General features: G+C 69.1%; 47 protein-coding genes (1 of these 47 cut by a window edge). 28 read left to right on the top strand and 19 right to left on the bottom strand.

All coding sequences use genetic code 11. The features are described from left to right. Positions 1–243 precede the first annotated feature (243 nt). The 3 genes from D7Y11_RS04115 (at position 244) to D7Y11_RS04125 (ending at position 2,613) form a co-directional block, all read left to right on the top strand. Entirely contained in the window at positions 244–597 is a 354-nt protein-coding gene (locus D7Y11_RS04115) for a DUF2380 domain-containing protein (protein WP_255431018.1), read from the top strand. Between the two features lie 3 nt (positions 598–600). After that, a complete protein-coding gene (locus D7Y11_RS04120; protein WP_121754976.1) occupies positions 601–1,317 on the top strand; it encodes a double-CXXCG motif protein in 717 nt (238 codons plus the stop codon). A 72-nt stretch (positions 1,318–1,389) separates the two neighbouring features. Beyond that, positions 1,390–2,613 carry a DUF6068 family protein gene (locus D7Y11_RS04125; protein ID WP_148139194.1) on the top strand — a complete coding sequence of 408 codons (1,224 nt, stop codon included), beginning with the start codon at positions 1,390–1,392 and terminating at the stop codon, positions 2,611–2,613. Here the strand turns inward: D7Y11_RS04125 and D7Y11_RS04130 are convergent. Both D7Y11_RS04130 and D7Y11_RS04135 read right to left on the bottom strand, forming a co-directional pair. Further along, positions 2,591–2,965 (bottom strand): DUF5615 family PIN-like protein, encoded by a 375-nt coding sequence (locus tag D7Y11_RS04130; RefSeq protein WP_120574679.1) that lies wholly within the window; start codon positions 2,963–2,965, stop codon positions 2,591–2,593. The genes D7Y11_RS04125 and D7Y11_RS04130 overlap by 23 nt on opposite strands. Before the next feature lie 12 nt (positions 2,966–2,977). Further along, positions 2,978–3,616, bottom strand: coding sequence for a DUF433 domain-containing protein (locus D7Y11_RS04135; RefSeq protein WP_158629197.1), 639 nt, complete (start codon positions 3,614–3,616; stop codon positions 2,978–2,980). Between the two features lie 214 nt (positions 3,617–3,830). Between D7Y11_RS04135 and D7Y11_RS04140 the strand changes: the two genes are divergently transcribed. Next, positions 3,831–5,066, top strand: coding sequence for a DUF6068 family protein (locus D7Y11_RS04140; protein ID WP_121755819.1), 1,236 nt, complete (start codon positions 3,831–3,833; stop codon positions 5,064–5,066). Positions 5,067–5,072: 6 nt separating this feature from the next. Here the strand turns inward: D7Y11_RS04140 and D7Y11_RS04145 are convergent, their stop codons facing one another. Next, a complete protein-coding gene (locus D7Y11_RS04145) occupies positions 5,073–6,905 on the bottom strand; it encodes a patatin-like phospholipase family protein (RefSeq protein ID WP_121755820.1) in 1,833 nt (610 codons plus the stop codon). A 172-nt stretch (positions 6,906–7,077) separates the two neighbouring features. Here D7Y11_RS04145 and D7Y11_RS04150 point away from each other — a divergent pair, with 172 nt between their 5' ends. Further along, positions 7,078–7,974 (top strand): bestrophin family protein, encoded by an 897-nt coding sequence (locus tag D7Y11_RS04150; protein ID WP_121755821.1) that lies wholly within the window; start codon positions 7,078–7,080, stop codon positions 7,972–7,974. A 30-nt stretch (positions 7,975–8,004) separates the two neighbouring features. Beyond that, positions 8,005–8,178, top strand: coding sequence for a hypothetical protein (locus D7Y11_RS43155; RefSeq protein ID WP_158624282.1), 174 nt, complete (start codon positions 8,005–8,007; stop codon positions 8,176–8,178). A gap of 25 nt (positions 8,179–8,203) precedes the next feature. Here the strand turns inward: D7Y11_RS43155 and D7Y11_RS04155 are convergent, their stop codons facing one another. After that, positions 8,204–8,647, bottom strand: a complete 444-nt coding sequence (locus tag D7Y11_RS04155; protein WP_121755822.1) for an organic hydroperoxide resistance protein — start codon at positions 8,645–8,647, stop codon at positions 8,204–8,206. 44 nt (positions 8,648–8,691) lie between these two features. After that, positions 8,692–9,135: a MarR family winged helix-turn-helix transcriptional regulator gene (locus D7Y11_RS04160; protein WP_120574685.1), complete on the bottom strand. Its 444-nt coding sequence runs from the start codon at positions 9,133–9,135 to the stop codon at positions 8,692–8,694. A 148-nt stretch (positions 9,136–9,283) separates the two neighbouring features. Between D7Y11_RS04160 and D7Y11_RS04165 the strand changes: the two genes are divergently transcribed. The 4 genes from D7Y11_RS04165 (at position 9,284) to D7Y11_RS04180 (ending at position 12,037) form a co-directional block, all read left to right on the top strand. Then, positions 9,284–10,066, top strand: coding sequence for a HipA family kinase (locus D7Y11_RS04165; protein ID WP_126933072.1), 783 nt, complete (start codon positions 9,284–9,286; stop codon positions 10,064–10,066). Next, positions 10,044–10,442, top strand: a complete 399-nt coding sequence (locus D7Y11_RS04170) for a DUF3037 domain-containing protein (protein ID WP_014393410.1) — start codon at positions 10,044–10,046, stop codon at positions 10,440–10,442. The genes D7Y11_RS04165 and D7Y11_RS04170 overlap by 23 nt, the downstream gene beginning before the upstream one ends. Before the next feature lie 149 nt (positions 10,443–10,591). After that, positions 10,592–11,563: an endonuclease/exonuclease/phosphatase family protein gene (locus tag D7Y11_RS04175; RefSeq protein ID WP_120574687.1), complete on the top strand. Its 972-nt coding sequence runs from the start codon at positions 10,592–10,594 to the stop codon at positions 11,561–11,563. Positions 11,564–11,644: 81 nt separating this feature from the next. Further along, entirely contained in the window at positions 11,645–12,037 is a 393-nt protein-coding gene (locus D7Y11_RS04180) for a DUF488 domain-containing protein (RefSeq protein ID WP_120574688.1), read from the top strand. Here D7Y11_RS04180 and D7Y11_RS04185 read toward each other — a convergent pair. Beyond that, entirely contained in the window at positions 12,034–12,897 is an 864-nt protein-coding gene (locus D7Y11_RS04185) for a J domain-containing protein (RefSeq protein WP_126933073.1), read from the bottom strand. The genes D7Y11_RS04180 and D7Y11_RS04185 overlap by 4 nt on opposite strands. Positions 12,898–13,040: 143 nt before the next feature. Here D7Y11_RS04185 and D7Y11_RS04190 point away from each other — a divergent pair, with 143 nt between their 5' ends. Further along, a complete protein-coding gene (locus tag D7Y11_RS04190) occupies positions 13,041–15,650 on the top strand; it encodes a M1 family aminopeptidase (RefSeq protein ID WP_126933074.1) in 2,610 nt (869 codons plus the stop codon). Positions 15,651–15,662: 12 nt separating this feature from the next. Here D7Y11_RS04190 and D7Y11_RS04195 read toward each other — a convergent pair whose 3' ends face one another. Then, positions 15,663–16,391 carry an alpha/beta hydrolase gene (locus D7Y11_RS04195; RefSeq protein ID WP_120574691.1) on the bottom strand — a complete coding sequence of 243 codons (729 nt, stop codon included), beginning with the start codon at positions 16,389–16,391 and terminating at the stop codon, positions 15,663–15,665. A 223-nt stretch (positions 16,392–16,614) separates the two neighbouring features. On the opposite strand from D7Y11_RS04195, the gene D7Y11_RS04200 reads away from it, so the two are divergent. Together D7Y11_RS04200 and D7Y11_RS04205 are read left to right on the top strand one after the other, a co-directional pair. Continuing rightward, positions 16,615–18,561 (top strand): PAS domain S-box protein, encoded by a 1,947-nt coding sequence (locus tag D7Y11_RS04200; protein WP_126933075.1) that lies wholly within the window; start codon positions 16,615–16,617, stop codon positions 18,559–18,561. A 143-nt stretch (positions 18,562–18,704) separates the two neighbouring features. Beyond that, positions 18,705–18,884 carry a hypothetical protein gene (locus D7Y11_RS04205; RefSeq protein ID WP_126933076.1) on the top strand — a complete coding sequence of 60 codons (180 nt, stop codon included), beginning with the start codon at positions 18,705–18,707 and terminating at the stop codon, positions 18,882–18,884. A gap of 24 nt (positions 18,885–18,908) precedes the next feature. Here D7Y11_RS04205 and D7Y11_RS04210 read toward each other — a convergent pair whose 3' ends face one another. From D7Y11_RS04210 to D7Y11_RS04220, 3 genes are all read right to left on the bottom strand, one after another. Next, a complete protein-coding gene (locus D7Y11_RS04210; RefSeq protein ID WP_120574724.1) occupies positions 18,909–19,439 on the bottom strand; it encodes a TspO/MBR family protein in 531 nt (176 codons plus the stop codon). Positions 19,440–19,535: 96 nt separating this feature from the next. Further along, positions 19,536–20,306, bottom strand: coding sequence for a ferritin-like domain-containing protein (locus D7Y11_RS04215; RefSeq protein WP_126933077.1), 771 nt, complete (start codon positions 20,304–20,306; stop codon positions 19,536–19,538). Next, entirely contained in the window at positions 20,303–21,508 is a 1,206-nt protein-coding gene (locus D7Y11_RS04220) for a hypothetical protein (protein ID WP_126933078.1), read from the bottom strand. The genes D7Y11_RS04215 and D7Y11_RS04220 overlap by 4 nt, the downstream gene beginning before the upstream one ends. A gap of 282 nt (positions 21,509–21,790) precedes the next feature. Between D7Y11_RS04220 and D7Y11_RS04225 the strand changes: the two genes are divergently transcribed. From D7Y11_RS04225 to D7Y11_RS04235, 3 genes are read left to right on the top strand one after another with little or no spacing between them, the layout of a single operon-like run. Next, positions 21,791–24,139, top strand: a complete 2,349-nt coding sequence (locus D7Y11_RS04225; protein WP_126933079.1) for a CHASE2 domain-containing protein — start codon at positions 21,791–21,793, stop codon at positions 24,137–24,139. Between the two features lie 27 nt (positions 24,140–24,166). Next, entirely contained in the window at positions 24,167–24,730 is a 564-nt protein-coding gene (locus tag D7Y11_RS04230; protein ID WP_120574725.1) for an SH3 domain-containing protein, read from the top strand. Then, positions 24,730–25,716, top strand: coding sequence for a M48 family metalloprotease (locus tag D7Y11_RS04235; protein WP_233596629.1), 987 nt, complete (start codon positions 24,730–24,732; stop codon positions 25,714–25,716). The genes D7Y11_RS04230 and D7Y11_RS04235 overlap by 1 nt, the downstream gene beginning before the upstream one ends. 10 nt (positions 25,717–25,726) lie before the next feature. Here D7Y11_RS04235 and D7Y11_RS44100 read toward each other — a convergent pair whose 3' ends face one another. From D7Y11_RS44100 to D7Y11_RS04255, 3 genes are read right to left on the bottom strand one after another with little or no spacing between them, the layout of a single operon-like run. Then, positions 25,727–27,505, bottom strand: coding sequence for a hypothetical protein (locus D7Y11_RS44100; RefSeq protein WP_233607193.1), 1,779 nt, complete (start codon positions 27,503–27,505; stop codon positions 25,727–25,729). 9 nt (positions 27,506–27,514) lie between these two features. Continuing rightward, positions 27,515–28,477 (bottom strand): ParA family protein, encoded by a 963-nt coding sequence (locus D7Y11_RS04250; protein WP_120574697.1) that lies wholly within the window; start codon positions 28,475–28,477, stop codon positions 27,515–27,517. A 49-nt stretch (positions 28,478–28,526) separates the two neighbouring features. After that, entirely contained in the window at positions 28,527–30,563 is a 2,037-nt protein-coding gene (locus tag D7Y11_RS04255; protein WP_126933080.1) for a HEAT repeat domain-containing protein, read from the bottom strand. A 238-nt stretch (positions 30,564–30,801) separates the two neighbouring features. On the opposite strand from D7Y11_RS04255, the gene D7Y11_RS04260 reads away from it, so the two are divergent. Further along, entirely contained in the window at positions 30,802–31,683 is an 882-nt protein-coding gene (locus tag D7Y11_RS04260) for a nitronate monooxygenase family protein (RefSeq protein ID WP_126933081.1), read from the top strand. 423 nt (positions 31,684–32,106) lie between these two features. Beyond that, positions 32,107–32,481 carry a helix-turn-helix transcriptional regulator gene (locus tag D7Y11_RS04265; protein WP_120574700.1) on the top strand — a complete coding sequence of 125 codons (375 nt, stop codon included), beginning with the start codon at positions 32,107–32,109 and terminating at the stop codon, positions 32,479–32,481. Between the two features lie 14 nt (positions 32,482–32,495). On the opposite strand, the gene D7Y11_RS04270 is transcribed toward D7Y11_RS04265, so the two are convergent. Continuing rightward, positions 32,496–33,893, bottom strand: coding sequence for a sensor histidine kinase (locus D7Y11_RS04270; protein ID WP_126933082.1), 1,398 nt, complete (start codon positions 33,891–33,893; stop codon positions 32,496–32,498). A gap of 46 nt (positions 33,894–33,939) precedes the next feature. After that, positions 33,940–34,566 carry a phospholipase D-like domain-containing protein gene (locus D7Y11_RS04275; protein ID WP_120574727.1) on the bottom strand — a complete coding sequence of 209 codons (627 nt, stop codon included), beginning with the start codon at positions 34,564–34,566 and terminating at the stop codon, positions 33,940–33,942. Between the two features lie 125 nt (positions 34,567–34,691). Between D7Y11_RS04275 and D7Y11_RS04280 the strand changes: the two genes are divergently transcribed. The 5 genes from D7Y11_RS04280 to D7Y11_RS04300 all read left to right on the top strand — a co-directional run bounded on the left by D7Y11_RS04280 (position 34,692) and on the right by D7Y11_RS04300 (position 45,221). Next, positions 34,692–35,363, top strand: a complete 672-nt coding sequence (locus tag D7Y11_RS04280) for a TetR/AcrR family transcriptional regulator (RefSeq protein ID WP_126933083.1) — start codon at positions 34,692–34,694, stop codon at positions 35,361–35,363. 32 nt (positions 35,364–35,395) lie between these two features. Continuing rightward, positions 35,396–36,847 carry an aldehyde dehydrogenase family protein gene (locus D7Y11_RS04285; protein WP_120574703.1) on the top strand — a complete coding sequence of 484 codons (1,452 nt, stop codon included), beginning with the start codon at positions 35,396–35,398 and terminating at the stop codon, positions 36,845–36,847. Positions 36,848–36,874: 27 nt separating this feature from the next. Beyond that, positions 36,875–38,314 (top strand): aldehyde dehydrogenase family protein, encoded by a 1,440-nt coding sequence (locus D7Y11_RS04290; RefSeq protein ID WP_126933084.1) that lies wholly within the window; start codon positions 36,875–36,877, stop codon positions 38,312–38,314. Between the two features lie 498 nt (positions 38,315–38,812). Continuing rightward, positions 38,813–44,674, top strand: a complete 5,862-nt coding sequence (locus D7Y11_RS04295; RefSeq protein ID WP_158641887.1) for an RHS repeat-associated core domain-containing protein — start codon at positions 38,813–38,815, stop codon at positions 44,672–44,674. Between the two features lie 46 nt (positions 44,675–44,720). Beyond that, a complete protein-coding gene (locus D7Y11_RS04300; RefSeq protein ID WP_126933086.1) occupies positions 44,721–45,221 on the top strand; it encodes a hypothetical protein in 501 nt (166 codons plus the stop codon). 164 nt (positions 45,222–45,385) lie between these two features. Here the strand turns inward: D7Y11_RS04300 and D7Y11_RS43160 are convergent, their stop codons facing one another. Next, positions 45,386–45,541, bottom strand: coding sequence for a hypothetical protein (locus D7Y11_RS43160; RefSeq protein WP_158624285.1), 156 nt, complete (start codon positions 45,539–45,541; stop codon positions 45,386–45,388). A 297-nt stretch (positions 45,542–45,838) separates the two neighbouring features. Here D7Y11_RS43160 and D7Y11_RS04305 point away from each other — a divergent pair, with 297 nt between their 5' ends. The 3 genes from D7Y11_RS04305 to D7Y11_RS04315 all read left to right on the top strand — a co-directional run bounded on the left by D7Y11_RS04305 (position 45,839) and on the right by D7Y11_RS04315 (position 52,485). Next, positions 45,839–51,730 carry an RHS repeat-associated core domain-containing protein gene (locus D7Y11_RS04305; protein ID WP_126933087.1) on the top strand — a complete coding sequence of 1,964 codons (5,892 nt, stop codon included), beginning with the start codon at positions 45,839–45,841 and terminating at the stop codon, positions 51,728–51,730. After that, positions 51,727–51,951, top strand: coding sequence for a hypothetical protein (locus D7Y11_RS04310; RefSeq protein ID WP_126933088.1), 225 nt, complete (start codon positions 51,727–51,729; stop codon positions 51,949–51,951). Before D7Y11_RS04305 ends, D7Y11_RS04310 begins: the two co-directional genes overlap by 4 nt. Before the next feature lie 144 nt (positions 51,952–52,095). After that, a complete protein-coding gene (locus D7Y11_RS04315) occupies positions 52,096–52,485 on the top strand; it encodes a hypothetical protein (RefSeq protein ID WP_120574707.1) in 390 nt (129 codons plus the stop codon). A 538-nt stretch (positions 52,486–53,023) separates the two neighbouring features. Here the strand turns inward: D7Y11_RS04315 and D7Y11_RS04320 are convergent. Both D7Y11_RS04320 and D7Y11_RS04325 read right to left on the bottom strand, forming a co-directional pair. Continuing rightward, positions 53,024–54,646, bottom strand: a complete 1,623-nt coding sequence (locus D7Y11_RS04320; protein ID WP_120574708.1) for an ABC-F family ATP-binding cassette domain-containing protein — start codon at positions 54,644–54,646, stop codon at positions 53,024–53,026. Between the two features lie 159 nt (positions 54,647–54,805). Next, positions 54,806–55,168, bottom strand: coding sequence for a cupin domain-containing protein (locus D7Y11_RS04325; protein ID WP_120574709.1), 363 nt, complete (start codon positions 55,166–55,168; stop codon positions 54,806–54,808). 74 nt (positions 55,169–55,242) lie between these two features. Here D7Y11_RS04325 and D7Y11_RS04330 point away from each other — a divergent pair, with 74 nt between their 5' ends. After that, positions 55,243–55,869 (top strand): phenylalanine--tRNA ligase beta subunit-related protein, encoded by a 627-nt coding sequence (locus D7Y11_RS04330; protein WP_126933089.1) that lies wholly within the window; start codon positions 55,243–55,245, stop codon positions 55,867–55,869. A gap of 7 nt (positions 55,870–55,876) precedes the next feature. On the opposite strand, the gene D7Y11_RS04335 is transcribed toward D7Y11_RS04330, so the two are convergent. Further along, positions 55,877–56,374 carry a gluconokinase gene (locus tag D7Y11_RS04335; protein WP_126933099.1) on the bottom strand — a complete coding sequence of 166 codons (498 nt, stop codon included), beginning with the start codon at positions 56,372–56,374 and terminating at the stop codon, positions 55,877–55,879. 183 nt (positions 56,375–56,557) lie between these two features. On the opposite strand from D7Y11_RS04335, the gene D7Y11_RS04340 reads away from it, so the two are divergent. Then, positions 56,558–56,827: the start of a cadherin-like beta sandwich domain-containing protein gene (locus D7Y11_RS04340; RefSeq protein ID WP_126933090.1), read on the top strand. Its footprint extends 549 nt past the window's final position; only the first 270 of its 819 coding nucleotides appear in the window; its start codon is at positions 56,558–56,560; its stop codon lies beyond the right edge, outside the window.

The raw sequence follows: 56,827 nt of genomic DNA on the forward strand, positions 1-56,827 counted from the left end.
AGCTCCGCGATGCGAGCCTCCTGCTGCGCAATGCGAGCCTCCTGCTGCTCGATTCGCGCGAGCGCCGCGCTCAGCAGTCGCTCCAACTCCGCGATACGCGCATCTCTTGGGTCGGGAGTGGCCACGTCCCATTATTTCTAAGCCGCCCCCGGCCCACGTCGAGCGTGGTGAGGCCCACCGTTCGCTGCCTCACTACCCCCTCAGTCGAGCACCACCCCGTGAACGCTTACTCCGCGTGAACAGCTGCCCAGCGAGGTGAAGCGGCAGAAGGCAATGGAGGAGTGGGCGAAACGGCCCAAGGAGCGGCACCACATCTTCCCGCAGGCGTTCAAGAACCACTTCGATGCCAAGCTGATCGACATCCATCAGTACGTCATCGCCATCGATGCGGACTTGCATAGGCGCATCCACCGTGGAGCAGGCGGCGGTCCCTGGAACCAGGACTGGCAAATCTTCATTGACGACCAGGGACAAAGGGGAAGCCGAGAGCAGCACTTCGACTACGCCTCCCTGATGATTCAGAAGTACGGTCTCTTTGGTTTGACCATGACCTATTGGCAGCAGGTGGACCTCGCGCCCATCCCGGTAGGGGACTGACAGATGCGCTACTTCGAAGTGTCCACACCGAGGGACCTCGACTCCTTCCATTGGAGTGGGTCCTACCGCGCCGAGCGCCAATGGTTCCTGCCAAGCGTCCTCTGCCAACGCTGTGAGACCTGGGGAGTCATGACGGCATACCCGTCAGTGGACCTGTCCACCCTGCCCGAAAAGGATGAACTGAAGAGCATCTGGCCGCAGACGCGTGCGGAGTATGAGCGACGCAAGGCCCTGGTCCTCCCCTTCGTTCCCCCGGAGATTCAGCTTGAGCCGGGATGCAGGTTGGGACCGCTCGTGGGAACGGCGATGGGCCGGTTCGGCCCCGTCACCGCGATGCCTTCGTGGCAGGTCCTCGTGCGTGAGGACACGCTCGCAGCGCTTCAAGAGGCAGGGCTGAAAGGCATCATCCCGGTCCGGGCGGAGCTGCGGAACCGCCGCACGAAGGAGCTGCCGCAATACGAACTGGAAGCGCGTCCTCTGGTGAAGCTGCATCCCGCATGCATCCAGGACCGCGACCGGGTGCCCACCTGCGATGACTGCGGGAGCCACGGATTCCGACTCCCACCGGAGCGCTGGCTGCTGGGTGAATCCATTCCCACAGGCCTCGACCTCTTCGGCGTGGAGGACACCACCCGCATCGTCGTCTCCGAGCGCTTCGTCGACACCGTGAACCGGCTGGGCGCCAGTGACGTGGTCTACCGGGAGATCTCCGTGGAGTAGCGCCATTGCTGTCAGGCCCCTGGCGCCGGAAGCCGGTCCGTGCGTCAATGGAAGACAGGGGGCGTCCGCCAGATGCAACGACAGTCTTTCCGCCAGGGATTCATCGCGTGGGCCATGGGGGTCCTGGTCCTGGTCCTGCTCATGGGCTGCGGGACATCCAGGCCGCGGGGCGTCAGTACCGTGACGGAGGCTCCTCCGGGGAGCACCTCGGGCCAAGCGCCCACGTCCTGGCAGGACGCGCGCGTGGGCGACCGCGTGGAATATGCCTTCCACGCGGACCGGGTCGGTTCGCGCCGGGGGACCAGCGCTTCGGCGGGCCAGCTCTTCGTTGAGGTCATCGCTGTCCGGTCCCCCTGGGTCTGGCTCTTCATTCGGGTGACCCGGAATGACCGCCAACCCCATCCGCATCCGTTCCTGAGCCACGGCTTCGTGCTGCCCATGCGCATGGGCCAGGCCCCAGAGAATCCTCCCGACCCCATCGAGGATGGCAGCACCAGCACCACCCGCCAGTGGGCCTTCGCCGCCGGGCAGCACTGGAGCGCCCGCCGGCTTGCCCGCGACGACTCTCCGGGGGACGGCCCCACGCAGCACCGGCTCTACGCCACGACTCCCGGGCCGCTCTATCTCACCAACGGGTTGCTCGAGGTCTCCTTCTCCTCGATGGGTTACAGCATGTCCGCGGGCCATCAACTCGCGCTCGTGTCGTTCCAGCGAGGCTCGGGCACGGTCCAGGGAACCCCTCCTGTCATGGGCAACCCCTGGGGCCCGGGCACCTGGTACGAGACACTGGAGCGCGCCAGTTGGGGTGACGTCAGGAAGCGTGTCTGTCTTGGCGCGGAACAGGGCTACCTGCTGCGCAAGGTCTGGGAAAAACCGCAGGACGAAGTCCGGTGTGATGACTTCCAGGGCGCGGAGGTCGTTGCGCTGGAGGATGCGTTGATCAGCCTCGTCAACAAGTCCGTCTACATTCCCACCTGGCCGCCTCGTGACTACGGAGCCCCCCTCCCCAGGAAGGTGCGGGTCCAACTGGGACAGGCGTCCGTGGTGGCGTACCTCGACGAAGCCCGCGCGGATCATTGGGAGGATTCCCCCTGGCTACGGTCCAGGAGCTACCCCATCGACCTGTGGAGTCCCGTGCTCCAGGGGCTTCCCATGGAGGTGCGCTTCGACCGGCTCTCGGAAGGGGTGTACCGACAGTCCGAAGGAGGAGCGCGCGAATACCGTTCCGACAGTCGGCTCATCCGCTGGGGCACGTGGCTGGAGGAATCCCAGGTCAAGGCCCCGGAAGGTCGCTGACGGTGAACTCACCCACTGCCCACACCTCGACCAGCTTGTTGGTGAGATCCAGTTGCTGCTGGAGCACGTGGTCCACGACAGGCTCCAGATGCCTCCATTGCTCCTCGGAACTGAGCCCGGCCACGCGGAAGGCGATGATGCCCGCGTGAAGTTCGCAATCCCGCGCGAGCACGATGAAGTCTCCCACGTTCGTGGTGACGACCACCTCGCTGCGCTCGAATGCCAGACGCCAGAGTTCGGGGTCCGTCAGGCCGGCCTTTCCCAGGTGGACGATATGCGCGGCTTCCAAGCCCTTGGCATGGAGACGCACCGCGAGCCTGGGAGAGAGGTTTTCATCGACCAGCAACTTCATCGAAAAGGCAGACTAGGCGCCCTCTCGACGAGACACGAGTGCTTTGCGCGGGCGCCCCTGCGGGCGGGGAAGTTGCGCGAAGAGCACCGCGAAGGCGAGGTCTTCGTCATCCAGCCGGGGGAAGTCCTCCCTGACCTCGGTTCGCGGCACGCCCTTCAACAGCAGGTCTCCCACGTGCCGGACCGCGATGCGCGTGCCCTTGAAGACAGGCTCGCCGCCCAGGACATCCGGGCGTGACTCGATGCGCCGCTTGCCGTGGATGAACAGGCGCACCTGCTTCACCGATTCAGCGAATGGCTGCCGGGCGTCGAAGCTCGCCTGGACGGAGGTGAACTCCCAGCCCGTGTCGGTCTTGCGCCACGGCGACGCATGCGGCTCGCGGTCGTCATGCACGCCGGCAATCGCCTCATGGAGTTCACGGCGCACACTCGGGCTCAACGTCAGCGCCTTCTCCAGGTGTCGCACCAGGCGGAAGTAGAAGACGTCCCGAGGCCCGAAGCAGTGCCTGGAACGGCCTTTCGCACGGCCGGGCAGGATGCCCTCCTCCAGTTCCTGCCAGATGCGCCGGCTCGGAACCTCCGCGAGCGCCGCGAGTTCCTCAACGCTCAACCTGCGCCAGGGACGCAGTTCTAGATGCGCGCCAGAAATCATCACCATCTCCTGGTGATAATATCGGCGCGGCGTCTGACAGTGTCAATCGAGCCCGGCCATGCAAAGGGACCGGGCCGTCGGGCGTTCGGCCCGTGGGGTGACTTGCTGGGACGGACCCGACACGGCGGGTCCTGTCGAGAAGGACACGCTCCTCCCGCACGCAATCCCACCGGCCACGCGGCTCCACGCGGCGCTCCGTGTATCTAGCGACCGCATGCGACGCCCCCTCTTCCGCGCTCCCCTCCTGCTGTGCTCCGCGCTCCTGCTGACCACGGGCTGCGAGAGCATGAAGCCTCGTGCCGTCTCCCCCTCCGACGGCACCACCGCCACCGAACAGCCCGACGCCTCCGCCCCGACCGAGGCCTCCGTGCTGGACGCTGGCGCCCCCGACACCACCGCCACGCCTTCGCCATGGCAGCGCGCCCGCGTGGGCGACCGCGTGGAGTACGCCTTCTCCGCCCACCGGGGCCGCCCTGGCGCGGACACCGGCGTGGGCGTGGCCGGCCATGTCACGCTGGAGGTCGTCTCCGTCCAGGCGCCCTGGGCGTGGCTCACCGTCACCTTCACGGATGATCAGGGCAAGCCCCTGGCCCACCCGCGCCTCTCCCAGTCCCGCGTGCTGCCCATGCGCATGGAGGAGACACAGCCCTGGAAGGAAGAGCACCGCGGCCAGCGCTCCGCCGAACAGACCACCGCCGCCGGACGCACCTGGGAGGCCCGCCGCTTCCTGGACGACCGCCGCCCCAGCGACGGCCCCCTCCACAACCGCCTCTATGCCAATGAGCCCGGCCCGCTGTACCTCACCCATGGCCTGCTCGACGCCAGCACCACGCTCTCCGGCTTCGGCGCCAGCGGCAGCCAGCAGCTCACGCTCGTGTCCTTCCGCCAGGGCTCCGACGCCGCGGGCAACGTGCCCGTGCTCGACCGGCCCTGGGGCCCGGGCACCTGGTACGACGTGCGCCAAGAGCTCTCCGGCACGCCCTCCGTGCGCCGCGTCTGCCTGGGCGCCGAGCGCGGCTTCGTCCTTCGCAAGGAGCTGACCGGCCCCACCGGCGACGCCCCCTGCGCCGACTTCCGCGACGCCGAGCCCCAGCCCCTGGAAGAGGCCCTGCTCGCCGCCGTCAGCGAAGCCATCAGCCAGCCGCAGCAGTGGCCTCCCGTCGCCGCCGGCACCGCGCCGCCGCGCCGGGAGACGTTCACCGTCGCCCAGCACCCCATCCCCGCCTTCGTCCTCGAAGCGCCCGCGGGCGAGGGCGCCGAGCGCCGCGTGCAGGTCACCACCTACGCCGCCGACCCCTGGGGCGCCGCGCTCAACGGACTCGCGGACGAGGCCCGCTTCATCCCGCTCGCCGACGCCGTCTACCGCTCCCCGCCCAAGGGCAAGCGCGTGCCCGAGGACGGCACCGCGCTCGCCGGCTGGGGCAAGTGGGTCATCGACGGCGGCAGGTAGCGCGCGTCAGTCACACGTGCGGCGCTCCGGCTTGTCCGCGCGGCACTGCGCCACGGACGGGAGCGCCTCGCGCGCCTCGTCCGCCACCTCCACCAACTGGCGCGCGCACTCCTGCGCCGCCAGCGTGCCCTGGATGTCGAACAGGGACAGCACTTCCTTGCAGCGCTTCTGCATGGACTCCACGCCCGCCACGAAGAGCGGCTGCATCACCTCCGGCGTGAACGAGTAGCCGCTCGCCGTCGCCAACCCCGACTCCGGCTTGAACATCCACGTGCTGCGCCAGCTGCTCGCCACCTGGTCGAAGCGCGCCGAGCCCATCCACACCGCCTGCCCCGCCCCCGGCCCCACCATCTGCGGCTGGAAGCCCGTGCCCTTGCGGCGGCAGAAGTCCTCCGTCGCGCCTCGCAGCGTGCAGACGTTGTACTCGCCCAGCCGGCGCGTCACCGCGAGCAACTCCGCCTGCTGCACCTCCGCCACGCGCGGCTGCGCCACGAACAAATCGATGGTGCGCATCAGCACGCTCATCGCGTTCTTCGGATCCATCGCCGGTGACGGGTTCATCCCTCCCGTCGAAATCACCAGCACGCGCTCCGCCCCACGCTCCACCGCCTGGAGCAGCGGGAGCCCGGAGCGCACGCCGCCGTCGTAGTACGTCCCCGTGCGGTCACCCGCCGCCGACGGCAGCTTGCCCGCCGGGTTCGACAGCACCGGCTCCGCGATGGACGCCACGATGGCGTGAATCATCCCGCCCTTGCGCAGGTGGTCCGACGCGCCCGGCTTGAAGTCCGCCGGGTCCTGGTCGCTCACGCTGAACACGTCGCCCGTCTGGAAATCCACCGACACCGACACCAGCTCCGTGCCGTTGTGCAACATCGCCGGCTGGATGAATTGATCCAGCTTCGTATAGATGCCGTCGAACTTCACCAGGCCCCGCGTGTCCTCCGCCAGGTTCCACAGCCACGTGGAGTTCACGCAGTACAGGTCCGACTCCACCGTGCACGTGTAGTTGCCCAGCAAGAGCCGCCGCGCGTTCGCCTCCTGGCCCGGCGTGTGGAACAGGTCCACCAGCGTGCTGATGAGCGCGCCCGTGCTCGTCCCCGCCGCCAGGTCGATTCGCGCGTCGCCGCACCCCTCCGGCGCGGGCTTGCCCCGGCACTGCTCCAGGATGCCCAACAGCCGCCACATGGCCCCCGCGCTGAACGCCCCGTTGGCCCCGCCGCCGCTCAGCACCACCGCGTTGCTGGGCCGCTGCAGGTCGCGCCGCCACGAGCGCGCCCGCACGTACGCCGCCGCGGACGCCGCGCCCCGCTGGATGCCCTGCGCGAGCACCTCGCGCGTCAACGGCACCTCCAGCGACTGCTGCAACGCCGCGAGCGACGGACCAATGCCCATCGCGTTCGCGAGGAAGCGCTCCGCGTCCACCTCCTCCGCCGCCGCTGCCGCCACGGGGAGGGACTGCGCGGGCATCGGCACGCCCCACGCCGACGCCTTCACGGTCTGGTCGACGTAGCCCGTGCGCGCGTCGTTCTCATAGCAGGACGCCGAGTCGTTGCCCGCGTGCTGGACCAGGCACGCCGACATGTCCAGCACGGCCTCCGGAGACGCGCCCAGCGCCTCCATCCACGCGCCCGCGCGCGCCGGGTCCACATAGGAGTCCGTCAGCTGTGCGCGCGTCAGCCCCGCCACGCGCTCCACCGCCGGCACCCGGACCGGCACGTCCTTCGGATTCGACGAGTCCGGGGTGTTGAGCGTGTCCAGCAGGACGTCCGTGCGCAGGAAGCTGCAACCGCTCGCCGTGGCGGCGAGGAACATCAGCAGGGGCGTGAGGTGACGGCGCATGGAAGACGCCTCCTTGACGAGGGAGTGGACGGACCGTCTTCCTCCTTAGCTGAAGCCCCCGACGCCCGGCCATCACCCGAAGCGTCTGGCATCCGCAATCTCGCAAAGCACTGCCCGCGACGCGTCGCGGTGCGGTTAGCATGCGCCTCCCGTTCCGGAGGGTATCCCCTACATGGTTGAGTATGACCCGCATCGATGGTGGAGCTACTTCCACTACCTGCGCGGTTCGATGGTGAAGGAGATCGTCGGCCGAGTGTTGATATGCGTTGTCTGGGCCGCGGCCGTGGTGGGCTTCTCGAAGCACGTGCGCGACGTGGGCGTGCCCCCGACAGTGCACACGCTGGCGGGCATCTCGCTGAGCCTCCTGCTCGTGTTCCGAACCAACGCTTCCTATGACCGCTTCTGGGAGGGCCGGAAGCTCTGGGGCGGCATCGTCAACGAGACGCGCAACCTGGTCCGCGCGTCAGAGCCCTTCCTGGGCCGCACGGAGCTGTTCGCCACGCTGGTGCGCTGGACGGCCATGTTCCCCTTCGCCACCGCCGCGTGGCTGCGCGGCCAGCAGCGGCACCTGGGCCCCCACACGGACACCCTGCCCTCCGGGGAGGTGGCGGACGCGCTCAAGGCCCAGCACGTGCCCCTCAACGTGGCCCGCCGGATGACCGCCGTGCTGGACGAGGGCCGCCGCCAGGGGCTCTATCCCGAGTACGTCCAGATGCAGCTGGACCAGAACGTCCACCAGCTCATCGACTACCTGGGGGGTTGTGAGCGCATCCACCGCACGCCCATGCCCTTCGCGTACATGCTACACGTGCGCCGCGCGCTCATCCTCTACTGCTTCACCCTGCCCTTCGCGCTGGTGGACACCTTTGGCTGGGTGACAGTCCTGGCCACGTTCCTCGTCGCGTATGTCTTCTTTGGTATCGAAGAGATTGGCGTCGAGATTGAGGACCCCTTCGGCACGGACGACAACGACCTGCCGCTCGATACCATCTGCCAGAGCATCCAGAACAACCTGCTGGCGCTCCTGCCAACCTCCACCCCGAGCGCCCATGCCGACTCCGCCACCTGAGCCCGCGAGCTCCGTCCTCTTCCAGCGCAAATGGAAGGCGGAGCTGCGCGCCAGCGGCGCGATGACGCCTCGGGTGCCAGTGCAGTTCGTCGCCGAGCAGGGCCGGGCCATCCGCGCAAGAGCCTGACCAAGGGGCTGCCCATCTTCGAGGCGCGCTTCGACGGCGCGGAGACGGTGCGCGTCGTGGAGGCAGGCAAGGTCTAGCCCTGCCTCCGCCAGCCGTGAAGGACTACTCCGCGACGGAGACCTTCACCTCGATGTTGCCGCGCGTGGCGTTGGAGTACGGGCACACCTGGTGGGCCGCCTCCATCAGCTTCTGCGCCTCCTCGCGGGGGATGCCCGGGAGGATGCCCGTGAGCTCCACCGCCAGGCCGAAGCCGCCGTCCGGCGTCTTGCCGATGGTGACGGTGGCCTTCACGCCGGCCTTCTCATCCAGCTTCTTGCCGGCCTTGCCCGCCACCAGGCGCAGCGCGCTCTCGAAGCAGGAGGAGAAGCCCGCGGCGAAGAGCTGCTCGGGGTTGGTGGCCGACTCCTTGCCGGAGCCGCCCAGTTGCTTCGGCATGGCCAGCTCCAGGCCGTCCAGCGGGCTGTTCTCGAGGAGCAACTTGCCGTTGCGGCCGCCGTGCGTGATGGCGGTGGTGGAGTAGAGCGGCGAGATCTGGACCGGGGCCATGGTGTTGCTCCTTCGTGACTTCGTGGTTGGAAACCGCGTGTGTCTCAAGCGCTGCGTGAGGAAACCTTTTCGAACAGCCGCTGGATGTCCCGGCGCAGCCGCGACAGCTCCTCCAGCGTCAAACCGGTGCGGCAGACGATGGCCTCCGGGATGGACGCGGCCTTGCGGCGCAGGGCCTTACCCTGCGCGGTGAGCGACACCGTCACCGACCGCGCGTCCTCCGTGGAACGTTCGCGACGCACGAAGCCCTGCGTCTCCAGCCGCTTGAGCAGCGGCGTGAGCGTCCCCGAGTCCAGGTACAGCTTCTCCCCCAGCTCCTTCACCGTCACCCCGTCCGTCTCCCAGAGCACCAGCATCACCAGGTACTGCGGATAGGTGAGCCCCAGCTTCGCCAGGAGCGGCGTGTAGGCCTGCACCATCGCGCGCGACGCCGCGTAGAGCGGGAAGCACAGCTGCAGGTCCAGCCGGAGGAAGTCGTCCGTCGACATGGGGAATATGTAGTGCACAATTTAATTGCGCGCAACTGAATCGGCGGTGCGCGGGGAAGGTGGATGGGGGTGTGGCGTGTTCCCCGGCGGGCAGGGCCGTGGTACAGCCGCCACCCCCGGAGTGCCCGGGAACTGTCGAGGACGAGTGATGCTCAGGACGGTCACCGCCACGCGCTATGTGACGCCCTTGCGCGAAGGGGGCTCGCTGCCCGCCATCGTGGAGGCGAACGACGCGGGGCTCTATGTCGTGAAGTTCCGTGGGGCGGGCCAGGGGGCCAAGGCGCTCATCGCGGAGCTGTTGGCGGGAGAGATTGCTCGCGTGCTGGGCCTGCGCGTTCCGGAGCTGGTGTTCGTGGAGCTGGACGTGTCACTGGGGCGCAACGAGCCGGACAGTGAAATCCGCGAGCTGCTCAAGTCGAGCGCGGGGTTGAACCTGGCGCTGGACTACCTGCCGCGCTCGGTGACGTTCGACCCGCTGGCGGTGCCGGTGCCGGAGGCGCAGGTGGCGTCCGCCATCGTGGCGTTCGACGCGTTCGTGACGAACGTGGACCGCACGCCGAAGAACCCCAACCTCCTGGTGTGGCACCGCAACCTCTGGCTCATCGACCACGGGGCGGCGATGTACTTCCACCACTCGTGGGACGGATGGGAGGAGCGCAGCCAGACGCGGTTCGCGCCCATCAAGGACCACGTGCTGCTGCCGTGGGCGCACGGGCTGGCGGAGGCCGGGGACCTGCTCCAGGCGAGGGTGACGCGGGAGGTGGTGGAGCGCATCGTGGGGTCCATTCCGGAGGCGTGGCTGGGCCAGGAGCCCGCGTTCGCGTCCACGGCGGAGCACCGCGCGGCGTACGTGACGTGGCTGATGCGCAGGCTGGAAGCGGCGCCGGGGTTCATCGAGGAGGCGACGCGTGCCCACGCCCAGCTCGTTTGATTACGCCATCATCCGGCTGGTGCCTCGCGTGGAGCGCGAGGAGTTCATCAACGTGGGCGTCGTCCTCTTCTGCGTGCAGCACCGCTTCCTGGGGGCGCGCGTGGAGTTGGACGTGGCGCGGCTGAAGGCGCTGTCACCGGACGCGGACGTGGAGCTGCTCGCGGGCCACCTGGAGAGCTTCCGTCGCGTGTGCGTGGGCGGGAAGGACGCGGGGCCCATTGGACGGCTGCCGCAGAAGGAGCGCTGGCACTGGCTGGTGGCGCCGCGGAGCACGATGCTCCAGACGGGCCCGGTACACGCGGGCCTGTGTGACGACCCGGACCGCGCGCTGGAGCACCTGTTGGACACGATGGTGCGGGTGAAGCCCGCTCCGTGAGCAGGCGGGCGGACGAGCCCTGCGTCCGCTTGTCGGCACATCGCGGATGGCGCGAACGCATCCCATGGTGAAGAGAGCGGGGAGGCCTGGACGTTTGTCCCGGGGCTTCCCATTTTTCGCCGCGAGGCATGGGGAGGTGGCGTCCGTACATGGAGCCGTCAGCGCTACGCATCGTCACGTACAACGTCCGCTACTTCGGCCACATGCTGAGGGGGCTCGCGAGCACCCTGGGCCCCAAGCGCCGGGTGGCGGCCGCCCTGGCCACCCTGGACCCGTTGCCGGACGTCGTCTGCCTCCAGGAGGTGGAGACCTCCTCGTTGCGCAGCAACATCGTCCACCGGCCCACCCGCCCGGGTGAGACACAGCTGGAAGCCTTCATGGAGCGTGTGGAGGAGACGTTCGCCCTCCAGGGGAGAGAGATGCCCTACGAGGCGTTCTACTTCCGCGCGCACCACTACAAGGTGGGCGAGCTGTCGCTGTACACGACGGGGCTGGCGATGCTCGTCAACACGCGCACGCTCCAGGTGGACCGGCACAATGTGGAGGCGCCGGAGCACATCACGCACCACCACGTGCAAGGCCTGAAGGAGCGCAAGCAGAGCCGCATCTGCGCGCACATGCGCGTCTTGCGCCGCTCGGACCAGCGCGCGTTCCACATCTTCAACACGCACCTGAGCCTGCCCACGCCGTTCGCCCGCGAGTTCTGGGCCACGCGCGACAAGATGGGCTGCGGCGTCAACCAACTCCACGAGGCGAAGAAGCTCACGGGCTTCATCGGGCTGCACGCGAAGGAGGAGCCGTTCGTGGTGTGCGGGGACTTCAACTCGCCGCCGTCGTCGCCGGTGTTCCGCTATCTCACGGGGGATGCGCACCTGACGTGCGCGCAGGCGTCGGTGGGGCAGATCAACCCGACCCTGTCCCGCGCCTTCCCCACCGCGGGCTTCATGCACATGCGCATGCACCTGGACCACCTGTTCTCCGGTGGCGGCGTGAGCTGGCTGGACACGACGGAGACGCGGCCCTTCGGAGACCTGACCAGCCGCTTCCACGGCCTGTCAGACCACGTGCCGCTCATCGCGCGCTTCCGGCTGGAGGCTCCGACGCCCGCGCTGGTGACCTGAGAAGCGGGCCGCCGCGTCCCCGCCGGGTACTCCCCGCGCGCGCCTCGCGTGGGCAGCGTGTCCTTTCGGAGGCTCGCGACGATGATTCGACTCCAGCGCGTTTATGACGAGCACGGCTCGGACCCTCGGGCGGAGACCCGCTTCCTGGTGGACCGGCTGTGGCCTCGGGGGCGCAAGAAGGCGGACCTCCACCTGGACGGCTGGCCCCGCGAGGTGGGACCCAGCACGGAGCTGCGGCGGTGGTTCGCCCACGACGTGGCGCGCTGGGACGAGTTCCGGCGCCGGTACACCCGCGAGCTGGATGCTCACCACGACGCGTGGGAGCCGCTGCTCGAGGCCGCGCGCCAGGGCCGCGTCACCCTGCTCTACGGCGCCCGCGACACCGAGCACAACAACGCCGTGGTGTTGAAGGACTACCTGGAGGCCCGGCTGAAGCGCGCCTCGCGAACGAAGCCGCGCCGCACGGTGCACTAACCCGCGTCGCGCTCCAGCGCCTCCCACGCGTCCAGGATTTCGCGCGTCTTGCGCTCGGCGAGCGCATGGAACTCCGGCGCCAGGTGGGCCACCTTGTCCGGGTGGTATTGCGCGATGAGCGTGCGGAACGCCTTGCGCGCCTCGTCCCTGGGGGTCCCCCGCTCGATGCCCAGCACGGTCCAGGGGTCCTTCGTCTCGGGCTCGGGCGCGACGGCACGACTGCCGCGCGGGGGCGTGGCTTCGTCGGCCTGCCACTCGCGAGCCCTGCCCGAACCCGGGCGGGCCCCCGCATTGCCTCGCGAGGACGCGTCACCTCGGGCGCTGGGGCGGCGCCAGGGATCGGCGGATTCCTCCGGCGCTCCGCTGTCACTCGCGGGGCCGTAGCGCGGCGGAGCCTTGGGCGCGGGCTCCGGGCGGCGGTGGCCGGGGCGCTTCTCCGGGTCGGGCGCGGGGATGCCGTGAGACAGGCGGCTCAGGGCTTCCTGGAGGAACCACAGGTCTTCCGCGGGACTGGCGTGCTTGCGCACCACCGCGCGCGGCTTGCCGTCCTCCAGCAGCACGTAGCCCGTGGACGCCGCGTAGGCGCGCTTCTTGTCCTCCGGGTAGAGCCGGTCGCCCAGGTCCCCCAGCGGATCCCTCCACATGCCTTCCGTGGTGCCTTCGTCCGCCACGACGACCTGCGACAGCACGTGCCCGAACAGGTCCTCCAGCGCCGCGAAGGGCTCACGCGCCTGCGGCGGACGCGTCATCACCGCGCCGTGGCGCACCCCCGCCACCAGCAGCAGCCCCTGCGCCGCGTCCACGAACGAGAAGAGCTTCTCGCGGACCTGCTTGTCGGAGAAGTAGAGAACGGCCTGCACGGTCCTCCCATCTTAGGCCCTTCGCGCCCCGGCCCCCACCCGTCCCCTCCCAACCTGTCGGGTCTGGACCCAGGAATTCCGACAAGACCCGGTTCGAAGCGGCTCGACCCGGGGGCGGGCTTGCGAAAGAGTCACCCTCCCCTATGCGCTGCTGCCACCGCCACGCCCCCGTCGCCGCCGCCGGGTCCTCCGACCCGCATCCGTTCAGCCTGCCCGGCGCCACCGAGCACTACGCCGCGCCCCGGCCCGTGCGCGCCGAGCACGTGCGCATCGAACTGGACCTGGACTTCGCCCAGCGCGCCCTGGCCGGCACCTGCACCACCCGCGTGTCCGCCGTCCGCACCGTGTCCACCGTCACCTTCGACGCCGTGGACCTGGACGTCACCGAGGCCCGCGTCGACGGCCGCTCCGTCACCTTCTCCAACTCCGGCGCGCACGTGCGCGTGGAGCTGCCTCGCGCGCTCGACGCGGGCCAGGCGTGCGACATCGCGCTCACCTACCGCGCCCGCCCCCGCCGCGGCCTCTACTTCTGGGGCCCCGACGCGGGCTACCCCGACCGTCCGCTCCAGGCGTGGACGCAGGGCCAGGACATCGACGCGCGCTGCTGGTTCCCCTGCCTGGACACGCCCGCGCAGAAGGCCACGTCGGAGGTCATCGCCACCTTCCCGGCGCACATGACGTCGCTGTCCAACGGTGTGCTCGTCAGCGACGTCACCACCGGCGAGCGGCGCACCCAGCACCACCGCATGGCGCAGCCGCACGCGCCCTACCTCGTCACGCTGGTGGTGGGCGAGTTCGACGAGGCCACCGACACCGCCGGCACCACGCCGCTGCGCTACCTGTTCCCCAAGGGGCGCCGCGAGGACGCGCTCCGGTGCGTGGCGCGCACGCCGAAGATGATTGCCGCGTACGAGTCCATCACCGGTGAGCCCTACCCGTGGAGCGGCTACGCGCAGGTGTTCGTCACGGAGTTCATCCTGGGCGGCATGGAGCACACCACCGCCACCACGCTGGTGGACACCGTGCTGCACGATGCGCGGGCACACCTGGACTACAACGCCGAGCCGCTCATCTCCCACGAGCTGGCGCACCAGTGGTTCGGCGACCTGCTCACCTGCCGCGACTGGCCCCACGGCTGGCTCAACGAGGGCTTCGCCACCTACTTCGAGGTGCTCTGGAAGGAGCGCGGCGACAACCGGGACGAGGCCGACCATCACCGGGCGCTCGACCTGGAGGCCTACCTCTCCGAGACGCGCGAGCGCTACGCGCGCTCCATCGTCGCCCGGAAGTTCCAGGCGCCCATGGACCTGTTCGACCGCCACCTCTACGAGAAGGGCGGGCTGGTGCTCCACGAACTGCGCCGCCGCGTGGGGGATGACCTCTTCATGCGCGCCCTGCGCCACTACGTCGCGTCCCACCGCCACGGCGTGGTGGAGACGGTGGACCTGGCGCGCGCCTTCGAGGCGGCCACCGGCCACAACCTGGACCCTGTCTTCGACCAGTACGTCTTCTCCCCCGGCCACCCGGAGCTGAAAGTGGAGGTCCGCTACGAGGCGGACGACGCGCGCCTGCGCATCAGCGTGCGCCAGACGCAGCGCACGGATTCGGGCACGCCCGTCTTCCGCCTCCCGCTGGAGGTGGCCGTCACGGTGAATGGCGAAGACACGCGCCACCGATTGGAGCTCACGGACGCGGAGCACCGCTTCCACCTGCCCTGCCCCGCCGCGCCCACGCAGGTGCGCGTGGATCCGCGCCGCGACGTGCTGGGCACGCTGGACGTGGACAAGGCCGTGGGGCTGTGGCGCGAGGAGCTGGCCAATGCCCCTGAGGCCCGCGCGCGCACGGAGGCCGCGCACGCGCTGGGGAAGGACGGAGGCCTGCGGTCGGTGGAGGCGCTGGGCCGCGCGCTGAAGGACGCGAAGCGGTTCTGGGCCACTCGCGCCGCGTGCGCGAAGGCGCTGGGCCGCATCCGCACGCCGGAGGCTCGCGCGCTGCTGCTGGACGCGGTCGCCACCGAGCACCCGCGCGTGCGCCGCGCCGTCGTCGCCGCGCTGGGTGAGTTCCGCCACGACGTGGAGGCGGCAGGGAGCCTGCGCTCGGTGCTGGAGGCCGGTGACGCCAGCTACTTCGTGGAGGCGGAGGCCGCACGGGCCCTGGGGCGCGTGCGCGCGCCGGATGCGCTGCCCCTGCTGGAGGCCGCCACCGCGAGGCCGTCATTCCAGGACGTCATCGGCGCGAGCGCGATGGACGGGCTCGCGGAGACGCAGGACCCGGCCGCGTTCCCGGTGGCCGTGGCACGCACCGCGTACGGCCAGCCCGCGTTCCTGCGCCGCGCGGCCGTGAGCACCGTGGCGAAGCTGGCGGAGGTGGCGAACCGCAAGCGCGAAGCGGTGGACCTGTTCGCGCAGCTCTTGCGCGACCCGCAGTTCCGCGTGCAACTGGCGGTCTGCGATGCGGCCTCCACGCTGGGCGACCGTCGCCTGCTGCCCGCGCTGGAGGGCACGACCTTCAGCGACCCGCGCACCCGCCGCTACGCCCGCGAGGCCGTGCGCACCCTGCGCGAAGGCGCGCCCCAGGCCCGTGAAGTCGCGTCGCTGCGCGAGGAACTGGACGCGCTCAAGCAGGAGACGCGCACCCTGCGCGAGAAGCTGGAGACGTTCACGCTGAACGCGCAGCCGGCCGCCCCCGTGCGGAAGCCTGTGCGCAAGCAAGCGGCGAAGCGTGGCCGCACGCCGCCCAAGCGCCGGCGCTGAGCCGCCACGGCTTCAGTCCGTCTGCCCCTGCAACGACTGGCGCAGGAACGCGCGCCAGTCCTCGAGCAACGCGGGCGACACGTCGTGGCCCAGGTCCGGGTAGGTCCTCACGTCGATGGGGACGCCCCGGCCCTTCAGCTCCGCGACCCGCTCGCGCGTGTGCTGCACGGGGATGATGGCGTCCTGTTCTCCCTGGAGCACCCGCACCTTCCGCGACACAGGCTGCCCCTGGACCGGGTCGCCCAGCAGCCGCGTCCCCATGGGCACCGCCGCGTCCACCAGCTCCGGGTGCCGGATGGCCAGCATCCACGCCAGGTCTCCCCCGTAGGAGAACCCCGTCACCACGACGCGGCGGAGCTCCGGGTGCGCCGCCCGGACCTCGCGGATCAACTCCGCGAGCCGCTCCGCCATGCGCTCCACGTCCTCCGTCTTCCCCTCCCACGTCTTCTCCTCGTGGTCCGCCTGGAACCACGTGAAGCCGTCGCGGCGGGGCCTCGGGCCCTGGGGCAGCAGCGTGCGCACGGGGATGCCCAGTGACTGGATGGGCTCATCCCAGAACGCGGGCGTGGAGCCGGAGAAGTGCAGGGCCACGAGCAACGCCTCGGGCTTCGGAGCGCCCACCGCCTCGCTCTTGTGGATGAGCGGGCTCTGCGCCGCCGGCGGCGTGCCCTGGGTGCTGGCACAGGCCATCCCCAGCAGTGACACGGCGAGCAGCACGGCGGCGGTTCGGGATTCGCGCATGCTCCCTCCTGTACCCGCCCGCTCGCCCGGCCTCCAGGGGCGCTGTCAGCGTCCTGCCCTCCGGCTTCACCGCGCCGTTCCGGCCCACAGTGTGTACCTGTAGACAAAGGGAACGCGCACGGGCGCCAAGACGCGCGCCCGCCAACGCCGGGGAGACCCCACCTCCCGGCAGGGCCGGCCACGCGGCGGAAGAGACGCGTGCCGGGTCCCACCAGGAGCGAGCATGGCCGGAGGAGCCGCACGGGAGCTGGAAGCCATCTTGAACGCCGCGGTGGACCCCATCATCGCGTGCGGCCCCGAGGAGCTCATCCTGCACGTCAACGCGGCGACGGAGCGGCTGCTGGGCTGGGACTGCGAGCAGCTCGTGGGCAGGCCCATCACCGACCTCTTCCCGCCTCGCCTGCACCACTTCCATGGCCTCAGCCTGCCGCGCTACCTGCTGTCGCGCCGCAAGGCGCTCGGCGGGCGGCCCACGCGCGTCTTCGCCCGGCGGCGCGACGGTGTGGAGTTGCAGGTGGAGGTCACCGTGGGCGCCACCGGCCTGGACGGCGATGAGCGCATCGTCTTCACGCTGCGCCGGATGCACGAGGTCATCGACTCGCTGGAGGAGCCGGTGGAGCACATCCCCGGCGGCCCCGACGCGGCCTCGCACCAGGAGACGGCGGACCGGCTCTACCGGCTGCTCGTGGAGAACGCGCCCCTGGGCATCTTCCACTTCGACCGCAATCCCGTCATCACCGCGTGCAACGAGCGCTTCGCGGGCCTCATCGGCACGTCGAAGCGCAACCTGGTGGGCCTGAACCTCCTCACGCTGCGCGACGAGGGCATCATGACCTGCGTGCGCGAGTCACTGGCCGGCCGTGCCTGCGACTACGAAGGCGACTACCGCGCGCTCACCACCGGCAAGGAGATACCCGTCCGCATCCGCTTCGCCCCCTGCTACTCCGAGGACGGCACCGTCGTGGAGGGCGGCGTCGGCATCGTGGAGGACATCACCGAGCGCCGCCGCGTGGAGGCCGAGCGCGAGGAGAACCTGGCCCAGCTGGACCTGCTCGTGCGCAGCGCGCCGGTGGGCATCGGCTTCCTGGACACCAATCTGCGCTACGTGCGCGTCAACGAAACGCTCGCGCGCATCAATGGCATCCCCGCGGAGGACCACCCGGGCCGCACGCTGCCGGAGCTGCTCGGGGAGCCGGGCGCCATCGCGGAGCAGGGGCCCCGCTACGTGCTGCGCACCGGCGAGCCCATGGTGAACCAGGAGTCCGTCTCCGACGAGGACCTGGGCGCCCCCGGCCCCCGGCGCTGCTTCCGGGGCAGCTTCTATCCCGTGCGCACTCCCGACGGCCGCGTGCTGGGCGTGGGCGTCCTCATCGAGGACATCACCGAGCGCAGACGCGCGGAGGAGGAGCGCGCGCACCTGTACCGCGAGGCCCAGGAGGCCATCCGCGTGCGCGACGACTTCCTCTCCATCGCGAGCCACGAATTGAAGACGCCGCTGACGCCCCTGAGCCTGCGCCTGGCCACGCTGGAGCGCCGCCTGGAGCGCGGCGAGAACCTGGACCCCGGCGTGCTGCGCCACGCGCGCCACCAGCTCACGCGCCTCACCGGCCTCATCAACGACCTGCTGGACGCCTCGCGCATCGAGGCCGGCCGGCTGTCCCTGCACCCGGAGTCCACCCGCCTCGACCAGTTGGTGGAGCAGACGCTCGCCGGCATGGAAGGCCAGAAGGGCAACCACACCTTCGACTTCGAGCCCCCCCGGGAGCCCGTCTCCGTCCACGGCGACACGTTCCGGCTGGAGCAGGTCATCTCCAACCTGCTGGAGAACGCGCTCAAGTACAGCCCGGACGGCGGCACCATCCGCGTGCGGCTGTCCCAGACGGACGACGTCGCGGTGCTGTCCGTGACGGACCCGGGCATCGGCATCCCGGAGGACCAGCAGCAGCAGTTGTTCGACCGCTACTTCCGCGCGCGCAACGCCTCCACCCGCTCCTACGGAGGGCTGGGCCTGGGCCTCTACATCAGCCGCGACATCGTGGAGCGCCACGGCGGCCGCATCTGGGTGGAGAGTGAACCGGGCCGGGGGTCGACCTTCTACGTCGCGCTGCCGACACTCGCCTCCGTGCGGCCTGCCCTCCCGCAGGTGTGGCCTGATCGCCACCTCCACTGAAGCAGCGGTCGCCCTTCACCTGAAAGAACTTCAGCCCTGCCTCTCCGCCCCGGACGAAGGCTGCATGCAAAGGGCTGGAATCCCACGCTCCCCAGCCCTGGCACGCCCCCTGCTCATGTGAGGGCACGGGAGGGAGAAGACCCATGGAAAACATGACGATGAAGAGCGAGTCCCCTGTCAGCCAGGACAACGAGGGGTGGCTTGTCCGGGTGAAGGTCGGCGGGCGCGTCCAGGAGGTGCGCTGCACCTCGGAGAACCAGGCGCGCTACTTCGCGGCCGTGCTGTCCTTCAACGCGGCTCCCCCCTCGCGCATGCGCAACTAGCGCGCGAGGAGGAGGCGCCCGGCGTCAGGCATTGCGCCGGGCGATGTCGGTCGACAGCACGTTGGCGAAGGACACCCAGCCCAGGTACGGAGCCATGAACCATGGCGCCTTGCGGTCCACGCGGCTGGCGGCGGCGGTATACGCCGCGATGCTGCCCAGCAAGGCCCAGTTCTCCACCGCCGCGGCCTTGAGCTGGCGCTTGCGGAAGAACAGATGGGACCACGCGGCGTTGAGCCCCAGCTGCACGAACCACAGGCCCAGCGCGCGCGAGCGCTCGGCGCCCGCCGGTGAGCCCCAGATGCGCCAGCCGGACACGGCGATGAGTCCGTAGAGCGCCGTCCACACCGGCCCGAAGGCCTGCCGCGGCGGTTGGTAGGGCGGCTTCTTCAAGTGCTTGTACCAGCGGCCCTCCACGGCCTCGCGGGTGCTGCGCGCGTTGAGGAAGACCGCGCCCGCGGTGAGCGCGCTGAAGGCACCCAGCGCCACCAGCGATTCACGGTTGAGCGTGGCGTTGTGTTCCAGGCCCTCGGAGCCTCCCAGCTCGCTGAGTTGCATGTCGTTCCTCCCGGACGTGACGAAGCCGTTGTGCGAGCCCACAAGCTGTGTCCTCGCACAACGGCCTGCCATGTCCGCCTGCCTGCCCGGCTGGCCTCAGGGCTGCGCGGGGACGGACGCGGAGTCCATGGGGGCACGCGCCTCCGTGGCCACTCCTGACGCGAGCCAGCCCTTCACCAACGCCAGGTGCTCGGCCTCCGCGTCCAGCGCCAGCGTGAAGCGGTCCGCGAGCGTGTCATGGCCCAGGCCGCGCGCCAGGTCGATGAGCAGCTCCCAGCTCGCGTTGTCCGTCAACTCCGCCACCAGCAGCGCCTGCGTGGCCTGCCGCAGGTTGGTGCGCGGGTCGGAGATGGCCGCGGGCACGCCCATGGAGATGACCGAGGTGAGGTCCGCCGACGGCGTCATCGCCGTGGGGTCCGCGCCCAGCTTCTCCAGCGCCTCCGTCAGCAGCGCGAAGTGGCTCAGCTCATCATCGAGGATCTTCATGAGCAGCTCGCGCGACGGGCCTCCCTCCCAGCTGCCGAAGACCTCCAGCTTGGAGAGCGCGCCCTCGTAGAGCCGGACGCCGGTGCGCTCGAAGGCGAGCCGTTCGCCCAGCTTGTCGATGAGCACGGTGGGCTTGCCGCCCTTGAGCATGTCCACCGCGGTCTTCGCCATGCCCTTGAGGCTCGCGGGCGGCGGGACGCGGCCCAGGCCGTCACCGGCCTCGCGCATGTACTGCTTGCGCACCTCCGCGATGGCCTGCGCGTCACCCGGGCTGCTGGGCTCCGCGCGCTCCGCTTCCGCGATGATGTCCTTGCTGTCCACGGGTGACGTCTTGATACCGGTGCGGTTCATCCCCACGTCGGCGACGGTGTCCTTGCTCATTGCAGCCTCCTGCCTTCCAGCACCGAGCCCATGCGCTCCGCCTTCGCGGCGAGCTCCGTGCCCGGCCTCCATTTGTATCCAGCCGCCGCCGTCTCCGAGGGCGACCCTTCCGAGTTCAGCTGCGCCTGGTACACGAGCGTGCGGTGGTCCGGAGGCAGCTGGGATTTGTCCACGTACTCGGTGCCGTCGGAGCGCATGTCCACCTCCTGCGAGAGGACCTTGCGCACGAACTCGCGGTGCTCCTTGAACGCGATGGGCTCCGGGAGCGTGCGGGGCAGCACCTCCGCGGGGTCACGCTGCTCCAGGCTCTTGAACAGCTCCATCACGTAGTGGAGGTGTCCCAGCTCGTAGTCCACGAACCGCTGCCACACCTCCTTGATGCGCGGGTTCGTCTCGTACGCGAGGCACGAGTGGTAGTTGTAGACCTCCATGGCCTCGTGGAGCATCCACTTCTCCAGCAGGGACTCGCCGGGGTCCATCAGCGAGCCGTACTGGGTGACGTGCTGCTCCTCGATGGAGGCGATCTCCGCGTAGAGCTGCCGCGCGACGGGGTCCGTGAACGTGGGGCCCACGGTCATGTAGTAGTCGTGCGTCTGGAACTCGGACGCGGTGATGGTCATCGCGTGCAGCTTGGACAGCGGATCCGCGGCCTTGCGGTCATACGGGCGGCGCAGGTCGTCCAGCGGATGGCGGTGCTCCACGGACGTGGGGCGGCCCGGAATGATGTCCGTATAGGACTGGGTGATGTTGTTGGGGTCCTGGCCTTCCAGCCGATCGTAGAGCGCGGAGTAGCGGTACAGGTGGTCGAAGTCCTCCAGCATCCCGAACCGGTACGTCTGGGCCAGATAGGGGTCGGGCTCGTGGATGGCCACGCTGGCCGTGACTTCAATGGCGAGCTGCTCGAAGCCGAGCGTGGTCTCGATGACCTTCTGGTCCGGCGGCGTGAGCCAGTTCACCAGCGTCTGCTGGTGGTGCTCCGCGCGGCGCACCAGCGCCAGGTGCGGACGCAGCTCCAGGCTGAGCCGCGCGAAGATGTGTTTCATGCGCAGGGCATCCGCTTCGATGCCGTTCATCAGGATGACGCGCGTCCGGGTGAACGCGTCGTCGTCCATCTTGCTGTAGGGCCGCCGCACGAGGTCCTTCCAGGTGAAGGCCTGACGCTCCACGGGGACGCCTTTTTCTTTGAACAGGTCCAGGGCCACGAGGTGACTCCTTCAGGGCAGGGACAGGGCATTGAAACGCGGGCGATGAAGGTCACCGCCTCGGGTCCCATGGAGTTGAAGGTTGTGGGCCACGCGCCGTCGGCAACAGACGGGCAGCCGTCGCCCGCAGGCCTCCAGGGACTGCGACGGCTCGCCGGGTCTCCTGCTTCGCAGGCCTCTCTGGGTCCTCCTGGATGAAGGTCCAGTTCCGTCCTGCCCCGCACGTGCCGAGGGGGCATCTCCCGGAGTAGCGTCTCGCCATCGACCTCGTGGGGAGGGTCCGTGGCGGGTGAGACGTGGAAGCTGATCCAGGAGCGCTGGCGCCATCACGGACGCGCGATGCTGGGCATCGCGCTGGCAGCCACACTCATCGCGTGGGCGTGCGAGGAGGCGAAGGTCCTCGAGAGCACGGAGCACATCGCCTACGACGAAGCCCTGGTCCGGTTCACTGGTGGCCGGAAAGAGTCCAAGCAGGTGGTCGTGGTGGCCATCGACCAGGACTCCATCGATGAAATCAGTCAGAACGCGCAGCTCCAGATCAACTTCGGCAACTGGCCGTACACGCGCACGCTGTGGGCGAGCATCGCGCAGGAGCTGAAGGCCCAAGGAGCCAGGGCCGTGCTGTTCGACGCGGTGATGGACGAGCGGACGGCCGACGAGTCCGTGGACCTGGGCTTCGCGCAGGTGCTGCGTGAGACAGGCCTCCCTTTCTACCTGGGCATGTCGACCAGCGAGTCGGCGAAGCGACTCGTCCACGCGGACCTCCAGGCCCCCGTGCCGCTGACCGTTCCCGAGGCCGCTCCCGCCGCCAGCCCTCCAGAAGACGACTCCTTCCCCGAAGAGGAGGAGTTCAAGGAAGCACCCGCTCCGGCCACGCCTGTGCTGACGCCCGGAGCCCTGGCGCGGGCACTCGCCTTCCCCGCGCGTCGGGCGGAGGGGGAGCCGTTGCCCAGGATTGGGCAGATGCCATCGAAGCCGACACCGAAGCCCCGCTACCCGGTGCCTCCGACGCCCGCGCTGGTCAGCGCGGTGAACGGGGTCGGGCTGGTGGACATGGAGGCGGATGGAGATGGCTCCATGCGCCGCACGCGCTTCGCGTACACGGACGGCACCAATACCTACGTGACGCTGCCCGTGCGCATGATGGCGGACCTGCTGGGCGCGAAGGAGGTCGTGTTCTCCGGCCGCACCCTCCGCCTGGGTGAGCACACGTGGCACGTGGACCCGGACGGCAGCGCGGCGCTGGACTACGGCGGTCCGCTGGAAAAACGCTTCGTGGCGGTGAGCCTCTTCGACGTGCTGAACGACTGGATCCACCGTTCCAAGGGCGAAAAGCTGGACCTGGCCGCGGACATCTTCCAGGACAAGGTCGTCGTCATCGGCGGCACGGCGGTGGGCCTCAACGACATCAAGGCCACGCCCTTCTCCGCCGCGGAGCCCGGGCTGGTGAAGCAGGCCACGGTGGTGGACACGCTGCTGTCGGGCACGTTCATCACCCGCGCGCCCCTGGCCGTGGACCTGGGCCTGACGTTCTTCGTGGCGCTGGTGTCCGTGGTGCTGCTGATGACGGCGCGCTGGACACCGCTGGAGGTGGCCTGGCCGGTGGCGCTGATTCTGGGGCTGCACGTGCTCACGGGCCTGCTGCTCAAGACGGCGCACACGCACGTGCTGATGGCGATGCCCGCGCTGGCGGGCGTGGGCGCGAGCGTGGCGGCGCTGGCGTTCAACCACCTGGTGGCCAACCGCGAGACCCAGTTCATCCGGCAGGCGTTCCACCGCTTCATGGAGCCGAAGCTGGTGGAGCAGATGATCCGCTCACGGCAGCTGCCGCGCCTGGATGGGGAGAACAAGGAGATCACCGCGTTCTTCAGCGACATCCGCGGCTTCTCCACCTTCAGCGAGCGCTTCAAGGAGGACCCGCGCCAGCTGGTGCGCATCCTCAACACGTACCTCACGACCGTGAGCGGGGCGCTGCTGCGCGAAGGCGGCTGCCTGGACAAGTACATCGGCGACGCGGTGGTGTGCCTCTTCGGCGCGCCCATGGCCCAGGAGGACCACGCCGTGCGAGCGTGCCGGGGCGCCCTGGCGGCGAAGGCTGCCGTGGAGGCGCTGCGCGTGGACTTCCGCGAGAAGGGTTTCCCGGACGTGTACACGCGCATCGGCGTGAACAGCGCGGTGAACTTCGTGGGCAACTTCGGCAGCGACCAGCTCTTCAGCTACACGGCCATTGGCGACGGCATGAACCTGGCCGCGCGCCTGGAGGGCGCGAACAAGGCCTACGGGTCGGTCATCATGATTGGCCCACGCACGTACGAATTGGCGCACGAGCACATCGAGGTGCGCGAGCTGGACCGGGTGCGGGTGGCGGGCAAGACGGAGGCCGTCACGGTGTACGAGCTGCTCGCGCTCAAGGGCCAGCTGGACGCGTCCACCCGTCACACGGTGGCGCGCTACCACGAGGCCCTGGGGCTGTACCGTGAGGCCCGCTTCGCGGAGGCCGTGAAGGTGCTGGAGGCGGAGGCCGCCCGGTCGCCGGAGGACGGGCCCACGGCGAAGCTGCTGGAGCGCTGCCGCGAGTATCAGGAGACGCCCCCGGAGAAGTTCGATGGCGTCGCGAATCTGGAGAAGTGACGGCGTATCAGGTTGGGGAGGATGACGATGAGACGATGGACCTGGGGCGTCGTGCTGCTGGCGCTGGGACTGCCGGCGACGGCCGCGTGGGCAGTGAAGAAGGACGAGAAGCTCTACGTGAAGGCGCGCAACACCCGCGTGCTCAAGAGCGCGGTGCCCACGGCGGACGTGGTGGCGGTGCTCCAGCCCGGGCAGCAGGTGACGTGGAAGGGCGCGGACCCGAAGAACGCGCAGTGGCACCAGGTGACGGAGCCCGGAGGCAAGGCCGGCTACGTGTTCCAGACGAACCTGTCCACGAAGCCGCCCGACATGGAGCTGGTGTCCAAGGACGGCAAGACGCGCGGCATCGATACGGCCTCCTTCGTGTCCAGCGGCGCGGCGGTGAAGGCGCTGAGCCCCGGCGCGGAGAAGTACGGCAAGGAGAAGGGCGGCGACTACGCGGTCGCGGTGTCGCAAATCAAGGCGCTGGAGGCCCTGGCCCTCAAGGTCACGCCCGTGGAGATCGACGCGCACGTGAAGCAGGCCGGGCTGTTCCCGGTCGTGGCGCCCAACACGAAGCTGGGCCCCCAGGCGAAGAAGGCGGTGAAGTGATGCGCTCGCGCATGGGATTGCTGGCGGTGGCGGGCCTGGGGCTGTGCCTCACGTCCTGTGCCCAGATGGCGAAGGGCCTGAGGGCCGCGAACCTGGGCGAGGACGCGAACCGGCTGGCGACCGCGGCGGAGAAGGTGGAGTCCTGCGACAAGCTGAAGGTGGAGCCGGCCATCCAGGAGGAGTACGCGCTGGGCAGCGCGCTGGCCATCCACTGGGCGCAGCAGAGCGGCGGGCTGATGCTGTCAGGCGCGGCGGAGGAGAAGCTGAATGCCTACGTCAACACGGTGGGCCGCAACCTGGCCATGCAGTCCCCCCGGCCGGAGCTGAGCTGGACGTTCGGCGTGCTCAAGGACGCGGAGAACTTCAACGCCCTGTCCGCGCCCGGTGGCTACGTGTTCGTCACGCGCCGGTTGCTCCAGGGCGTGGACAACGAGGCGCAGCTCGCGGGCGTGCTGGCGCATGAGATTGCCCACATCGTGCTCAAGCACGCGCTGCAACAGTACGTCTCCGTGAAGGTGAGCACGTGCAAGGGCGCCGCGGTGACGGGCGCCGTGGTGTCCACGGTGGCCTCGAAGGTGGTGGGCGCGAGCCGGGCGGACGGACGGCTGGACCTGGACTCGGACACGGGCCTGATGGGGAAGATGGTCGAAGGCACCGTGGACGCCTTCGGCAAGGGCAACCGCCGGGACGAGGAGCTGGCGGCGGACGCGCTCGCGGTGGAGCTGCTGCTGTCCGCGGGCTACGACCCGGGGGAGTATTCGCTGTTGCTCGGCAAGACGACCGGGGGCGGCGGACTCCTGGCGAACCACCCCAGCGCGAAGGACCGCAGGGAGCAGATTTCCAGGCTCGTCGAAGCGCGGCGGAACAACGCGGATCCGCTCGCGCGGGTGGACGTCGCGTCGCTCCAGCGGCCGGCCCTGCCCGCGGCCTTCGCCGTCGTGGGGCCCGTGAAGAAGTCCACGGGCGTGGCGAAGGACGCGAAGTAGGCGGAGGCCTTCAGCGCACCGTGGCCTGGCTCAAGGCGCGGTGCACGGACTCCAGGGCCTTGCGCGCCTCCAGCAGCTCGGCACGCTCGGCGGTGAGGGACGCGACCTGCTGGGCCAGCACGTCGCGCTCGCCCTGCAGCGTCTCCACGGCGCGGCGCAGGGAGGAGGACTCGTCCTTGGCGCCTTCCAGCTCCACGGCGAGGCGCTCCTCCTCCGCCAGGCTGTCGGCCAGGGCCGCCTTGCCCCTGGTCACGACCTGCTCCAGCGCTTCGTGCTCCTTCGCCGCGGCCTGGAGGGCCTGACGGGACTCCTGGAGGGACAGAAGCGCTTCGTCGCGCTCGCCTTCCAGGGAGGCCAGTTCGCGCTCCAGGTCGGCGAGCAGCTTCACGCGGCCCTCCATCTCCGCGGACAGGCGGCGGGCCTCGTCCATGCGGAGGCGGGCCTCCTCGGTGGCCTTCTCCGCCTGACGGCGGGCGACCTCGAGGTCCTGGGTCAGCGTGAGGTTGGCCGCCTTGACCTTGGTGAGCTCCGCCTGGAGGTGGGTGATGCGCTCCACGGCGCGCTGACCGGCTTCCGCGACGGTGGCGGGCAGCGGCTCCGGGCGAGGGTTCTCGCGCACGGCCTTGAGGCGGGCCTTGAGCTTCTCGCGGCGGGATTCGGAGTCGTCCTCGCGGGGAGGCGCGGGCGTCTGCACCTCGACGGGGGCGGGCGCGGCTTCCTGTCGGGCCACCGTCTCGGTGGTGGTGACGGTGGAGGCCTGGACGGCAACGTACGTCGTCATGGGCTCGGCCTCGGAAGGCATGCGGAGGGCCTGAACGCCCATCCGTCCATCGAACTGTACTCCGGGAGGCGGGCCCGCGAACGTGGCCGGCATGCCCCGGGGGGCTTCCGCCTGCGCCATCGCCGGGGGCGGCGAGGCGAAGGTGACTGGCGCGCCCCGAGTGTCGGCGCGAGGGGCTTCCGCCTGGGGAGGCACCGGCGCGGGGACGGCTTCCGCACGCGGAACAACCGGAGCCGGGTGCTCCACGCGGGCCACGTCGGCACGCAGCGCTTCCGTGTGCGTCACGGAGTGGGCCAGGGGCGCCACGCGCGTCGGGTCCACATGCGTGGCGGCTTCCGGACGCGCCGTCAGCGCATCCCAGCGCGCGGCGGCGGGCGGAGGCGGCTCCTCGTGCGTGGGCGTCGGCTCGGCGCCCAGGGGCTCCTGGCCGAAGGCCTCGACCGCGGACTCCCGCTGCTGCGCGACGGACACGTTCCACGCGGACGCGGCGACGGCCTCCGCCACTTCGCGGTGCGACACCGGCGGCACGGCTTCCGCGTCCCAGACGGACTCCTCGGGCGCGGTCTCCTGCGCCACGTTCCAGCCGGGCGCGGTCTCCTGCGAGTCCGAGTCCAGCCACGGCGCGGGCGCAGCCTCTTCCTCTTCGCGGTGAGCCTCCGGGGACACCAGCGCGGACAGCGCGTGGGACACCGGCGAGAACGAGGGCGCCGTCACCGCCGGCAGCCCCTGCGCGGCGGCGGGCGGCGCGGTGTGCCTGGGCGGTGCGTTCAGCGCGGCCTCCATCGCCTCGGCGGCGGTGGGACGCGGGCCGGCGCGGCGCTCGATGCGCGAGCGCACCTCGGAGGACAGGTCCGGCGACTCCGCGACGGGCGCGGTCGCTTCCGGCGTGGTGGGCTCCGCGGCGGCGGCGGTCCCCGTGGGGTCGGCCGGGTCGAGGGCACCCGTCAGCGCCCCCAGGCGGAGGCGCGGCTTCGCGCGGGACACGTTCTGTTCGAAGGCTTTCTTCATGGGGAAATCTCAGCCGGCTTTCGTCGCGGTGCCGGCCTTCACCGCCGCGGCGTGCGCGGCCACCAGGCGCGGCAGCACGTTGTCCAGCATGGCCTGGATGTCATTGGCGCCCTTGGACGTGGGGTCCGCCACGAACACCGGGCGGCCCTCGCTGGAGGCCTGCGCGAACTTGGTGCACTGCCGGATGATGGTGGGCAGCAGGTACTCGGGGTAGTGCGTCTGGAGCGCCTCCAGCGCCTCCTTCGCCAGCTTGAAGGTGGCGTTGAAGGAGTTCACCACGATGAACACGTGGTCCAGCACGTGGTTGAGGTCCTCCTCCAGGCTCTGCACCGTTTCGAACAGCAGCTTGAGGCCGTGGAAGGACAGGAAGTCCGCGAGCACCGGCACGAACAGGTCGTTCGCGGCCATCAGCGCGTTCAGGTTGAGCAGGCCGAAGGACGGAGGCGCGTCGAAGACGATGAAGTCGTACTGCGACTCCACGTCCTTGAGCGCGTTGCGCAGCTTGAACTCACGGCCGGCCATGGGCATCAGCGCCAGGTCCACCGTGGACATGCTCAGGTTGGACGGGATGAAGTCCAGGTTGGGCAGGGTGGACTTCTGCACCACCTGCGCGAGCGGCGTCTTGCGGACGAGCACGTCCAGCAGCGTCTTCTCGAAGTCCTCGCCCTCGTAGCCCAGGCACTTGGTGGCGTGGCCCTGGCTGTCCAGGTCGATGAGGAGGACGGCGTAGCCCAGCTCCGCCAGGCGCCACGCGTAGGACGTGGACAGGGACGTCTTGCCGGTGCCGCCCTTGAAGTTGAGGAAGAGCTGCCGGCGCAGGCCCGCGGTGGGCGGGAACTTGTTGAGCGTCGTGCGCAGCTCCCACACGTCTTCCGGGCCGTAGGCGTCCTTGCGCAGCTCCGAGGGGATGGACTTCGGAGTCACGCCGAGCATCTCGGCTACCTGCTTCGAGCTGTACGTCGGCGCTTCCATGAACGACCCTTCGGATGACGTGTGAGGCCTGGGCGGGTTGCACCTTGCCTCAAGCGGCGAAGTATTTGTGCCCCCTTCGCACGATGGCCCCTCGGGCCACCAGCAGGGCAACAGCCTCCTGGGCCAGCTCCGCCGGAGCGGACAGCCCGGACGTCAGCTCGGCGAGCGAGCGTCCGCGAACGGCGACCCGCACCTCCTGCAACATCGCCCCACACAGCGCTTCCACGGGAGACGGTCCGCGCTTGGGAGGAACCGGCGGCTGGGCGGCAGGCGCCGGAGCCCGGGCCGGAGGAGGCGCGCCCATGGCGACCAGCGCGGCCTGCACGGGCGTCCGCCGCACGGCGGGCTGCGCGGGCGCGGCGGGAGGAACGGGGGCTACCGGGCGCGACGGCGGCGCGGCAGGACCCGAAGCGAAGGAAACGGGACCACCGTTCGCGACCCGGGCGGGCGCCGGAGCCGCGGCGTGCATCGCGACCGGGGCGGAGCGGGCCGCCCCCACGGTGGCGACCGCGAGCGCGGGGGCGGCCATCGGCGTGGCGGTCCACTGCGAGGTGTTCGCGGCGACATCCGCGAGCGACACCGGCACGGCCGCGTGCGCGGGAATCGAAGGGAGGGGCTGCGCCGCCGCGACCGGGGCACTCACCTGCGGCGCGCCCATCACGGCCACCGGCGGCACCTGCGCCACCGTCACAGGCTGCACGGCATTCACCGCCACGGGCTGCGCCATCTCCGCGACCACGGGGGCCGCGCGCACGGGCTTCACTTCCAGCGTCGCGCGCACGGGCTTCACGGGCAGCGTCGCCAGCCGACGGATCTCCCGGCGCCGGTGCGCATCATCCAGCGCGACCACCGCGGACACGTCGTGCCCCAGGATGCGCGACAGGCTCTGCGCCGCCGCCTTGCGCACGCGCGCCTCGCCGTCGTCCAGCGCGCCCAGCAGCAGCATCCGAGCGTTCTCGCCCCGGCCCGCGCCCAGCGCCAGCGCCGCCAGCGCGCGGACCTCCGGATCCGTGTCGTGGATCGCGTCCTCGCCCAGCCGCCGCGCCGTCTCCCCCTCCAACCCCAGGGCCAACAGCGACGCGCGCCGGCGCACCGACCGGTCCGAATCCTTCATCGCCTGCGCCAGGTGCGGCGCCGCGTCATTCGGGGCAAGCACCAGCAGCGCCTTCAACGCCGCGATGCGCACCTCAGGCACCGGCGACGACAGGAGCGGCGACACCACCGACGCGCCCTCCTCCCGGCACAGCCCCGCGAACGCCTGCACCAGCGCCACCTGCGCCGTCGCGTCCGTCTCCGCGTGCAGCGCCGCCGCCAACGCGGGTGCCGCCGCCGGATGCGCCAGCGCCTTCAGCCGCTCCGCCGCCCGCACCCTCGCCGCCGCGTCCGCCGCCGACAGCTCCCGCACGGAGAACCCGAACAGCGTCTCGTCCGTGGTGCTGCCCGTATGCCCGGACAGCTCCGCCATCTGCTCCGGGCTCACCCGCAGGCGGCCCTCGCTCTGCAGCCGCTGCGCCTCGCGCGCCACCGGCGACAGCCCCGACTCCGCCGCGCCCGACGACACCGTCGAAGCCCGGGGCGGAATGGCCGGCGCGGGGCGCTCCGCCCACGGCACGTTCGGATCGGAGGACTTCAGCGGCACCGCCGGCCCGTATAAGGGCGCGCGCATCGCCGGCACGTCCCCGCGGAGGATCACCTCGCTGCGCAGCTGGGAGATGAACGACGCCAGGTCGAACCCCAGCTCGTCGTCATCGTCCGAAGCCATGGCGCGTGACTGCCCGGAGGAGTGGATCCGGCTCGCGTCCAGCAGCTTCGCCATCAGCTGGTCGCGCTCCAGTCGCAGCGCGTGGTTGAGCCGGGACAGCTCCTCGCGCTCGGCCTGCGCGCGGGCGCTCTTCACCTCCATCGAGGCCACCTCCCGGCGCAGGTCCAGCTCACGCTGGTGCCGCTCCGACAGGTCCTCCTTGAGGTGCGAAAGCTCGTCGCGCGTGGACGCCAGCTCGCCATGCAACTGCTGCGCACGGGCCTCGAAGTAGACGATCTTTTCGAGTGCGCTCTTGAGCAGCGCGTCCGGACGCTCGTCACTCACGACTGGCTCTCGCCTCCCCGCGAAGGCGCTCGGCGGCGCTCCCCGGTTCGCTTCACCGAAGGGACTCCCCGGTTTCCCGGCTCGCCGCCGGGGCAGGCACCTTATGTCAGCCCTACGTGCTACGTAAACCACGGAAACACCAGGGGTTTTCCCCTGCTGGGGCACGCTGTGATTGACAACGCCGCCCGGGCCGATTTTTCGGCCTCGCGCTCGCGCGCACGCATGCTCCAATGCGCGCATGGCCCCTTCGCGCATCGATACCGCGGTCACCCGGATGTTGGGCATTCGCTATCCCATCATCGCCGCTCCCATGTTCCTGGTGTCCAACGCGGCGCTGCTGGAGGCCGCCGGACGCGCGGGCGCCATCGGGGCGGTGCCGTCGCTGAACTACCGCACCGCGCAGGCGTACCGGGACTTCCTGAACACGTTCCCGAAGGACGTGCCCTTCGGCGTGAACCTCATCCTCAAGTGGGCCGAGCGCCTGGAGGAGGACGTGGCCGCGACGGTGGAGCGCAAGGTGCCGCTGGTCATCACCAGCCTGGGCGACCCCACGCCCATCGTGGAGCGCGTGCACGCGTACGGCGGCAAGGTGTGGAGCGACGTGATTTCGCTGCGCCACGCGGAGAAGGCCGTGAAGGCCGGCGTGGATGCGCTCGTCGCGGTGGGCAGCGGCGCGGGCGGTCACGCGGGCAACCTGAGCCCCATGGTGCTGGGCCCGTGGCTCAAGGCGGAGTTGGGCGTGCCGGTGGTGCTCGCGGGCGCGCTGTCCACGGGGCGCCACCTGGCCGCCACGCTCGCGCTGGGCATGGATGGCGCGTACGTGGGCACGCGCTTCCTGGCCACGGAGGAGGCCGGCGCCGCGCCCGACTACAAGCAGGCGCTGGTGGACTCAGGGCCCGAGGACCTGGAGTACACGAAGGAGGTCACCGGCGTGCACGGCAACTTCATCAAGAGCGCGCTGGAGCGCTTCCGCGCGGGCCAGGGCAAGGCGTGGAAGGACACCTGGAGCGCGGGCCAGGGCGTGGCCTTCGTGAAGGACGTGCTGCCCGCCGCCACCGTCGTCGACCGCATGGTGCGCGAGTACTCCGAGGCCCGCGCCGCGCTGCCGTCCGAATCCTGAAGCAGCACTGAAGCAACCCGGGTGTCGAGCCCCGCTTCCGGCCCCTTCCGCCGGAAGCGCGCGGTCTCCCCGGACCCGCGAAGTCGCCGCGAATCGCACGAAGCTACCTGCCACGTCGGGCGACCTCTCAAGGCCTTCCCGTGACGTCTTGGGAGGGGCGGAAGCGTGCCCGCCTACCACCCCGGTTCGGCGCGCGTGACGCGCAAGAAAAAACACCCGGGAAGCCTTGCCAGACGCGCGCGTGGGAACGGCGGAAACGGCGGATTGTCGAGGGTTTGCGGGCCCCGTCCGAACGCCCGGAGATGTCAGACCCCACTCTTAATCTGTGTCTCACGAGGTCACGCAAGGCAGCGACTTCTCCCCGGTACCTCTCCGTCTGAAAAGCGGGGGGAGAAGCTCCTCTTTCGACAGGTTTTCCACGCCATGGAACAACGACTGGCAACCCTTATTGGAAACGCGGTGCGAGTGGCCCGGCAGCGGCTGGAGCTGACGCAGGCCGATGTCGCCGAGCGCGTTGGCATCGCCACCGAGGTGTACGGGCGGCTGGAGCGCGGGCACATGCTGCCCAGCGTGCGGACGTTGCGGAAGCTGTGCCTCGTGCTGAGCTGCTCGTCGGACGTGCTGCTCGGGCTGAGCGCGACGGCGGCGGTGACGGAGGACGGCGCGCCGCAGGTGGCGGAGGATCCGCCGGAGTACCGTGAGCGTCCGGAAGTGCGCCGCCTGCTGCGCACGGTGCGCAAGCTGGACTCCCCGCGCCTGCGCCTGTTGGGTCAGGTGGCGCACGCCCTGGAGCGATGAAGCGCTGAAGGGGGCTACTCGGCCGCGGGCTCCGCGTTCGCGTCCACGGGCGCCGGTGCTTCGCGGTGGACAGGGGGGGATGCAGCTCCGGCGATGGGCAGCCGGAGGATGAAGCGCGCACCGCCTTCGGCGCGGTTCTCCGCGTCCAGGGTGCCGCCCGCGCGCGCCACGTAGTCGCGGCAGAGCGCCAGGCCCAGGCCGGTGCCCTTGCCGGGCGGCTTCGTGGTGAAGAAGGGCTCGAAGAGGCGCGACAGCGCGGCCTCGGGGATGCCCGGCCCGTTGTCCTCCACCTCCACCCGCACGCGGCCGTCTTCCATGCGCGCGCGCAGCATCACGTGCGCGGGCTTGCTGGAGCGGGCGGCCTCCAGTGCGTCCGCGGAGTTGAGCAGCAGGTTCACCAGCACCTGCACCAGGTGGCGGGCCGTGACGCGCGCGGGGGACAGCCCCTGTGCCACGTCGCGCTCCACCACGCCCAGGCTGCGCAGGCGCACCGAGGCCAGCCGCTGCGCCTCGGCCAGCGCCTGCGCGACGTCGCAGGACTCCAGCTCGTCGGGGGCTTCACGCGAGAACAGGCGCAGGTCGGTGACGATCTGCTGGATGCGCAGCACGCCCTGCTGCGTCTCGTCCAGCACGCGCAGCACGTCCTCCAGGTCATCGGGCGAGCCGTGCGCCCATTCCTCCTGGAGGTAGTGCAGGTTCGACTTCACGTACGCGAGCGGGTTGTTCACCTCATGGGCCACGCCCGCGGCCAGCTGCCCCACCACCACCAGCCGCTCCACCTCCGCGCGCTGGCGCTCCACGCGCACGCGGCGCGACTCGCTCTCCGCCAGTTGGCGCAGGGCCTCCACGCGCTCCAGGTGCGCGTTGCGCTCGGCCGCGCGCAGCTTGCGGAAGGCCTCCGCGCCGTGCGCGGACACCGCGAACACGAAGAGGAGGCTGATGCACTGGCTGACGAACGCCATCCAGGGCGCGTGCGCCAGCCACATCATCAGCAGCACCGCCACCAACGTGCCGGCCATGGCGGACCACACCGGCAGCCGCTGGCCCGGGACGAAGACGGCGACGAAGAGGGGCACCGTGTAGAACGACGGGAACAGCGGGCTGGACAGGCCTCCAGTGAGCTGGATGCACACGGCGAGCGAGGTCAGGCTGACGACGCCCGCCGTGATGCCGCTGAACGGAGGGCGCAGCCACCCCGCGCCGACCGCGGTCCCCAGCACGAGGAACGACACGGTCCAACCCAGGTTCACCAGGAGGTAATCCGCGCGGAAGCCACCCAGGACCAACGGGTGTGCCAGCGAGCCCAGCGCGATGATCAGCGCGCACCACCAATACGTGCGGCGCCGGACCCGCCGGCGGGCCCAGACATCCGCGTTCGCGTCGTCCCACGCGCTGGAGGTTGGAGACGTCACCCCGGCCCGGACCGCCCGGCCGCGCTGCGCGGCGCGAAGTACAGCGTCATGTCGAGTCCTCCCGTGGACGTCGCAGCCGGCGGGACTTCCCCAAACGCACCGCGTCCCGTCCCCGTTTCTTCGCCTGTCCGCCGCCGGAGGGCAAGATGGGGTCAGGACACACCGCGCGAAGTCGACATCCCCGGCACTCGGCGCCGGTCCACACAGCCTCGAAGAGGGCGGTGGTCCGGTCGATGGTGTCGAAGTCCTCCGTCACGAAGCCCATCTCGAAGTTGCGGACGTCGTCGCCCTTGGCGCCCAGGCCCGCGCCGGTGAGGTTGGCGCTCCCCAGGTAGACCCAGGCGCCGTCCACCACCACCGCCTTGAAGTGGACGCGCGGGCACACCTTCAGCTCCAGGCCCCCCTTCACCAGCCGGGAGCGCGCGTCGAACGCGGCCCGGAACGGCCGGCTGGGCAGCTCCGCATGTAACAGCCGCAGCGCCACGCCCCGGGCGGCCAGCCCATCCAGCACCTCCAGGAGCGGAACGAAGGCCCCCTTCGAGCGCTCCACGTACATGGCCTTCACGTTGGCGGTGGCCATCCACACCGACTCGCGCGCGTGGGCCAGCTTGCGCAGCACCACCTCCTGGTACAGCGCGCTCCCCGACAGCAGCTCCGCGTCGATGGGCCTCATCATGTCACCCAGCGTCGCACACTGGATTACACGAAACCATCCCCCTCCCCTCGCGAACGTCCTGCGGTGGAAGGAGACCCAGGCGCCGGCTTGACCGGTGACCGGCGGTCATTTAACTCCGGGTCATGGCGGGAGCACTGGCCGCGAAGCGGGTCGTCCCACTGCGGGCGCGGCGGGACGAGGACAAGGAAGCGCGGCGGCGGGAGCTGCTGGACGCGGCGCGCGCGCTGTTCGAGGCCACGTCGTTCGCCGAGGTGAAGATGGCGGACGTCGCGGCGCGCACGGGCCTGGCGAAGGGGACGGTGTTCCTCTACTTCCCGACGAAGGAGGCGCTGTTCCTGGCGCTCCTGGACGACCTGCTCACCGCGTGGTTCGCGAAGCTGAACGGGCGCCTCGCGGAAGACGGCACGTGGACGGGCCACCAGTTGGCGCGCACGGTGGCCGACTCGCTGAAGGGCGAGGAGACCTTCACGCGGCTCCTGGCGCTGGCGCAGACGGTGCTGGAGCAGAACGTGACCGTGGAGCAGGCGCGAGCGTTCAAGGAGCGCGTGCTGGTGGCCATGGGGACGACGTCAACGCTGCTCCAGCAGCGGCTGCCCTTCCTCACACCCCAGACGGCGGGCCAGCTCATCCGCTACGTGCACGCGCTGGTAACAGGCCTGCGGCAGATGGCGGACATCGCGCCCGTGGCGCGCGAGGTGTTGACGCTGCCGCACATGGCGCCCCTGCGCGTGGACTTCACCGCTGAATTGACGACGGCCATCACCACCCTTCTTCGCGGGCTCGAGACCCGCTGACCCTTTGCGTCTTTCTTGAAACGGAGCCCGTCATGCTGGAAGCCGTCGCGTCCCTCCTCCCCCAGGCCACGGTTGAAGTGGACCGCATCCGCGCGGTGTTCGAGTCGCAGCGCGCGAACCGCTGGAACCTGTCGCGCAGCACTCCCGCGGAGCGCATCGCGAGGCTGCGCAAGCTGCGCGAGGCCATCATCGCGCGGCGCGAGCAGCTGGCGGAGGCCATCCACCAGGACTTCCGCAAGCCTGCGATGGAGGTGGAGCTGACGGAGATCCACCCGACGCTGGAGGAGCTGAACCACACGGTGAAGCACCTGAAGTCGTGGATGAAGCCCAAGCGGGTGGCGACGCCGCTGACGCTCAAGGGCGCGTCCAGCCACGTGCGCTTCGAGGCGAAGGGCGTGGTGGTCATCTTGTCGCCGTGGAACTACCCGTTCCAGTTGCTGGCGGCGCCGCTCATCGCGGCCATCGCCGCGGGCAACGCGGTGATGCTCAAGCCCAGCGAGAAGACGCCGCACACGTCGCGCTTCCTGGCGAAGCTGGTGCGAGACATCTATCCGGAGAACGAGGTGGCGGTGTTCGAGGGCGGCGCGGAGGTGGCGGAAGTGCTGCTCCAGCAGCCGTTCGACCACTTCTTCTTCACGGGCAACCCGAACATCGGCCGCAAGGTGATGGCGGCGGCGACGAAGTTCCTGTCCAGCGTGACGCTGGAATTGGGCGGCAAGTCGCCGGTCATCATCGACGAGTCGGCGAACCTGAAGGCGGCGGCGGAGGCGCTGGCGTGGGGCAAGTTCGTCAACGCGGGCCAGACGTGCGTGGCGCCGGACTACATCTACGTGCCGGCATCGAAGCAGCAGGAGTTCCTGGAGGCGTTCAAGGCGGTGCTGACGCGCTTCTACGGCGCGACGGAGGCCGAGCGTCAGGCGAGCCCGGACTTCGCGCGGGTGGTGGACCCGGCGGCGTGGAGGCGGATCAAGGAAGTGCTCGACCGCACGGTCGCCGCGGGGGCGAAGGTGGAAGCGGGCGGTACGGCGGACGGGCCGTCGCGGTACGTGGCACCCACGGTGTTGTCCGGGGTGACGACGAAGATGCCCATCATGGAGGCGGAGATCTTCGGGCCGGTGTTGCCGGTGCTGACGTACGAGCGGCGCGAGGAGGTCTACGCGCACATCAACGAAGGTGGGAAGCCGCTGGCGCTGTACGTGTTCTCGCAGGACTCGAAGAGGGTGGAGGAGGTGCTCCAGCACACGACGTCCGGCGGGGTGGTGGTGAACAACGTGCTCATCCACGTGGCGAACCCGAACCTGCCGTTTGGCGGGGTGGGGATGAGCGGGTTGGGGAACTACCACGGGCACTACGGCTTCAAGACGTTCAGCCACGAGCGGGCGGTGATGGTTCAGTGGATGAAGTCGCTGGCCGCGGTGTTCTTCCCGCCGTATCGGGGAAAGACCCAGGAATGGGCTTCCAAGGCGACCCGGATGCTGGAGTAGGTCCTGGGGAGGGAGAGAGGAACCGGCATGCGCGTGGTGTCAGTGGAGGAGGCCCTGGTCCCGGGAGACCTGCAGGCGGTGTTCGACCGCCTCCAGGCGCGCCGCTGGGAGCTGGCGAAGACAGGGCCCAAGGAGCGCCTCGCGCGGCTGGAGAAGCTCAAGGCGCTGCTCCTGGAGCGGCGTGAGGAGCTGGCGGACGCGCTGCACGAGGACTTCCGCAAGCCGCCCGCGGAGGTGGAGGCGACGGAAATCCTCCCCGTGCTGCTGGAGCTGGCGCACGTGCAGAAGCACCTGAAGGCGTGGATGAAGCCGCGCAAGGTGGGGGCGCCGCTGCTGCTCGCGGGCACGAAGAGCGAGGTTCATCCGGAGCCCAAGGGCGTGGTGCTCGTCCTGGCGCCGTGGAACTACCCGTTCCACCTGCTGGTGTCGCCGCTGGTGGCGGCGGTGGCGGCGGGCAACGCGGTGCTGTGCAAGCCGAGCGAGAAGACGCCGGGCACGGCGCGCTTCCTGGCGCAGCTGCTGCGGGACGTGTTTCCGCAGGACGAGGTGGCGCTGGTGGAGGGCGGCGCGGAGGTGGGCGAGGCGTTGTTGCGGCTGCCGTTCGACCACTTCTTCTTCACGGGCGGGCCGCGCGTGGGCCGGCGGGTGATGGAGGCGGCGGCGCGGCACCTGTCGGGAGTGACGCTGGAGTTGGGTGGGAAGTCGCCGGTCATCGTGGATGCGTCAGCGGACGTGGACGCGGCGGCGGAGCGGATTGTGTGGGGGAAGTTCCTGAACGCGGGGCAGACGTGCATCGCGCCGGACCACGTCTGGGTGCACGCGTCGAAGGAAGAGGCGCTGCTCTCCGGGATGAAGGCCGCGCTGGAGCGCTTCTACGGGAAGACAGAGGAGGCACGGCGCGCGACGCCGGACTTCTGCCGGATGGTGGATGACGGCGCGTTCAAGCGCGTGTGCCGACTGCTGGATGAGTCCGTGGCGGGAGGAGCGCGGGTGGTGGCGGGCGGCGGCGTGCACGCGGAGACGCGCTACATCGCGCCGACAGTGCTGGCGGACGTGACGCCGGAGTCGGCGGTGATGGACGAGGAGATCTTCGGGCCGCTGTTGCCGGTGCTGCGCTTCGAGTCACTGGATGAAGTGGTGACGCAGGTGCGCGCGGGCGGCAAGCCGCTGGCCATGTATGTCTTCAGCAATGAAGAGGCCACGGTGGAGCGCCTGCTGAAGGAGACGAGCGCGGGCGGCACGGTGGTGAACAACGTGGTGTTGCACAACGTGAACCCGCACCTGCCCTTCGGAGGCGTGGGGCAGAGCGGGCTGGGCGCGTACCACGGAGAAGCGGGCTTCAAGGCCTTCAGCCACGAGCGCGCGGTGGTGCGGCAGGGCCGCACGGCCTTCACGAACCTCTTCTTCCCGCCGTACCGGGGCAAGGCGCAGCGACTGGCCCGGCTCGCGAGCAAGCTGTTCGAGTAGCCCGGTGGGGCCCCGTGCTCGCGGGGCCCCTGGGACTTCTCCGCTGCGCAGGCCCGGGGCTTCCTGGCCCGTGCGCGCGACGTACTCCGGGTAGCCGCTGAAGCAGCTCGTCTCTCATTTCCTGGCACTCCGACTGGCAGGAGGCCTTCGCTTTTCCGTGCGGCGAGAGCCGAAAGTGTCGGGGCCCGGAAGGAACGGGGCCCGGTGCGACTGGCGGGCAGGTTGAGCCACTCCGCAAGGACATACAACCCATCCCATCCCCTCATTGCCCTACCTGGCTGACGACCGGCAGGCTATGGGCCGACTTTGTCTTTCGGGGGATGGATGCAAAAGCAATCTCTATCCAGGCCAGTTCCATGGCCATGGCATGGCCTCCTGCTGTTGTTGGGAGGGGGGCTATGGGGATGCTCCGGACAGGATGTTCCCTCTCATCCCGACGAGTCCTGCCTCTCCTCCATGTGCGGCGGATCGGATGGCGGCCTCTCAGGCGATGCCGGCATGGATGGAGGCGGAGTGCCGGCGCCCTCGGCCATCGACCCCACCGTCCCGACGGACTTCGGCGCCTCCATCGAGTTTCTCTACAGGGGTCCGAACCCGATACAGGTGGACGTGGCCGAGGGGGCCCTGGAGCCACGCCGGGTTGCCGTCATCCGCGGGAAGGTGTTGGGAAGGACTGGGCAGCCCATCGTGGCTGCTCGCATCGATGTTCTCGCCCACCCCGAGTTGGGCCACACGCTCACGAATGCCCAGGGTGAGTACTCGCTCGCGGTAAATGGCGGAGGGGCACTCACGATCGACGTGGAGAAGCCAGGGTTCCTGCCCGTCCAACGACAGGTGAATGCTCCGTGGCGCGAATTCATTCCGCTCCCAGAGGTGGTCTTGACCGCCTTGGACTCCAACGTCACAGCCATCACGCCAGGAACCGCGGAGCTCCAGGTCGCACAAGGCAGCGTGGTGGAGGACAGCGCTGGCAGCCGCCGAGCCACCCTGCTGTTCGCGCCCGGAACCCAGGCGGCGATGTTCCTGCGCGACGGGACCCGTGTTCCCCTGACAGGTCCATTTCACGTGCGCGCGACCGAGTACACCGTCGGGAGCGAAGGCCCCGCCGCCATGCCCGGCATGCTGCCCGCCACCAGTGGCTACACCTACGCCGTGGAACTGAGTGTCGACGAAGCGCTGCAGGCAGGCGCCACCGAGGTGCGCTTCAGCCCACCCGTCCAGGGATACGTGGACAACTTCCTGGCCTTTCCACCGGGTCTCGTCGTGCCCTCCGGCTACTACGACCGGCAGCAGGGGCGCTGGCGCGCCTCGGAGAATGGGCGGGTCATCGCGCTCGTTGGAGAACGCGAGGGACTCGCTCAAGTGGATGCGGACGGGGACGGAGCACCTGACGACCGAGAGCAACTGACGGCCCTGGGCTTCACCGATGCGGAACGTGCGCGCCTGGCCGCCTTGTATGCCGTGGGCAAGAGCCTGTGGCGGGTGCCCATCACGCACTTCACGCCGTATGACTTCAACTGGCCTTTTGGGCCTCCACCGGATGCGCAAGAACCCCAGCAACCCGAGCCACGAACTGAGACACCGGAGGCCCAGCCCGACTGTGAAAGCGGAAGCATCATCGAATGCCAGAACCAGACGTTAGGAGAGATCCTGGCCATTCCGGGGACGCCGTTCCAGCTTCACTACCGCAGCGACCGGGCCGCCGCCCGCACCGCAAACCGGGCCCTCCGGATTCCGCTGAGCGGAGGTCACGTTCCCGCAAGCCTGAAGAACATCGTCCTCATCGTGAACGTCGCGGGACAGGCCTTCGCTCGAACCTTCCCCGCGCGTCCGAACCAGAGCTATCGCTTCGTATGGGATGGTCTGGATGCTTTTGGCCGGCAGGTCTGGGGGGAACAGACCGCCCGCATCCGGATCGGCTACGTCTACGGGTTGAGCTACTACGCGAGCCCGGATGATCAGTACCAGGCCTGGGCCCGGTATGGAGAGCGAAGCACCCGGTTCGAGGGCTCTGACGGCCGGGACACGACGCTGTGGCAGTTCCACACCGCCACGGTGGTGTCCCTGCCGGACTTCAGCCAACTGGGAGGCTGGAGCCTCGACGCGCATCATGCCTACGACCCGTGGCGGAGCACCCTCTATCTGGGCCAGGGAGGCGCCCTTCCCGGGCGGGAATCCCTGGGCAAGACGCCCCGGGTGCTGACCACCGCGACGCCCACCTTCAGTGGAGACCACGGCCCGGCGAAGCAGGCGCGCCTCGCGGCGCCCCAGGGGATCGCCGTCGCGGCGGACGGAACGGTCTACATCGCGGATACGGGCAACCACCGCATCCGGCAGGTGCGGCCCAATGGGGTCATCGCCACGGCGGCGGGCAACGGGGTGAAGGGCGCGACGGGAGATGGTGGCAGGGCGCTCATCGCCAGTCTGGCCTCTCCCGAGGCGGTGGCCGTGGGGCTAGACGGAGCGCTGTACATCGCGGACACGGGCAACCACCGCATCCGTCGCGTCACGTCAGACGGACTCATCTCCACGGTGGCGGGCACGGGACTCGCGGCGGACGGCGGAGACGGGGGGCGCGCGACCCTGGCGAACCTGAATGCTCCCGCAGGCGCCGCAGTAGGACCGGACGGCAGCATCTACCTCGCGGATACCGGCAACCACCGCATCCGTCGCGTCACGCCAGACGGCATCATCTCCACGGTGGCGGGCACGGGTGCTCGTGGCAATGCGGGAGAAGGCGGACTCGCTGTCGCGGCGAAACTGGATACACCTCGTGCACTGGTCGTGGGCCCCGAAGGCGTCCTCTCTTTCGTGGACTCAGGCAACCGCCGCCTGCGCCGTGTCGATACGGAGGGCAGGCTCTTCACGCTGCTCACTTCACCGGACGAGGAGGAACTGCGCACCGGCAGGACACGCGGGCAGAAGCTGTACGACGAATCGCCGCGAGGCTGGCTTTGGGGCCTTGCCCTCGGCCCTGACGGCAGCCTCTACACGTCATCCTCGCATCGATGTCTCCTGCACCGCCTCTTCCCGGATGGAAGCGCATGGGCCATCAACAGCGGCGGATGCGGAGGCGCGCCCTCGGACGAAGGCCCCTCCGCGAGCCTCACCGCGCCCAGGGGGCTCGCCGTGGCCCTTGATGGCAGCCTCCTCGTGGCGGACGCGTCCCAGTTCGTCATCCGCAGGGTCTCATTGGACGGCGCTCTCTTTGTCTTCGCCGGAGGGGGACCGGCGGCACCGGTCGTCACCGCCCCCGCGCCGCCCCAATATCCAGTGGGGACCCTGGAGACGCCCTGTGGCCAGGTCGATGACCTCGTGCCCTCCTCCGACGGCAGCGAGCTGTATGGCTTTGGTTGGCAGGGGCGGCACCTCTGCACCCTGGAGTCCTGGGCGCTCGCGGTCAGGTATCGCTTCTCCTACGACGAGAGCGCGCGGTTGGTTTCGGTCACGGACGGGGCCGGCCTCATCACCCGGATTGAACGGGACGCGGCAGGGGCACCCACGGCCATCCTGGCCCCACACGGCCAGCGCACCGAGTTGAAGACAGGGCCCGATGGATTGCTCGCCTCCATCGTCCGGCCAGGCAGGGAGCGCGTGGCCCTGACCTACCAGGAGGGCGGGCTGCTCTCATCCCTATGTGACGAACACGGCGGGATGCACCTGTTCGAATACGGCCCGGAAGGCTGGCTGACGAAGGACTCCCAGCCCTCGGGAGGATTCAAGGCGCTCACACGGACGAAGGAAGACACCGGCTACACGGTGGCGCTCTCCACCGCGCTGGGGCGCACCCGGAAATACCAACTGGAAGACCTGGAGTCAGGCGTCCAGCGGCGCGTCACCACCGCGGCGGATGGGACGGCGTGGACGACGCTGCGCTCACCGAATGGCACCACGGTCTACACCGCGCCGGATGGCATGGTGACCACGGTGGTGGAGACGCCGGAGCCCCGCCTGGGCATGCAGTCGCCGCTCGTGGCATCGCGCACCGTGAAGCTGCCGAGCGGGCTCACCTCCATGTCCACGCACCAGCGGGAGGTGACCCTCCTGCCCCAGGGCACGCTGCTGGACGTGGGGACACAGACAGACACGGTGACGGTGAATGGCCGGACCACCACCGTCCGCTATGAAGCCTCCGGACGAAGGCTCCTCTCCACCAGCCCCATGGGCAGGGTGTCGGTCCTCACGCTGGACGCGCAGGGACGCCTCCACAAGGCCGAGGCGCCAGGCCTGCTTCCGGTGGCGTTCACCTACGACGAGGGAGGCCGCCCCGGTTCCGTCGTCCAGGGGAGCCGGCGAAGGGCCTTCACGTATGGAGCGGACGGCGCCTTGCGCTCCGTGGTGGATGGGCTGGACCGCGCCAGCGTCCTCACGCGGGACGAGGCAGGTCGCATCACCTCCAGCACGCTTCCGGGAAACCGGGTCACGGGTTTCACCTATGAGACGGGGGACGCGCCCGCTTCGATGACGCCACCCGGGCGGCCCTCACACGCATTCCAATACACAGCCACGGAGGCACTGGCGTCGTATGAGCCTCCTGGCGGGAGCGCCTTCGCGTCGGGCTACACCTACGACCTGGATGACGCACTCACCGGGCTCCGACAGCCGGGCGGCACCGTGTCCTTCGCCTACGACGCCGCGGGGAGACTCGCCACCCTGGACATCCCTGGCACGCGGGTCACGACTGGCTATGACGGCGCAGGACGTCTCCGCTCGCTCGCGAGCACCTCCGGGGTGGGGCTCGAGTTCAGCCACGACGGTCCGCTGGTGACTGGCGTTTCCTGGAAGGGCGCCGTGACAGGGTCGCTCCAGTACGGCCATGACGCGGACTTCCGGGTCGCGACGTCCGCCGTCAATGGCGAGTCGCCCGTGGCGTATGCCTATGACCTGGACGGACTGCTCGTCTCGGCGGGAGCGCTGACGCTGTCACGGCGCGACGACAACGGCCTGCTCTCGGGAACACGGCTCGGCTCGGTTTCCACCGTTGAAGCATCCAATGCCTACGGAGAGCAGGAGTCCTGGTCCGCCGCTTCTGGAGCCGTCTCGCTCTTGTCCTACCAACTGGAGCGCGACGAGTTGGGCAGCATCGTCCAGCGGACCGAGACGGAGGGGACCACCGTCCATACGGACGTCTTCACCCATGACGAGGCCGGACGGCTGGCCTCCGTCACCCGCGACGGAGTCCTGCTGGAGGCGAACACCTACGACGCCAATGGCAACCGCATCTCCGTCCTCCGAGACGAGTTGCAAACAGCCACCCATGACGCCCAGGACCGGCTGCTGTCCTTGGGGGACAAGACCTATAGCTACGGCGCCAACGGGGACCTTCAGACGCGCACGGAGGGAGCGCACACCACCCAATACGCGTATGACGCGCTGGGTGCGCTGGTGCACGTCGAACTCCCGGACGGCACGCAACTCGAATACGTGCTCGACGCGGCGTCGAGGCGGGTCGGCAAGAAGGCGGATGGCACGCTCATCCAGGGCTTTCTCTACGAGGGGCGGCGGGTCGTCGCGGAGCTCGATGGCGCGGGAAACGTCGCCAGCCGCTTCGTTCATGCCACGCGGGGGCATGCGCCCGATTTCATGCTCAAGGGAGGGATCACCTACCGCATCCTCACGGACCCACTGGGAAGCCCGCGCCTCGTCGTCGACACCCGGAACGGGACGGTGGTGCAGCGCATGGAGTACGACGTCTGGGGCAACGTCGTCGCGGATTCGAACCCCGGCTTCCAGCCCTTCGGCTTCGCGGGAGGCCTCTACGACCGGGACACGAGACTGACCCGCTTCGGGGCGCGGGACTACGACGCCGAAACGGGGCGCTGGACGGCCAAGGACCCCATCCGGTTCGCAGGCGGAGATTCGAACCTCTATGCCTACGCCGCGAACCAGCCCCACCAGTTCATCGATCCTGATGGACGGCGCATCGTCTCCATCGCCCCTGCGCTACAGTCCGCGTTCAACAACATCAAGGCCACGGAACTGGGCCGGTTCACCGTCGACACGCTGGAGAACAGCCCGCATGAGTTCAGCTTCAGTCAAGGGAGCCAGATGCGAGATCGTGAGGGGAATCGCACTCCGGGCCATTCACGCCGGATGGGAAACGTATGCTCCGCGCGGCCAGACGGAACCCAGCGATATCTCGCCCCTCAAGCCTTCGTGAGCATCATCGACACTCGCCTCGCCCCCAGGTCTGGGCACTCCGTCGAGGAAGTCTTGTTCCATGAGATGTGGCACAGCACCCAGTTTTCACAAAATCCATATAAAACATCTTTCGAAGGACTTATCTTCCTTGAAGTTGAAATGGAAGCCCAGAGCATGACAACGGCCTTCCTGGACGAGGTTTTCAATGCCAACCCATAGGACGTCCTGGCTTCTCCTGGCTGGAGCCACAGGAGGTTTTTTGACCGTGCATTGGATGAACTCGACGAGTCCGGTCGCGCCAGAAGCATCATTACCCGATGCGTCACTCAACGCTTCCCCTCAAGCGCAGCCCATGCAATCCATTGCCCTATTGACTCGACTCCGCCATGGCATGACACGAGCCGAAGCGGAAGCGCTCGGACAAAACCTCACATTGAGCGGGTACCCGGCGAGGGTGACCTACTGGTTTTCCTCTGACGAAAAGCTTGAGAACTTTGGGGCCTCGGTCGTTCGCAGGGAAGCGCGCTGCGCAACGGCGTTCAAGGCCCTCCACGATGAGGCAGTTTCCGTTCTTGGCTCTCCCACCTCCACCAACCGCGAGGTGGGAGGAAAGCAGTGCGAAGACTGGACCCTCAGTGACTCAGTGCTTCGCATCTGCTGCAGACAAATCGCCCCATCGGACGGAGGAACCGGCTGGATGCTCCTGATGGCGATCAAGTCCTTCTCTCCTCACAAGATGATCGACATTACAAACGGCTTTCACTGAGATTCATGATGGAGCTCGGTCCCAGACTCGATACCTTCAGGATCCTCACGTTCGCGAGCGGCAAGCCATGAGCATCCTGGACGAGGCAGATCGAAAGCTGACCGACAACGAGTGCGCCGGCGCTAGGGACGACTACCGCGTGGCCATGCGGCAGCAGGAGCCATCTAGCTGCGCAGCCCCGGGGCTTCCTGGCCCGTGCGCGCGGCGTACTCCGTGTAGCCGCCGCCGTACTTGTGGATGCCGTCCGGCGTCAACTCCAGCACGCGGTTGGACAGCGCGCCCAGGAAGTGCCGGCCGTGGGGCACAACAATGTTGTGCACTCGTACCATGACAGCGCCTGATGCGACTCGCGGGCAGGCCAAGTAGTCCCGTAAGGACAAACAAACCATCCCAGCCCCTCGTTGACCTGCCTGGCTGACGACCGACAGGCTATAGGCCGACTCTGTCTTTCGGGGGAACGGATGCAAGAGCAAACCCGGCCCAGGCTGGTCCTATGGCCTTGGCATGGCTTCCTGCTGTTGTTGGCAGGGGGGCTCTGGGGATGCCCCGGACAGGATGCTCCCTCTCCCCCTGACGAGGTCTGCATTTCCGCCACGTGTGGCGGAGTGGACGCAGGCATGGATGGAGGCGGGGTGCAGGCTCCCCCGGCCATCGACCGCACCATCCCCACCGACTTCGGCGCCTCCATCGAGTTTCTCTACAAAGGCCCGAACCCGGTGCAGGTGGGCGTGGCCGAAGGTGCCTTGGATACGCGCAGGATTGGCGTCATTCGCGGGAAGGTGATGGGCAGGAATGGACAGCCCATCGTGGATGCTCGCATGGGTGTCCTTGCCCACCCCGAACTGGGTCATACGCTCACGAATGCCCAAGGTGAGTACTCGCTCGCAGTGAATGGCGGTGGGGCACTCACGCTCGAAGTGGAGAAGCCAGGGTTCCTCCCCGTCCAGCGACAGGTGGATGTCCCGTGGCGCGAATTCGTTCCCCTTCCAGAGGTGGTGTTGACCGCCTTGGACTCCAGCGTCACGGCCATCACACCGGGAGCCACGGAGCTCCAGGTCGCGCGGGGCAGCGTGGTGGAGGACAGCGCCGGCAGCCGCCAGGCCACCCTGGTGTTCGCGCCCGGAACCCAGGCGGAGATGCTCCTGCGCGACGGGACCCGTGTTCCCCTGACCGGACCGTTTCACGTACGCGCGACCGAGTACACCGTGGGCCCCGAGGGCCCCGCGGCCATGCTCGGCATGCTGCCAGCCACCAGCGGCTACACCTACGCCGTGGAGCTGAGCGTGGACGAAGCGCTGGAGGCAGGCGCCACCGAGGTGCGCTTCAGCCCGCCGGTCCAGGGATACGTGGACAACTTCCTCGCGTTTCCAGCGGGTCTCGTCGTGCCCTCCGGCTACTACGACCGGCAACAGGGCCACTGGCGCACCTCGGACAATGGGCGGGTCATCGCGCTCGTGGGGGAACGCGACGGGCTCGCTCAAGTGGATGCGGATGGAGATGGCGCGCCTGACGACCGCGAGCAATTGACCGCCTTGGGCTTCACCGATGCGGAGCGTGCACGCCTGGCCGCCTTGTATGCAGTGGGCAAGAGCCTGTGGCGGGTGCCCATCACGCACTTCACGCCGTATGACTACAACTGGCCTTTTGGGCCTCCACCGGATGCGCAAGAGCCCCAGCAACCCGAGCCACGGGCTGAGACACCGGAGGCCCAGCCCGACTGTGAAAGCGGCAGCATCATCGAATGCCAGAACCAGACGTTGGGAGAGGTCCTGTCCATCCCCGGGACGCCCTTCCAACTTCACTACCGCAGTGACCGGGCCGCCGCCCGCACCGCGAACCGGGCCCTCCGGATCCCGCTGAGCGGAGGCCACGTCCCCGCGAGCCTGAAGAACATCGTCCTCATCGTGAACGTCGCGGGACAGGACTTCGCCCGAACCTTCCCTCCGCGTCCGCACCAGAGCTATCGCTTCGTCTGGGATGGCCTGGATGCTTTCGGCCGGCAGGTGTGGGGAGAACAGACCGTCCACATCCGAATCGGCTACGTCTACGGGTTGAGCTACTACGCGAGCCCGGATGATCAGTACCAGGCCTGGGCCCGGTATGGAGATCGAAGTACTCAGTTCGAGGGCCCTGACGGCCGGGGCACGACGCTGTGGCAGTTCCACACCGCCACGGTGGTGTCCCTGCCGGACTTCAGCCAACTGGGAGGCTGGAGCCTCGACACGCATCATGTCTACGACCCGTGGCGGAGCACCCTCTACCTGGGCCAGGGAGGAACCCTTCCCGGGCGGGAGCCCCTGGGACGGACGCCCAGGGTGCTGACCACCGCGACGCCGACCTTCAGTGGAGACCATGGCCCGGCGAAGCAGGCGCGTCTCGCCGCGCCCCAGGGCGTTGCCGTCGCGGCGGATGGAACGGTCTACATCGCGGACACGGGTAACCACCGCATCCGGCAGGTGAAGCCCAATGGGGTCATCTCCACGGTGGCGGGCAACGGGGTGAAGGGCGCGGCGGGAGATGGCGGCAGGGCGCTCCTCGCCAGCCTGGATTCTCCCGAGGCGGTGGCCGTGGGGCCGGAGGGAATCCTCTACATCGCGGACACGGGCAACCACCGCATCCGCCAGGTCACTCCAGACGGACGCATCTCCACTGTGGTGGGCACGGGGCTCGCGGCGGACGGTGGAGACGGGGGGCGCGCGCCCCTGGCGAACCTGAATGCTCCCGCGGGCGTCGCGGTGGGACCGGACGGCAGCCTCTACCTCGCGGATACCGGCAACCACCGCATCCGTCGCGCCACGCCAGACGGCATCATCTCCACGGTGGCGGGCGCGGGTACCCGTGGGGCATCGAGGGAAGGCGGGCTCGCGATCACGGCGGACCTGGACACACCGCGTGCACTGGTCGTGAGCCATGAAGGCGTCATCTCCTTCGTGGACTCGGGCAACCGCCGTCTGCGACAGGTGGATACGGAGGGCAGACTGTTCACGCTGCTCTCCTCACTGGACGAGGAGGAGCTGCGCATCGGCAGCAGGTCCCGCGGGCAGAAGCTGTACGAGGAGTCCCCGCGAGGCTCACTCTGGGGCCTTGCCCTCGGCCCTGACGGCAGCCTCTACACGTCGTCTTCTCACCGATGCCTTCTGCACCGCCTCCTCCCGGATGGCAGCGCGTGGGCCATCAACAACGGCGGATGCGGAGGAGATCCTTCCAAGGAAGGACCCCTCGCCAGTCTGACAGCGCCCAAGGGGCTCGCCGTGGCCCTCGATGGCAGCCTCCTTGTGGGGGACGCGTCCCAGTTCGTCGTCCGCAGGGTCTCCTTGGACGGCAACCTCTTTGTCTTCGCCGGAGGGGGGCCAGCGGCACCGGTCGTCACCGCGCCCGCGCCGCCCCAGTATCCGGCAGGGACTCTGGAGACACCCTGTGGCCAGGTCGATGACCTCGTGCCCTCCCCCGACGGCAGCGAGCTGTATGGCTTTGGCTGGCAGGGGCGGCACCTCTGCACCCTGGAGGCCTGGACGCTCGCGGTCCGCCATCGCTTCTCCTACGACGAGAACGCACGGCTGGTGTCCATCATGGACGGCCATGGCCGCATCACCCGGATTGAACGGGACGCGGCAGGGACACCCACCGCCATCCTGGCGCCCCACGGCCAGCGCACCGTGTTGAAGGTAGGGCCCGATGGATTGCTCGCCTCCCTCGCCCGGCCAGGCAGGGAGAGCGTGACCCTGACCTACCAGGAGGGCGGACTGCTCTCATCCCTGCGAGACGAACGCGGCGGGATGCACCTGTTCGAATACAGCCCGGAGGGCTGGCTGACGAAGGACTCCAACCCCTCGGGAGGATTCAAGGCCCTCACACGGGCGCAGGGGGATACCGGCTACACGGTGACGCTCTCCACCGCGATGGGGCGCGCCCGGAAGTACCAGTTGGAAGACCTGGAGTCAGGCGTCCAGCGGCGCATCACCACCGCGGCGGATGGGACGGCGTGGACGACGCTGCGTTTACCGAATGGCACCACGGTCTCCACCGCACCGGATGGCACGGTCACCACGGTGGTGGAGACGCCGGAGCCCCGCCTGGGCATGCAGTCGCCGCTCGTGGCGTCGCGCACCGTGAAGCTGCCGAGCGGGTCGAGCTCCACATCCAGTCACCAGCGAGAGGTGACGCTCCTGCCCCAGGGCACGCTGCTGGACGTGGGGACGCAGACGGACACGGTGACGGTGAATGGCCGGACCACCACCCTGCGCTACGAGGCCGCTGGAAGACGTCTCCTCTCCACCAGCCCCATGGGCAAGGTGTCTGTCCTCACGCTGGACGCGCAGGGACGCCTCCAGCAGGCGGAGGCGCCGGGCCTGCTTCCGGTGGCGTTCACCTACGACACAGAGGGCCGCCCCGGGTCCGTCGTCCAGGGGAGCCGGCGGAGGACCTTCGCGTATGGAGCGGACGGCGCCTTGCGCTCCGTGACGGATGGGCTGGACCGCGCCACCGTCTTCACGCGGGACGAGGCCGGTCGCCTCACCTCCAGCACCCTTCCTGGAAACCGTGTCACGGGATTCACCTATGAGACGGGGGACGCGCCCGCCTCGATGACGCCCCCCGGACGGCCCTCACACGGCTTCCGGTATACGGCCACGGAGGCACTGTCGTCCTATGCGCCTCCTGGAGGGAGCGCCTTCGCGTCTGGCTACACCTACGACCTGGATGATGCGCTCACCGAGTTCCGACAGCCGGGCGGCGCCGTGTCATTCGCCTACGACGCCGCGGGGCGACTCGTCACCCTGGACATCCCGGGCACGCGCGTCACGACTGGCTATGACGGAGCAGGGCGTCTCCGCTCGCTCGCGAGCACCTCAGGAGTGGGGCTCGAATTCAGCCACGACGGTCCACTGGTGACCGGCGTTTCCTGGAAGGGAGCCGTGGCAGGGTCGCTCCAGTACAGCCACGACACGGACTTCCGGATCGCGACGTCGTCCGTCAATGGCGGGACGCCCGTGGCGTATGCCTATGACCTGGACGGACTGCTCGTCTCGGCGGGAGCGCTGACGCTGTCACGGCGCGACGACAATGGGCTCCTCGCGCGGACACATCTCGGCTCGATCTCCACCGTTGAAACCTCCAACGCCTACGGGGAGTTGGAGTCCTGGTCCGCCGCTTCCGGGGACGTCCCGCTGTTGTCCTACCAATTGGAACGCGACGTGCTGGGCCGCATCGTCCGGCGAACTGAAACCGAGGGGACCACCGTCCATACGGACGTCTTCACCCATGACGAGGCGGGACGGCTGGCGTCCGTCACCCGCGACGGTGCCCTCCTGGAGGAGAACACCTACGACGCCAATGGCAACCGCACCTCCGTCCTCCGGGGCGAGCTGCAGACGGCCACCCATGACGCCCAGGACCGGCTCCTGACCTTTGGGAACAGGACCTACAGCTACGGCCCTGGCGGGGACCTCCAGACACGCACGGAGGGAACACGCACCACCCAGTACGCGTATGACGCACTGGGCGGGCTGGTCCATGTCGCGCTCCCTGACGGCACGCAGCTCGAGTACTTGCTCGACGCCGCGTCGAGGCGTGTCGGCAAGAAGGTGGATGGCACGCTCATCCAGGGCTTCCTCTACGAGGGGCGGCGGGTCATCGCGGAGCTCGATGGCGCGGGGAACGTCGTCAGCCGCTTCGTCCATGCCACGCGGGGCCATGCGCCCGACTTCATGTTCAAGGGAGGCATCACCTACCGCATCCTCGCGGACCCGCTGGGAAGCCCGCGCCTCGTCGTCGACACCCGGAACGGGGCGGTGGTGCAGCGCATGGAGTACGACGTCTGGGGCAATGTCGTCGCGGATTCGAACCCCGGCTTCCAGCCCTTCGGCTTCGCGGGGGGCCTCCATGACCGGGACACGAAGCTGACCCGCTTCGGGGCGAGGGACTACGACGCCGAAACGGGGCGCTGGACGGCCAAGGATCCCATCCGATTCGCGGGCGGGGACTCCAACCTCTACGCCTACGTGGGTAACGATCCAGTCAACCTGATTGACCCGAGCGGTCGTTTCGCGGGCCCCACGCCCGTCGTGACGGTCGCGGCGGGAGTCTCCCTCAACTGGGTCGCGGGAGCAGGAATCGCCTTCTCAGGCGGATGGCTCGCGGGCACCTGGCTCAATGAGAACTTCCTGGAGGCTCCCATCCAGGCCTTCCTCTGGAACCACTTTGGGAATGACACAACAAGCACTGGCCCAGCCTGCTCCAGCGCATCTACTGAAGGATACGGAGACATTGGTAGTTACTCCGGCCCTATCGATCCAGACGATTTCCTAGGCGCGGCTGAAGAATGGTTGGGCCCCAATTACCGCCACATCGCACCAGGAGTTTACAGATCCGCAGACGGGCTACGGCAAGTCCGGATGACCGACGGTGACTTGAGCGGCCGCGGGAGAACACCGTACCCGCATGGGCATTTCGAAGCGCTGAACTCCTTTGGCAAAGTCATTGAGAACGACCACATCCCACTATCCCCATGAAACTCAGAGCGATCATCAAATCAAAAACAGTAAAATCAATGGGCAAACCCGTTGCTTCGATTGAAATCGCAATCGAAGAAGGCGCCCTCTACTTGTTCCGCCAGGGAGTCAACGGGGAACCACTCGGTGACACATGGCACCAAAACCTTGAAGAGGCCATAAGTCAGGCAAAATTTGAGTTCTCGGTGGACGCTGCGGACTGGGAACATATAGAGGATTGATTTCAGCACATGCGTTCATGGCCTCCGGCAGCCGCCCTTGAAGCTCAGGAACCGGTGACGACTGATGCTCGACATCGAACGTGACATGGTGGAACTCGATCCCGGACCACTCAACCATGAGCCCTGGGCAGGCAAGGGACTCCCATGATGTACATTGGCGCCGTCTTTGGCGGTCCTGAACTCGCCGACGCCCCCATTGAAAAGGCGATCCGTCTGATCGGGAAGGCGCGAGGCCCGATAGAAAAGAGCGATTCCGGAGCATTGGACATCGTCTTCCATGTGCCCGGCTCTCTCCTCAAGCCAGAGTTCACGGGAGTCCGCACGGCAAAATTCTCGCGCAAGGAACGAACGCTCATGCTTCAGATTGCCGTTCCAGAGGAACAAGTCCATACACCTGATGTCCGTTGGTTACTGGACGCGATACGCGAGGCCGTTCGACTTGCGCGCCCCAAGTTTGAGCGTGCCGGAATCGAGTACCTGGAGAAGGAGCACCTCTCCATTGTGGACAGGATCCAGCGGGAAGTCCTGAAGTAGCCCGAACAAGAACCACAGGCCCTGAAGGCATCCCTCATGGATGAGATTTCAATGCCAACCCATAAGACATCCTGGCTTCTCCTGGCTGGAGCCACAGGATTTTTTTGACCAGGCATCGGATGAGTTCGGCGAGCCCAGCCACACCGGACGCATCGTTACCGGATGCGTCGCAAGCCTCTCCCCTCCCCCTGTTTGCTCGACTCCGCCATGGCATGACACGCGCCGAAGCGGAAGCCCTCGGACAAGGCGCCACACTGGGCGGATACCCGGGGAAGGTGACCTACGGGTTCTCCCCCGACGAGCAACTTGAGAACTTCGGGATCTCGGTCTTCCGCCGGGAAGCGCGCTGCGCAACGGCGTTCAAGGCCCTCCACGATGAGGCCGTTTCCGTTCTTGGTGCTCCCACCTCCACCAATCCGGCTGGATGCTCCTGATGGCGATCAAGTCCTTCTCTCCCCAAGAGAAGTTCGACATCCGAGACGGCTTCCATTGAAGCAAAGACGCCCAGAGCGCTCCCACGCTCTGGGCGACTGATACGTCAGCTGCGCAGACCCGGGGCTTCCTGGCCCGTGCGCGCGACGTACTCCGTGTAGCCGCCGCCGTACTTGTGGATGCCGTCCGGCGTCAGCTCCAGCACGCGGTTGGACAGCGCTCCCAGGAAGTGCCGGTCGTGGGACACGAACAACATCGTGCCCTCGTAGCGCGAGAGCGCCGTGATCAGCATCTCCTTCGTGCCCATGTCCAGGTGGTTCGTGGGCTCGTCCAGCACCAGGAAGTTCGGCGGGTCGTAGAGCATCTGCGCCATCACCAGACGCGCCTTCTCTCCACCCGACAACACCCGGCACTTCTTCTCCACCTCGTCGCCGCTGAACCCGAAGCAGCCGGCCAGCGCCCTCAGCGAGCCCTGCCCCGCCCTGGGGAACGAATCCGACAGCTGCTCGAAGACCGTCTTCTCTCCGTCCAACAGGTCCATGGCGTGCTGCGCGAAGTAGCCCATCTTCACGCTGCCACCCAACGCCACCGTGCCTTCATCCGGCTGCGTCGAGCCCGTCACCAGCTTCAGCAACGTGGACTTGCCCGCGCCGTTCACGCCCATCACACACCAGCGCTCCGCGCGGCGCACCAGGAAGTCCAGGCCGTCGTAGATGGTCCGCTTGCCGTAGCCCTTGCTCACGTTCTTCAGGTTCACCACGTCGTCACCTGAACGCGGCGGCGGCTGGAACTCGAAGAGCACCGTGGAGCGGCGCTTCGGCGGCTCCACCTTTTCAATCTTCTCCAGCTTCTTCACCCGGCTCTGCACCTGCGCCGCGTGCGACGCGCGGGCCTTGAACCGCTCGATGAACTTGATCTCCTTCGCGAGCATCGCCTGCTGACGCTCGTACTGCGCCTGCTGCTGCGCCTCGTTCTGCGCGCGCTGGCCTTCGTAGAAGTCGTAGTTGCCCGAGTACGTCGTCAGCGAACCGCCGTCGATCTCCACCACCTTCGTCACGATGCGGTTCATGAACTCGCGATCGTGCGACGTCATCAGCAGGCCGCCCTCGTACCCCTTGAGGAAACCCTCCAGCCAGATGAGCGATTCCAGGTCCAGGTGGTTGGAGGGCTCGTCCAGGAACATCGCGTCTGGCCGCATCAGCAGGATGCGGGAGAGCGCCACGCGCATCTTCCAGCCGCCCGACAGCTTGCCCACGTCGCCGTCCATCATCTCTTCGCTGAAGCCCAGGCCCGCGAGGATTTCCCGCGCGCGGCCCTCCAGCGCGTACCCGCCCAGTTCCTCGAACCGGCCCTGCACGACGCCGTAGCGCTCGACGAGCTTCTCCATGTTGTCCGCCTGGTCCGGGTCACCCATGGCGGCTTCCAGGTGCTTCATCTCCGCCGCGACGGTGCTCACCGGGCCCGCGCCGTCCATGACCTCGGACACCGCGCTGCGGCCGTTCATCTCACCGACGTCCTGGCTGAAGTAGCCAATGGTGACGCCGCGGTCGATGGAGACCTGTCCTTCGTCCGGGTACTCCTGGCCGGTCATCATCCGGAACAGCGTCGTCTTACCCGCGCCGTTCGGGCCCACCAGGCCCACCTTCTCGCCCTTGTGGAGAGCGGCCGACGCCTCGATGAAGAGGATCTGCTGACCGTGTTGCTTGCCGATGTTGTCGAGACGGATCATGTGCGTACCGAAAAGGCCCGGGGAATCAGGCGGCGCGCCCTTATGCCACGAGCCGCCCGCCGGAGGGATGGTTCCGAACCCCCAACGGCCCCAGGTCCATCCACGCGGCCGGGCAGGCAGGCCCCCGCCCGGGATTCCGCCCGGCTTGGAACGCGGGCCTCAGTCGTCCCGGTGCACCGTGCCCGGGGAGAACGCCGGGGTGCAGATGGCCACGTACTCCGCGCCGTCCTCCTCGGGGGTGCTGTAGCGGACCCACTCGCCGGGCTCGCACACCACCGTCTGGCCGGCGTGGACGTCCATCACCCCGCCCTTGTGCTCCACCCGCAGCGTGCCCGCGAGCACCAGGGTGATTTCACGGAACTCGGGCGTCTGGCCCGGCTCCTCCCACCCGCCGGGGCTGCGCATGTGGGCCACGCTGATGTTGGACGTCTTGGAGTTCACCCGGCCCACGTACTCGTCGATGAGCTTCGGCTTGTTGCCCACGGCCGTCACGCGGATGGGCTTCGGGATGAGCGTGGGCATGGCGAGGCTCCAGGGGAGGACGAAGGGAACAGCAGCCATCCCTACCCTACCAGCGCGTGGCGTAGAGTGCCGCCGTGCTGACCGTCGACAACCATCCCCTCCTCGACCTCATCGCCTTCACCTCCACTTTTCCCGCTCCCCTGGGGGACCTGCCCGCGCCCGACTGGCTGCAGGCCCTGCTGAAGCCCGGCGCCACCGCCCCCGTCCAGAGTGACGACGCCGTCCGGGGCGCCGTGCGCGACCTGCTCCGCCACGGCGGCTACAAGCCCACGGGCCGGGGCAAGCCCGCGTCCGAGTACCTGGTGCGAGCCTCCGGCGATGGCACCCTGGGCACCATCAACGCCGCGGTGGACGCCTGCAACGCCGTGTCCCTGCACAGCGGCCTGCCCATCAGCGTCGTGGACCTGGACCGGGCCCAGGCCCCGTTCCGCGTCTCCACCGCCATCCAGGGCGACCGCTACGTCTTCAACGCCTCCGGGCAGGCCATCGACCTGGAGGGCCTGCTGTGCCTCTTCGACGCGCAGGGCCCGTGCGCCAACGCGGTGAAGGACGCCCAGCGCACCAAGACGGACGCCACCACGCGCCGCACGCTCACGCTGCTGTGGGGCACGAAGGAGCTGAAGGGCCACACCGAGCGCGCCTTCGCCTGGTACCGCGAGTTGCTGGAGCGCCTGGGCGCCACCGTCGAGCCCGTGCGCTGAGAAAGCCCTACGCCCCGGGCTTCAACGCCAGCCCCGCCACGATGCGGTCGACGATGCCTTCGGGCGGCGGCGTCACGTCCACGGTGAACGCGTCGTCGGGGACCTCCAGGGTCTCCAGCTGGCTGTCGAGCAGCGACGCCGGCATGAAGTGGCCCAGGCGCTTCTGGATCCGCTCGCGGATGAGGGACGCGGACGCGTGCAGGTACACCCAGCGCTCTCGCGCGGAGTCCACGGTGAGCCTCGCGCGGTAGAAGGCCTTGAGGCCGGAGAACGCCAGCACCAGGTCCTCGTCCGCATCCAGCGCCTTCTCCATCCTCGCGCGCAGGAGCTCCAGCCACGGCTGCCGGTCCACGTCCGTCAGCGGCGTGCCCGCGGCCATCTTCCGGCGGTTCTCCACCGAGTGCAGGTCGTCCGCGTCCACGAACGTCCACCCCAGCCGGTCCGCGAGCGCCCGGCCCACCGTGGACTTCCCGGTGCCTGAAACGCCCATGACGATGACCACCATGCCGTTGCCGCCTCCCTCGGGTGTCGCGCGCTCCCTCATGCTGCGGCCTTCCCGCCCCGGGTGCCACGCGAGAAGCACGGCCGGTGACACACCGGACGTGAGCGTCCGCTGCCCAACGCCGCCGGGCCCGCCCCCGCCATGCTTTCCACGTCGCGGCGGGGAACCGCTACCCTCCGCGTCATCATGACTTCTGTGGGAGCAACCCCCGGCCGGACACTCGCCCGGCTCCTCCTGTGCAGCGGCCTGCTCGCGCTGGTGTCCCTGACCGCCTGCCGCGACCCCGCCGCCGCGGCCGGCACCGCGCTCTTCGTCACCGCCCAGTTCGAGCCCGCCCTGAACCTCACCCGGCTGCGCATCTCCGCCACCGCGGACGGCGCCTCCGTGCCCACCACGCTGCTGCCCGAGGACTCCAGCCGCGCGCTCGTGAACGGTGAGACGTTCCGCGTCCTCCTG

Source organism: Corallococcus sp. AB018 (assembly GCF_003986945.1).
Classification (GTDB): domain Bacteria; phylum Myxococcota; class Myxococcia; order Myxococcales; family Myxococcaceae; genus Corallococcus; species Corallococcus exiguus.

Bases quoted from the DNA above. Each gene is read 5' to 3' on its own strand.
- D7Y11_RS04120 (WP_121754976.1), top strand. From the start codon at position 601: ATGCGCTACTTCGAAGTGTCCACACCGAGGGACCTCGACTCCTTCCAT.
- D7Y11_RS04125 (WP_148139194.1), top strand. From the start codon at position 1,390: ATGCAACGACAGTCTTTCCGCCAGGGATTCATCGCGTGGGCCATGGGG.
- D7Y11_RS04130 (WP_120574679.1), bottom strand. From the start codon at position 2,965: ATGAAGTTGCTGGTCGATGAAAACCTCTCTCCCAGGCTCGCGGTGCGT.
- D7Y11_RS04135 (WP_158629197.1), bottom strand. From the start codon at position 3,616: ATGATTTCTGGCGCGCATCTAGAACTGCGTCCCTGGCGCAGGTTGAGC.
- D7Y11_RS04140 (WP_121755819.1), top strand. From the start codon at position 3,831: ATGCGACGCCCCCTCTTCCGCGCTCCCCTCCTGCTGTGCTCCGCGCTC.
- D7Y11_RS04145 (WP_121755820.1), bottom strand. From the start codon at position 6,905: ATGCGCCGTCACCTCACGCCCCTGCTGATGTTCCTCGCCGCCACGGCG.
- D7Y11_RS04150 (WP_121755821.1), top strand. From the start codon at position 7,078: ATGGTTGAGTATGACCCGCATCGATGGTGGAGCTACTTCCACTACCTG.
- D7Y11_RS43155 (WP_158624282.1), top strand. From the start codon at position 8,005: ATGGAAGGCGGAGCTGCGCGCCAGCGGCGCGATGACGCCTCGGGTGCC.
- D7Y11_RS04155 (WP_121755822.1), bottom strand. From the start codon at position 8,647: ATGGCCCCGGTCCAGATCTCGCCGCTCTACTCCACCACCGCCATCACG.
- D7Y11_RS04160 (WP_120574685.1), bottom strand. From the start codon at position 9,135: ATGTCGACGGACGACTTCCTCCGGCTGGACCTGCAGCTGTGCTTCCCG.
- D7Y11_RS04165 (WP_126933072.1), top strand. From the start codon at position 9,284: ATGCTCAGGACGGTCACCGCCACGCGCTATGTGACGCCCTTGCGCGAA.
- D7Y11_RS04175 (WP_120574687.1), top strand. From the start codon at position 10,592: ATGGAGCCGTCAGCGCTACGCATCGTCACGTACAACGTCCGCTACTTC.
- D7Y11_RS04180 (WP_120574688.1), top strand. From the start codon at position 11,645: ATGATTCGACTCCAGCGCGTTTATGACGAGCACGGCTCGGACCCTCGG.
- D7Y11_RS04190 (WP_126933074.1), top strand. From the start codon at position 13,041: ATGCGCTGCTGCCACCGCCACGCCCCCGTCGCCGCCGCCGGGTCCTCC.
- D7Y11_RS04195 (WP_120574691.1), bottom strand. From the start codon at position 16,391: ATGCGCGAATCCCGAACCGCCGCCGTGCTGCTCGCCGTGTCACTGCTG.
- D7Y11_RS04200 (WP_126933075.1), top strand. From the start codon at position 16,615: ATGGCCGGAGGAGCCGCACGGGAGCTGGAAGCCATCTTGAACGCCGCG.
- D7Y11_RS04205 (WP_126933076.1), top strand. From the start codon at position 18,705: ATGGAAAACATGACGATGAAGAGCGAGTCCCCTGTCAGCCAGGACAAC.
- D7Y11_RS04210 (WP_120574724.1), bottom strand. From the start codon at position 19,439: ATGCAACTCAGCGAGCTGGGAGGCTCCGAGGGCCTGGAACACAACGCC.
- D7Y11_RS04215 (WP_126933077.1), bottom strand. From the start codon at position 20,306: ATGAGCAAGGACACCGTCGCCGACGTGGGGATGAACCGCACCGGTATC.
- D7Y11_RS04230 (WP_120574725.1), top strand. From the start codon at position 24,167: ATGAGACGATGGACCTGGGGCGTCGTGCTGCTGGCGCTGGGACTGCCG.
- D7Y11_RS04235 (WP_233596629.1), top strand. From the start codon at position 24,730: ATGCGCTCGCGCATGGGATTGCTGGCGGTGGCGGGCCTGGGGCTGTGC.
- D7Y11_RS44100 (WP_233607193.1), bottom strand. From the start codon at position 27,505: ATGAAGAAAGCCTTCGAACAGAACGTGTCCCGCGCGAAGCCGCGCCTC.
- D7Y11_RS04250 (WP_120574697.1), bottom strand. From the start codon at position 28,477: ATGGAAGCGCCGACGTACAGCTCGAAGCAGGTAGCCGAGATGCTCGGC.
- D7Y11_RS04260 (WP_126933081.1), top strand. From the start codon at position 30,802: ATGGCCCCTTCGCGCATCGATACCGCGGTCACCCGGATGTTGGGCATT.
- D7Y11_RS04265 (WP_120574700.1), top strand. From the start codon at position 32,107: ATGGAACAACGACTGGCAACCCTTATTGGAAACGCGGTGCGAGTGGCC.
- D7Y11_RS04275 (WP_120574727.1), bottom strand. From the start codon at position 34,566: ATGAGGCCCATCGACGCGGAGCTGCTGTCGGGGAGCGCGCTGTACCAG.
- D7Y11_RS04280 (WP_126933083.1), top strand. From the start codon at position 34,692: ATGGCGGGAGCACTGGCCGCGAAGCGGGTCGTCCCACTGCGGGCGCGG.
- D7Y11_RS04285 (WP_120574703.1), top strand. From the start codon at position 35,396: ATGCTGGAAGCCGTCGCGTCCCTCCTCCCCCAGGCCACGGTTGAAGTG.
- D7Y11_RS04290 (WP_126933084.1), top strand. From the start codon at position 36,875: ATGCGCGTGGTGTCAGTGGAGGAGGCCCTGGTCCCGGGAGACCTGCAG.
- D7Y11_RS04295 (WP_158641887.1), top strand. From the start codon at position 38,813: ATGGATGGAGGCGGAGTGCCGGCGCCCTCGGCCATCGACCCCACCGTC.
- D7Y11_RS04305 (WP_126933087.1), top strand. From the start codon at position 45,839: ATGGATGGAGGCGGGGTGCAGGCTCCCCCGGCCATCGACCGCACCATC.
- D7Y11_RS04310 (WP_126933088.1), top strand. From the start codon at position 51,727: ATGAAACTCAGAGCGATCATCAAATCAAAAACAGTAAAATCAATGGGC.
- D7Y11_RS04315 (WP_120574707.1), top strand. From the start codon at position 52,096: ATGATGTACATTGGCGCCGTCTTTGGCGGTCCTGAACTCGCCGACGCC.
- D7Y11_RS04320 (WP_120574708.1), bottom strand. From the start codon at position 54,646: ATGATCCGTCTCGACAACATCGGCAAGCAACACGGTCAGCAGATCCTC.
- D7Y11_RS04325 (WP_120574709.1), bottom strand. From the start codon at position 55,168: ATGCCCACGCTCATCCCGAAGCCCATCCGCGTGACGGCCGTGGGCAAC.
- D7Y11_RS04335 (WP_126933099.1), bottom strand. From the start codon at position 56,374: ATGGTGGTCATCGTCATGGGCGTTTCAGGCACCGGGAAGTCCACGGTG.